The organism is Pectobacterium polonicum (assembly GCF_005497185.1).
Classification (GTDB): domain Bacteria; phylum Pseudomonadota; class Gammaproteobacteria; order Enterobacterales; family Enterobacteriaceae; genus Pectobacterium; species Pectobacterium polonicum.
This window is the reverse complement of record NZ_RJTN01000025.1, coordinates 1-57,671: the sequence shown is the minus strand read 5'-3', so window position 1 is coordinate 57,671 and position 57,671 is coordinate 1. Positions and strand designations below refer to the sequence as shown.

The following is a 57,671-nucleotide window of genomic DNA, read 5'->3' as shown; positions in this document are numbered from 1 at the left end:
CCTTCAATAACCAGATCTTTAACCGTGCCTGCGACATCTTCTATCGGCACGTTTGGATCAACACGATGCTGATAGAGTAGATCAATCCTATCGGTTCTCAGCCGTTTTAGCGATGCTTCTACAACAAGCCTGATGTGTTCGGGGCGGCTATTGAGTGTTCCGTGGCGATAGCCTGTCTCCTGATCGATGTCGAAACCAAATTTGGTTGCGATCACGATGTTGTCGCGGATTGGCGCAAGGGCTTCACCTACAAGCTCCTCATTAGTGAATGGGCCATAAACCTCCGCTGTATCGAAGAATGTGACGCCTTGATCGAATGCACTTCGGATGAGGCTAATGGCCTGTTGCTTATCTATTGCTGTTCCATAAGCGTGGTTTAGTCCCATACAGCCTAGCCCCAGGGTAGAGACTTCTAGCCCATTATTGCCCAGTATGCGTTTTTTCATTTTTCACCATTTCAGTATGTTGCGGGTAATTCTTATGTTGAGTCTAATCGTGTGATGAAGAGGACAATCCATATGGATTATCTTGGCTCAATTTGAAAGATGAGACTAGATAGTAAAATTTGCATGCTGTTATGAATTCTATTTATAAGTTCTATCTATTGGCGTTAGTGAGGTGGTTTAAATAATAAAAAATGCCCAATTTATTTATTACAAGAATGATTGAATTAGGCAATTAACGTGACGAATTGGGCAATCAGTTTTGGTGTGGGGCACGTATGGTTACGTGTTTAAGAATGAATGCGAGAAATAAAGCATGAAAGCATATCGTTTAGATAATTTCACAAGTATTGATGACCTACATGTACAGAGTGAGAATGTCACACAGCCACAACAAGGTGAGGTATTAGTTCGCGTTCATGCGGTATCACTGAATTTTAGAGATATTGCAATCCTGCGCGGTCAGTATCCCGCCCCCCATTTAAAGGGATTGATCCCCACAAGCGACGGGGCCGGCGAAGTGATTGCCGTAGGGCCGGGCGTTGATTATTTTAACGTCGGAGATCGGGTCATGGGGGCGTTCCACCCTCGTTGGTTTGCGGGGCAGATGCCGACAAATCTTTTTCATTATGGCTATGGCAGTTTGTCTGATGGTTGGCTGGTTGAGCAGAAAGTTGTCAGTCAGGAGTCACTCGTTCGTATACCAGATAACCTTTCCTACGAGGAGGCTTCTACATTGCCTTGTGCTGCGTTAACAGCATGGAGTGCGCTGACTGACGGTTCTCCCGTTCGCTCTGGTGATACGGTGCTCATCCAGGGAACCGGTGGTGTCTCTATCTTTGCACTCCAGCTTGCCAAGGCCGTTGGGGCTTCTGTTATTGCGACGACATCCAGTGCAGAGAAAGCTGAGCGTTTGCGTGAGCTCGGAGCCGAGCATGTGGTTAACTACCGTGAGGAACTGCGTTGGGGCGATCGCGTGCGGGCCTTGTCTAACGGACAAGGTGTGGATCGTATTGTGGAAGTGGGTGGTCCAGGCACAATAGCCGAAAGCTTACGCGCAATCCGTCCCGGTGGCGACATTGCTCTTATCGGTTTCGTAAGTTCTGGAGGCACGGGCGTTGATTACATCGATATGTTTATGAGTGGTGCGACACTACGGCACATTTCGGTTGGCAGCCGTGAAGCACTTAAGGATCTCTCACGCGCCATCGCAATGGCTGATATCAAACCTATTATTGACCGTGTTTTTGACTTTGAGGAAGCGAAGCAGGCTTTTGCCTATCTTGATAGCCGATCTCACTTTGGGAAGGTCGTTATAAGGTGTTCTTAGGAGCAGATCTATGTAGAGTGCTACATTTTTCTACTCACCATCTCTGTGTTGATGTTTGCTGTTGATCATTGAATTATGAACATCGACTCGCTGATTTAGGTCAGCGAGTCGATGTTGTATTTTTTACACTTTATTCCCTTCCGTCGATTTTCTTCGAAAAAATAATAGCCATGATAGATATCTTGTCAGATAAGAGAAAAAAATAATGACAGCAAAGAAATCCCAATAAAAAAGTGATTTAGATTCTTCGAAGTCGAAGAAAGCAAAATCTACCTGAATCAACAAATAGGGCAGCATATCTCGATGAATAAAAACATGCAGACCGTAGAGTGATGTCATGATAAAGATAAGTGGCATTATTTTGGTAGCGAATAAGGAAGTAGGTAATATATTCCAAATTTTACAGAAGAAATTAGCCAGCATCTTCTAGTGTAGACCTAAATGCAGAGCAATAATAACCTGCACCCAATGCACGCTGGTCATGTGAATTTTTCTGACAAAATCTGATGTGCTATGAATAGGCAAATCAGGCAAGACATGTCGTGATAGCAGGATCCCACTCACGATGGCAGCAAGGAGCGTTAGCATCAATAGCATATTTGTCGCTACCTGTAAAATACGAAATGCTGAGTATTCTCCCTGAGTGAGTTTTTTGAACCAGTGGGTATTTAAGCCGTTATGCAATAAAATGATGAAGAAAAAAATAACGCCAAGCCATTCATGTATGTTTTCATCCCATAAATGAAACCCCATCAGTGATAATAAAATTATCAGCATCAATGTATCCTGAATGACCTGAAATTTATATTTCGCTTTCATTCATTACCCTGTTATTTCTGTTCGCGAGGCAATTTACCCAGCCAATTGATAACATCAGTTATCGTCTCATCATCTGTCACGTCATTTCTTGAAATTGCAAGGCCTTCAGTAATCAGCTGAGAATTTGGTTGAAGGCGTGCAATTTCGCGAAGTGAGTCTGAAAAACGGCTACCACCGTGTGTCGTAAAAGGAATGATGGTTTTTCCCTGTAAATCGTGTTGTTCTAAAAAGCTGTACAACACCATAGACATTTTGTACCACCAGATGGGGTAACCAATAAATACTGTGTCATAATCTGTAAGGTTTTGAACCTTGGCTTTCATTACTGGGCGCGCATTTTCTTTTTGCTCTTTTTCCGCATATTGTAATAAAGAATCGTGCTGCACGGGATAAGGTGTCACTGTCTCTATACGAAATAGTTCCCCACCAGTTTGCTGCTGAATGATCTGAGCAATATATTGTGTACTGCCGAGTCGCTCATTATTTTTCTGTAAAACACTGGCTCCCGAGACTCCATCAACACCCTCTAACGTGACATCTTCAGGCTGAGAAAAATAGACAATTAAAATACGTTTTCCCACCTGCGGCTGTGCGGCGGTGGCTGATAAGCAGTTGACTGATATTGCCAGCAAAACAAATAATCGTAGTGCGATGAGCCGCATGGGTGAAAATCTCATATAGTAATCCTCATAATATATCTGAAATTTATGTTGATACTCATTTGCGGTACCCACTGCCGCGTAGGCAGTGGGTGGTTTTCCCTGGTGTGGCAAGGTTTCAATTTACGCCAGATATTGTTGGTAAAATGCCGTTAATTTTGTGACAGCGGGCGTAACATATTGGGGTTTGTCATACATGTCGATATGGCTTGCACCAGGAACAAGGAAGAGCTCCTTGGGCTCCTGCGTTTTCTGATAGGCAAGCTCGCTAAAATACAAGCTATCGGCTTTCGCGCCGGCGATCATCAACGCGGGGCGCGGTGAGATCGTCTCTAATTGTTCAAACCCATAGAATGCCATCTGGGACGGAATACTGGAAAATACGGCACGAGCGGGGGCATTAGGGTGTTGTCCTCGTGCTGTACGGTAGTATTCATAGCCTTCCCGATACATAACGGGCGTATTTTCAGTGAAATCTTTGGTCGATTCAGGCACGGTTGCGGTGAGCCTAATTGCCTCTCCTCGCGCCTCACGAGTTCTTTGCTCTGCGGCATCCTTCAGGAGCTGCATGCGTTGTTCGTAGGTGCGGGAATTCGAAAGACCATTCCGCCGTAAATCGCCAATTTCAGCGGCGCTGACAGTAGCAACCGCTTTGATTCGTTGCTCTGTTTGGGCCGCGCTCAATACATATCCTCCGCCGCCACAGATACCGAGTGAACCGATTCGGTTGGCATCGACATAAGAAAGGGTGCTGAGAAAATCGATGGAGCAACTGATATCGTCCACGCGAGCGCTCGGTAGCTCCATCAAATGTGGCTCACCGCCACTTTCTCCCTGATAAGAGGCATCATACGCCAGGGTAATAAAGCCCTGTTCGGCCAATTTCTGAGCGTAAAGTCCTGCCGTTTGTTCTTTGACGCCGCCGATGGGGTGTGTGACAACAATAGCGGCATATTTCTTATTCTGATCGAAGCCTGCTGGCTTGAACAGGTTAGCAACGATGCTCGTTTGTGTATTTCTGTTGGGGTATGTGACGCGCTCAATGAGCAGGCCTTTTTCGTTAGTGTACCCAATCACTGTGGGTACTGTTGTTGTTGCGCGTGGCAAAGAGGTTGCGGCTTTTGCTGAGGCGAAGGAAGGCACCAGCATGCTACCCCCCATGGCAACGCCAGAAACGACCACAGCCGAAGTACTGAGGAACTTACGTCTTTGCTCGTTGAATATTTTATCGTTCATCGTTAACTCCACCATTGTTACAACACTTATTAGTTTGATTGTGTTGTTAATTTGAAAATATTGTTATTTTGGTAACGGTATTCGATAGATGAGTGGCGAATACGTTCCCGTAAATGAATGATATTTTACTGATAGGGTCACGATGCTGACATTTTGCTGACACCATTGTCAGAATAAACTCTGATGAGTACATTTTTATACATTTATATCGAATGGTTTTTTCTGACAAAAATGTTATCAACGGGTCATGCTAATGTCAGGTTCATCTGCTTATTATGGTGGCGTTAATTGAGTCATCCTGAATAAATTATTTAACTAAGGTGGTTGTTATGAAATATATTAAATATATTCTTGCTGTATGTGCTATTTTTACCGTATCAACCAGCGTTTTTGCTGCCAAGAGCGTGAACTCTGGTGAGGGGTTAACGAAAATTGGTGTTGTTTCTGTGCGCGGTGCTTCTTCGCTGGATAGTCTGGAAAATAAAATTTCCGAGAAAGCAGGTAAAGCCGGCGCTAGTGCCTACCGAATTATTTCTGCCCAAGGTAATGATAGCCTGAACGGTGTTGCGGTTATTTATCGATAATTCTTATGTAGTTAATTAAATATGTTTTTGAAAATGGCGATAATATTTATTATCGCCATTTTAATTATTGTTTTTTTAATGTGTAATATATTTCACTGATTTTTTTCGTGTGGCGCGATAGCCAGAGAAAAGCCAAACGTATTGATGCCGCCTCCGCTTTTAGCAAATACATCCCCATGATGCATTAACGCGACAGCTCGGACGATCGATAGGCCCAGCCCATGGTGCATATCGCTACGGGTACGTGAGGCATCTACACGATAAAAACGTTCAAACAGACGTGCCAGATGTGTATTCGTAATGGGATCTCCCACGTTAGTGACGGCGATATGGGCCAGTTCACCTACCTTTTCGAGCGTTACTGTCACTTCGCTATTTGCCGGAGCGTGCCGCGCGCTGTTTTCCAATAAATTGGCGAGAGAACGGTGAAAGAGTCGACGGTCTACCTGAGCGAGGATGTCACCTTCAATACGGAGAGTCAGTGTTTTTTCAGCAAACGAGGGCTCCACGTATTCTGCTGTTTTTAATGTTTCCTCACGTAGCGATACCTTGGTTAATTGCGTTGCAAACTGGCCAGCCTGTGCATGAGAAAGGAATAGCATGTCATTGACAATCGAGGTCATTCGCTCAAGTTCTTCGAGATTCGATTGGAGTAAATCCTCCCATTCGTGGATGTTACGTTCCCGCGATAACCCGAGCTGGGTTTGGCCGATGAGGTTAGTGAGCGGTGTGCGTAACTCGTGGGCGACATCGGCATTGAAACTTTCTAGTTGTTTCCAGGCAACTTCCTGACGTGCGAGGACTCCATTGAACGAGGTCGCAAGTTTTTGCAGCTCAATAGGGAGATCAACGGTATCCAGACGCCGGCTGTGATCTCCGGGAGCAAGGGTATGGGCCTGTCGACTGAGATTGTTAACCGGGCGCATGCCAATTCGCGCAATAACGAAACCTAGCACCGCGACTAATAATACGCCTAATACCGTAATAATAATCAATACTCGGGTAAATTCGTTTAGGGTGCCCAGATAAGGTGTGGAATCAATCGCCACTGCGGAACGCAGAGCTGGGCGTTCACCTCGTGCGGGGATATCGGTAATTAGCAGGTAAAATGAACGGGCATTTTCATTATCGGGCATTTTGGTGAAACCACTTTTCAACTGTGCCCAATTGACTCCGCCGGGGAGGGGGGACCCTATGCGATAGCGCACGTCTTCGCTGAGGATCCAATATTGTGCTTTTCCCCCTTCGACCTGAATGAGGTTGTCGAATTTTGCCTGAATCATCTGCCAGTCTTTTGGCGTGGTTAGCGAAGTTAAATAGGGGGCAATGAGCGAATGGCGAAACTGCAATTCTTTGTGCATTTGATTACGCAGTGACTCATGCAAAGAGTGGTGTAACAAGAGTGCATAACCGGAAACGATGGTCATAGCGGCCAAGGCGAACATCAGCGCCAGACGGATGGATATCGAGGGTTTCATCACGGTCAACTTATTATTCAAGACGAGGGGCAGGGCGGTTTTCCAGTACGTATCCCATCCCCCGGACCGTATGGAGTAATTTTACCGTATAAGGGGCGTCGACTTTCGCTCGCAGCCGTTTAACAGCAACTTCTACTACGTTAGCGTCGCTATCGAAATTCATATCCCAGACCTGTTCGGCAATCATCATTTTCGACAGTATTTCGCCCTGATGTCGTGCCAGTAGGCTCAGTAGCGCGAACTCTTTGGCCGTCAGGTCCAGGCGTTGCCCCGCACGGGTTACGCGTCTTGCCAGAAGATCGAGATGCATATCATCGATATGTAGCTGTGTGACATCAACGCCGCCACTGAGTCGGCGACGTAGCAGTGCCTGAATACGGGCGACCAGCTCAATCAAAGAAAAAGGTTTTGACAAATAATCGTCAGCACCGTGTCGTAACCCTTTTACGCGTTCATCGACTGAACCACGGGCTGATAGCATCAGCACTGGCGTTTGTTTATGGAGGCGTAAGCCCTCCAGCACCGCGTAGCCATCTTTACCCGGAAGCATCACGTCCAAAATTACGGCGTCATAGTCGTACTGAACCGCAAGATGCAAACCATCTATCCCGTCGGCGGCCACATCGACCGTATAACCGAGCTCACTTAGCGCCCGGTAGATATAAGATGAGGTTTTCTCTTCATCCTCGACCAGCAGTAATCGCATGTTACCTATCTCTATCATGTTATTTTTTGCACCTATCTGCGTTTTTCCACAGTATAAATGCCTCTATCCAACGCCAGCCTGACTGTCTCCTGACATTTCTGACAGCCAGGATAAACTGCACCTAATGTACATAGAGCTATGGGGGATTGATTCCCGATTTCAGGAATATGGCGACTTGCTTAAGCGCAATCATATTGAGTGGCTGATGATGTAGCAGTATGGCGGGGATGAAAATGAACTGGATTGCCAAATTTGATTTAATTTTTGCCTATTTCAACATAATGTAATAAAGCATGATGGTAATAAAAAAGAGAAGCGAGAAGTCAGCGAAGCGCTTTATTTTATTTCCTTTTTGATTAACCTTTTTATTTTAAATACCGATGAGAGTATGGTGCAAGTTGCGATAAACTATATAAAGATTGATATACCTAAAAATTCTGTTTCAGTGAAAATCAGCATGTCGGCTTACCGGGATAGGATATCTGAATGAAAAAAGGTGATTTTAGCGATTTTGCCGTCTTTATTGCTGTGGCTGAAGAGGGCAGTTTTACGCGGGCAGCGGCAAAGCTTGGGCTGTCACAGTCTGCACTAAGCTATACGGTACGCATGCTTGAGCAGCGTCTTGAGACTCGCTTGCTGTCACGAACCACCCGCAGCTTATCACTAACTGATGCCGGAGAACGCTTGCTCCATGCGTTAAAACCAGCATTTGAGCATATTAACCATGAAATTGCAGCGCTCAGCTCCCGGCAGGGTAAGCCCGCTGGGACGCTCCGCATCACCACGTTTCGACATGCCGCCAGAACAGTACTCCTGCCAGCCCTCACTCCATTTTTACACGATTACCCTGATATCGTCGTCGAGATCAGTGTTAACGAAGGACTGACCGATATCGTTGCTGGTCGGTTTGACGCCGGTATTCGCCTGGGAGAGCAGGTGCAGAAAGACATGATTGCAGTCAGAATCAGTCCCGATATTCGTATGGCCGTTGTTGGCTCTGCCTCCTACTTTGCGGCGCGAAAAGTCCCCAACACACCGCGTGAGTTGAGTGAACACCGCTGCGTCAGCTACAGACAGAGCTCAGGCGGGGGGATTTATGCTTGGGAGTTTGAAAAAGAGGGCGATGCGCTGGAAGTGCGTGTTAATGGGCCGTTGATTATCAACGACAATGAAATGTTGGAGGATGCTGCGCTCAGTGGATTGGGCCTGGTTTACACTTTCGAAAGTCATGTTATTCAGCACATTACTGCTGGGCGTTTAATTCGGGCATTGGAAGACTGGTGTCCGCCTATATCGGGTTACCACCTTTACTACCCCAGCAGAAAACAACATACACCAGCCTTCGCCCTTCTGATTGATATACTCCGCTACAAAGGTTAGCAGGACATGGCTCTCAGTTGGTTATGTCATAAATCTGCGTGCTGTGGCCTATTCATAAAATTCCTTTCTAAGGGCATGCAAATTATTGCCTCTAATCGAGCCGATTTTTTCCGGTTATTCTCCCCTTAATTTACGACTACAGACGATCTATTTTCGTCGCATCAATAACCACACTGGGGAGTTTAGATAATGAAAAAACGTTTTATCGGTGCTATAGCTGCGATGAGTCTGGCGCTTTCCGCTATGGGACATGCACAGGAGACTCAACCACGCGGATATATGATCGCAAATTACGATATTAAAGATCAGGCTGGTTTCCAGAAGTATATGGATGCTGCCGGATCGCTGGCGCCGAAATATCATGGCACCGTGACCGTCTTTAATTTGAATGCAACCGCTGTGGAAGGTCATCCTAAATCAGTCATGGCCATTGCAGAATTCCCAAGCCTTGCAGATGCACAGCGCTTCTACAATTCTCCTGAATATACAGCAGCCAAGAAATTCCGCATCGCGTCGACGGAAGGTTCTGTGATCCTTACCGAAGGGTTCGTGCCGCCGAAACCATAGAGGGAAATTGCCTCCATGGGTTAACGGCAACTCACGTTTAGATTAGGAAATGAGGAGACTCACATGCGCCATACTAGCGGTACCAATATTGAGCAGGAAAATCCCCTTTTGCAACGTCGTCGACAAATCTTAAAAGCAGGGTTGTCACTTGCGACTCTCCCTATTGTCGCTGCCGTGTCTTCGGGGGTGATGGCCGCGAGTACGTCAACAGCCACAACCGCAACGAACGCTACGGCTGATACCGCATCCGATACATTCATCAACGGGTTGGCTGACTTAATGGCACACTCGACTCGGACGCCTATTTTGAGATGGCCAAACGAGTATGGTATGGAGTTCGAGGAAATATTTTTCCCCGCTATCGATGGTGTTACGGTAGAAGGCTGGTTCATTCCCGCTGACTCGGACAAGCTGATCATCTGTAACCATCCAATGCCGTGCAATCGCTATGGCTACCCTGGGCACCTAGAGCCTTGGACCAATTTTGGTAGTTTCGAGGTGAATTTCCTGCCGGAATATAAAGTGTTGCATGATGCCGGTTATAACATTATTGCTTACGACATCCGCAATCATGGACGTAGCGGGATGGGGAGCGGCGGAGTCAATGGACATGGTGTATTGGAATATCGGGATGTGATTGGTTCTCTGCGCTATGCGAAATCTCGCGCGGAGACAAAAAAGATGAAAACTGCGCTTTACAGTCGCTGCCTTGGAGCCAATGCCACCATCGTGGGGATGCATAAGCACCCGAAAGAGTTTGCGCATGTTAAAGCGTTATTTGCGTTGCAACCGGTGACGCCTCGGGTGTTTGTTGAGAAGGCGGTTGAAGCACAACACATCGTTAATGGCGTAGAGAAATTTGATACCGCATTTCACCGGAGAACCGGATATCGTCTGGCTGATGTCTGGCCGATGGAATATGCTAAAGCTGTCACCGTGCCAACGCTGGTTGCGCAGGTTCGCAATGATTTTCTGACCAAACCCTCTAATGTGCAGGAAATTTACGACACTATCGCAGCTAAAGATAAAAAGTTGTATTGGATAGAAGGAACCGATCAGCGTTTTCAAGGCTATAACTATTTTGGCAAAAATCCAGAAGTCATGCTGGATTGGTTTAATAGCCATATCTGAATATAGCAGCCGGATTTAAGGTCAACGCATCATCATTAAGAGCGTAAGAAATATTAGTAATCAGATAAATTATGGTGTTCGTGCTGACCTGCATTGAATGTAGTCTTGTGTTTTTCCGATTAAAGAATATTTAACTGATGAGGTATTTATGGGTGGCATTAGTATCACGCAGCTATTAATTATCGCGGCGATTATTATTTTGCTCTTTGGGACGAAAAAATTGAGCAGCCTTGGTGCTGATTTGGGCGCATCGATTAAAGGTTTTAAAAAAGCGATGGGGGAGGAAAATGATAAAACCACGCCTGTTGAAGAAAGTAACAAGATTACCCCATCTCTGAGCGATCATCATTTTAATGATATGCCGGATGAAACCCAGAAAAAAGATAAGTGAAAACACTTTCACTGAATAGTCTTTTGAGCACGATGCTTTCAAACTGGTTATTACTAATATTTTATTTCGAAAAATGAATGATGCTGCTTTAGTCAGACTTGGCTAATGCAGAGAGGATTGCGTGCTTATCATTTAAAATATAAATATGGCGGCCATTCCTAAATTACGGGTGCCTGTACTTAGGAACATCATCAATCAAATTGCAATCCATAATAGAGCTTATCCTTACCTGTTATTGGTTTTACTCAGAGCAACACCGATGAATTTTTTCGTAAAAAAAAGTAAATAGAAAGATCAGAGCATATCAATTGGTTCGAGATAATTAACGAACCAATTGATGATACGGAATGGTTGAATTGAGTGGAGACCAGAAAGTTGTTCCCTGATGGTTGGCGATTAAGCCCAGTAAGTGATCTAATTGTTTTTATGACGAATTTCTCGCGGAATGCGCTGCCCTTGGGAATCGAAATAACGATTCGGCCAGATTTCACTCGCTGGAATGCCCAGTGCGTCTGCAATGAGTCGTTCACCTTTCGGTCAGGGGCGGTTTAGTGCATTTGCGAGAGTTGATGAACTAAGGCCTGCCTCACGTGATACGGCTGCTAACGTTGTCTTACGTTTACGCAGAGCTGCAATGATATCGGCAGGATGCCAGTCCATTCGTTGTTCCTGTTGTTCAATGTTCATACGTCCTCCTCTTGGATTGAAACTTTACTTCTTCCAGTAAACTATATCTTTATTATGGGTGAAAAAACAACCAAAAATAAAGATAAAATTTATTTAGGAAAGAAATGCTTTAAGAAGGGCTTAGTGAGAGAAGCGATAATCAATCTATGTTGATCAGTACCGTGGATAACACCGTGATTGGTAAGCGATTAAGACTAGCCCGAGTGAACAAGGGATTAAAGCAGATAGAGCTCGGTTGCCTCGCTGGTTTAGATGAGGAAACGGCAAGCTCTCGTGTGAGCCAATATGAAAGAGAAGTCAATGCACCAGATTTTGGGCTGGTTTCTCGGTTCGCTACAGTGCTGGATGTTCCTGAAGCGTATTTCTATGCCGTCGATGACGATCTCGCCACCTTGATCTTACAGTATCACCGTTTCAAGAAAGCCAACCCAAACTCCACGCTGCTCATCACACCTCAGTAAGGTTGGTGCCCTAATGTGTCTGGTATTCAATTCCGTGCGTTTACCCTTCTAAATTTAATTATTCCTACTCTCAATAAATTAAATCTTCATTTTTGATCTTAAAATAACCAAAAATGAATTTTAAATTCAATGGGTGAAGAACCACTTCAAGAGCGGCATAGCGGGAACGGCGATAATCGGCTTATGTTAATCTGCGAAGCAGGTAATTCCGTGATTGGTAAACGATTAAGACTGGCGCGAGTGAATGCAGGATTAAAACAGGTCGAGCTCGGTTGTCTCGCTGGACTGGATGAAGAGACGTCGAGTTCCCGCGTAAGCCAATATGAAAGGGAAGTCAGTTCGCCGGATTTTGGTCTGGTTTGCCGGTTTGCGGCGGTGTTGGATGTGCCAGAAGCGTATTTCTATGCTGTCGATGAAGATCTCGCAACGCTAATCTTGCAGTACCATCGTTATAAGAAAAGTAACCCTAATTCTACGTTGTTGATTACCCCGCAATAGACACTCATTCATGTATCCGTTCTGAGCAATTTACTGACATTTCTCGACTGTTTGTGAAATGCTGAGGCAAGATTTTCTCGCTGTCTGAAAAAGCAAATCCTGTTATCAGGATCTGCTCTTAGGAGCGTTATCGATCAGGCAGCTCCAGCCGTCTTATGTTGTTGAGCATAAATGTATGGCGCAACATATTCTTCCCGGTTGGTATTCAGATAATCCGACCACCATTGCATCATCGCTTTACGGGCATCAAGATATTCTGCTTTATGGATGTAAGCCGCTCGAACGCTATTGCGTTCCTGATGGCTCATTTGGCGCTCAACCGCATCCTGTGCCCACAGTCCAGACTCCATCAGCGCACTACAGGCCATCGCTCTGAATCCGTGGCCGCAGATTTCATCTTTTGTGTCATAACCCATCAAGCGCAGCGCCTTGTTGACCGTGTTTTCGCACATTGGTTTATACCGATTATGGTCTCCGGGGAATATCAGTTCCTGATGCCCGGAGATTTCCCGTATCTGTTTCAAAATAGCGATGGACTGACGGGAGAGGGGAACGATATGCGGCGTGCGCATTTTCGCCCCACGCCCAGAGTAGCGGACACCGGGGATGGCTTCGCGGGTGGCTGGAATGGTCCAGATTTTGTTTCTGAAATCGATCTCAGACCAACGGGCAAAGCGCAACTCGCTGGAACGGATGAACAGGTGCAGGGTGAGTGAGACCGCCAAGCGGGTTAATTCTCTCCCTTGCTTGTAGTCCTCAATGCGAGTCAGTAGTTCAGGTAGCCGCTCCAGCGGAAGGGCAGGGTAGTGGCGTTTTACGGGAGGGGCAATAATTCCGTCCAAATTTGCCGCCGGGTTGTGCTCTATCAACTCCTGATGCACAGCATGACGCATAATGTTGCACATATGCTGTCGGGTTCGTGCCGCCACTTCCAGCAGACCTTTTTTCTCAATACCTTTCAGCAGGTCGATGAAATGACGAGTTTTCAGCTCTGTGATAGGCAGGTGTCCAATTATTGGAAAGATGTGATTGTTCATGCTGGCAAGCAGACGGGCGGCATGGTTCTCTGACCAAGTTCTGTTACTTTTATGCCAGCTCAATGCCGCGGTCTTGAAGGTTTTTTCTGGTGAGGCAGTGGTTCGTTCAGCGGAGCGCTGTTGTGCTGGGTTGATATTCTGCGCCAGTAATTTTCGAATACCGTCACGCTGTTGACGAGCGTCGGCTAGAGATACATCAGGGTAGGCACCTAAGCTGAGGCGGGATTCTTTTCTATTGATACGATATTTGAGATACCAGAGACGTGAACCGCCTGGATTAACTAAAAGGTATAGACCGTGAGAATCAGAAACTTTGAAGGGCTTTGCGGATGATTTTAAGTTGCGGATTTTTGAGTCGTTAAGAGACATTTGGGGGTCACTCCGTCATCGAACCAACTTGACCCCAAATCTGACCACCAAATTCTCCCGATGCGGAGGGAAAACTGAAAATGCATCGGGAAGACTTTTCACGGTAACCTATTGAATCTGAATCGCATAGGGATTCGCAAGGCGGCATGAAAACAAGAATTTGGCTCCTCTGACTGGACTCGAACCAGTGACATACGGATTAACAGTCCGCCGTTCTACCGACTGAACTACAGAGGAATCGTGTGAACGGGGCGCATGATATCCGCCACCTGCGGTGCTGTCAACGGCAAAATCAGCTTTATCGTCTGACTGTTTAGGCTATGTACAATTCGCCGTTTTTTTATGAGTTAGTAAATCGATGGCGCATGATAATTGGTGCTGTTTTGCCAGTTTTTTAGCCGGGCGAGTGGATCTTGGCGATAGAATTTTTGGAAGCAGCGATACAGATCCGGGAAACGTTCTTCAAGAAGTTCGGGGGCGCTGAAGAAATATTCTGATAGTACGGCAAAACACTCCGCCGGATCGTGGACGGCGTAGGGGTCCATGCTGGCGGCGTCTTCCCCAACCAGATCGATTTCTTCCTGTAAGGCATCCATTGCGCCATGCAGATGTTGTTCCCAGGCAGCAATCTCACGTAGCGGAATCAGGGGAACGCCCGTTGCTTCACCGCTACTGCGAATATCCAGCTTGTGCGCGACTTCATGAATGATGAGGTTGAAACCGGAGAGATCGAAGGAATCCTGCACTTCCTGCCAGTTGAGGACAATCGGTCCCTGATCCCAGCTTTGGCCGGATTGCACCATTTTCCCCTTATGCACGAGTCCAATATCGTCCTGCCACTCTTCTTCAACAATAAACGGTCCGGGGTAAACCAGAACTTCATGGAATCCATCCAGCGCATCCATTCCCAGCGACAGCACCGGCAGGGAAAACAATAAGGCGATGCGCTGCTGCATGATGTCCGTTAACACCAGTTCCTGCAACGGAATCAGGCGCTTTTGCTTCAGAAACTGATCGGCAAGGGCGACCAGTTGTTTGAGCTCTTCGTCGCTTAAAGGCGCGAGAAGTGGGATGGAAATCGCAGCTTGCCAGTGTTCAAGCGTCTGCACCTGAGGTTGAGTGTTTTTCCACGGCCATTTAATCATTGTTATTGCTCGTTCAGTCGTCACTTGAATTTAAAGGCGAGGGCGGGTGCTGTTAACATGCCGCAAAAGTAGGCATCATGGCAACTGCTAAACGGAGAGATGCCGGAGCGGCTGAACGGACCAGTCTCGAAAACGGGAGTAGGGGCAACGCTACCGGGGGGGAAATCCCTCTCTCCGCCACTATTCAAACACTTACCCCGCGTTTAGTCTGTGACGCTTTCCACACTTGGCGGTGGCTTAAAGTGGACAGCTCAAATCCCCTTCTTCACACCGTAGCATGGTTTTGAACTCTTTTACGCGCTCGGCAGTTTTCTCCGTCAGGCACTGGGAATACACCATGCCATGCACCGATCCTCCGGTTGTTGGGAAGGTCTGAAACTCACAGTCAGCGTCGCGGTACGCGATCCATTTTCTCTGGGCTGACTTGAGTAACGCCTTGTGTTCTTCAATAGCAACCCGCTTTACGACATCCTGATAAAGCTTATTAAGCTCATCATCCACTTTTTTATACGCCCGATCCGCGCATTGATTCATATCGAGCTGCGTGTTGGCGTTATTACAATCCAAAGCCGCAGCTTGCACTGTGGGCAGTAGAAAAAACCATACAATGGCTAATTTTTTCATTATTTATCCTCTGTAAGCAGGTGCTACGTGGTTTTGTTTTAGACAAACGCGCTTATCTAAAGATTGTCCCTCAGCTCATGCGTACACTTTCCGGCATACCGCTTTGTCATTTTGTTCTGGGAGTGCACCTTCGTCAGGGCCTTTGCAACCAGATCATCGTAGTCCCATCGCGTCACTGAACCACCGAATAACTTTTTCACCCTGTACATCGCCGCGTATTATACGCTCCATCTACTGCCGTGGAGTATAAGCACAAATATCATGGCTATCTTGAAAGCGGTCGGTGGTTTAAATTGAGTTTTCTTGATTTGTTAAAGTCAGATTCACATTGTTAAATCTGACTTTAGTCATCCTTGTCAGGCGATAAATATTCTCACTTTTGAGCGTTATTTCACAATAACATCGCGGAAAGTAAAGCGCTGTTTCTTACCTGATTCTTGGTAACCAATACGCACGAATATGCCTAAATCTTCGATATAGGCATAATCACTGCTCATTGGTACGCCATCTCCACGGTTATCTGTACAAATGATTTCAAGATAGCGTCCTGTGAACGTTGAACTAATATCTTTAGCATCGGACCATTTTTTATCAGCTCGACACTGCTGACTAGTGGTTTTTTTGTCGCTACCCATGCTTTCCCATTGATATTCAGCCCCTTCTTTTGGGGGGATGGAAAATGTATTTTTGAGTGTTTTACTGATAGTCGGTGATGTAGAAATGGAGTCCCATTTTTTAAATTCTACTATATTAAATAAACGCTGATGCTGTGAATAAAATGGAACATCACCAAGCGTTAATTTATCCAAAGTCAATGTTGTCCCATCAGGTTGACGATCGATCACCGTTACTGAATGCATGCTAACACTCATTTCTTTTTCATTGGGTGATTCCTGACTATAAACCAACTGCTGGAAAGTAGGGAGCTGGTACGTGTTGACTAACGCTTCTTCAACCACATTCGCTACTTCTTTGGTAAGAGGGAAGCTTTGCAGATACGAAGGATCGTTCTCTTCAAAATTAGGTAAAGTTAGCTGATCATCGGCAGGTTTTTTTTCGCGAAGGACTAAGGTGTCAGAGCTTTTAAGTTGGTGAATATCGTGAATGGCACAAAGTTTTTTTGATATCTCAACATTTTCTGGATCTAAGGAGATAAATTTAGCATCTGTCGTCGCCGTGTGATCTGTAATATTCCCTTGGTTATCTATGGAATAACTACTTATTTCTTTACCTTGATTATTTTTACAGTTCAGAATCATATCCTGAATCTTTATAGAATATGGCGCGGCATATTCTTTATCTTTATAGGTTAAGGCATAATCGGTTGCCAAACGTATTTTAAGTATTTCGCCTTCGCGCTTACTCTTATTAACGTCAACAAAATATTGATCTTTTTGGTCATTTCTAAGGGAAAGCGCAGTCCATTTCGGGGCTGAAATAGTTTGCTGGCAAGCATCCAATTCGGGCTTTGTCTTGAGCAAACTGTCTTCATCGGGTTCAAAAGGTACACCTGGAATGTAACGGAGGATTGAGTTTGCGCCATAGACTCGAATATCAGATCGGGTAGATGCTTTAATTGTAGAGAATAACAGCGTCTTTTTATCCGTCGCGCAGTCCACATTTAACCATAATTCGTTTACTTCCCCCGTGTACATTGCCATGCGGTAAAGCACATTAATGCTCTTTCCTACCTGAACAGTGCTATCGGGAATCCAGTCTATGCTTTTGAACATTTCTTGTGGTGAGGGGAGGGAGAAAGCTGAGGAAGATAGCATTAGGCCCACTGAAAATACGGTTAACCTATTCATTTTTAATTCCTTTTCAATAGTATATAAACGCAAAGATGTTACCTGAAGAGTAAATTTAAAAGCCAGTTATTCATCTACTTCACAGTAATATGTCCAATTTCAGGGGGGGCATACGTTGGGTAGGGGAGGCACTTTTGCGAAGGCTCGTTTCATTTACTCAAACAGGTACAATAAAGGTACGAGCAGAACCCATCCCCTTTTTTGCATCGCTGAAAACGTGAGAAAATTGAGGTTTACCGCACTATTCCACCAATCGGATAGGGATATCTTTATCGAAAGCCTTATACTGAGCGCGTTGATATATCGTTTGATTGGATGAATTGAATATTTACAACGACTGAAAGGGAATAAGGAAAAAGATGAAAATTGGAACTGGAGAACTCGGCCTTTTTGCTCATCGTGCTTCGAGCGCTAACTCGGCGGCTCAAACGGGTAATCAAACCTCGTTTGCAGCCGTTTTAGCGGGGAAAACGCAGGAAGCGAGTGTAAACCACACTTCTAGCTCTATCTCTGAGGTTAAGAAATACGATTTTACGAATATGACGCCACAAGAGTTGAATGAAGCTGTAAACAGCCTGATTCGAAACGGGCAAATGGATCTCGATGAATCGTCACCACTGTTGGGTTTCATGGCTCCTACCGCGTTGTCTAAAGTCGTTTATGACGGTACCGCACCCGCTTCACCACGCCAGCCTATGAACGTGTTCTCCAAAATTCAGGAAGGTATTGATGCGGCATTATCGCGTAATGAAAAGGCGAGTGCAGAAAGTCTGCAACGAGCTGCCGATGCCTTGCTTCGTTTTCAGGATAAAATCGTAAAGATGACTAGCTTCGCGTAATGAAAAGGCCAAGCGTGAATTGGCCTTATTCTATCCATTCTGTTTGCTATACAGAATGCTGCGTGAGCGGCTTCGCGCAATTTTCAGCCACATGTAACAATTCGGCGGTGAGTGCGATACACTTCGCCCCTCTTATCAATGGGGTACGGTAGCGAATTATCTGGCGTGAGCGTTAAACGAGTTACAGCCTGCCTGGCCATTTTTTCTATGATGATGCTGTTTATTGCCCCTTTGATTTCAAAATCACTGGTGCAGCCATCAGCCTGTCAGGCACCAACTCACGCTATGTCTACGTCGCAGCATCATCACGGCGCGCATGAACATGAGGTATGCCACCACGGTAGTACGCCGCATAATCTGATGATGTCGAGCGTCGGGCTTTCTCCGATGGAGGATATTGCCTGCGGATACTGTCAGTTGTTGGTGCATTTACCGCTTATTCTATCGGTCGTATTGCCGTTGCTCTGGCTGTTATTGTCCGCTCACAGACCGACCTATTTCCCTGATTTTGTTTGTCCTACGTTATTCCGATCTTATTGCCCGCAGCGCGCCCGTGCACCTCCTGAATCGGTTTCTTTGTTTTGACTCTTTTTAATTAACGACATCCGTCGGCTTACTCCCTTATGGTCGGGCGATCCCTCCATAGGCGTTTTGCCGCGCGTCGTTGTGGCATAAGAAACCGTAAGGCAATACGATGAAAAAAATTGAATTGGTATATACGCCCGCCGCTTCTCTGGTGCTGGTGGCGTTAGCTTCTTTACCTGTGATGGCTCTGGGCGAGCACGATCATTCTGCTACTCACGCCACGCTGAATGATGATGCCGTGATGGTGGTGACCGCGCCGGAGACTTCTCCGCTCACGCTGGTGACCTCGCCGAAAACGCCGCGCCAGCCTGTACCGGCCAGCGATGGTTCGGATTATCTGAAAACCATTCCGGGGTTCTCGCAAATACGTAATGGTGGAACAAATGGCGATCCTGTCTTCCGGGGCATGTTTGGATCGAGACTGCGGCTTCTTTCCAATAATGGTGAGATGTTAGGTGCCTGTCCGTCACGCATGGATGCACCGAGTTCGTACATTTCTCCCGAAAGTTATGACCTGTTAACCTTTACCAAAGGGCCGCAGACTGTGCTCTGGGGCGCAGGAAATTCAGCGGGAACTGTGCGATTTGAGCGGACACCGCCGCGTTTCGAGAAGCCAGGAATACAGGGCAGCGCCAGCGTGCTGACGGCGTCAAACGATCGTCATGATGAAAATGCTGATGTCAGTTTCGGGAGTGAAGAGGGCTATTTTCGACTCATCGGTAATAAATCACAGTCAGGCGATTACAAGGATGGTGAGGGGAAACGCGTAGCATCAAAATGGGATAAATGGAATGCGGATGTGGCGCTCGGTTGGACGCCAGACAGCGACACCTTGTTGGAGCTGACCGCAGGCAAAGGCGATGGGGAAGCGCGCTACGCTGGGCGTGGCATGGATGGTTCGCAATTTAAGCGTGAGAGTGTGGGCATACGCGCGGAAAAATCCAATATAGGGAATGTACTCGATAAGCTTGAGGCGAGTGCGTATTACAACTATGCCGATCACGTTATGGATAATTACACGCTGCGATCGCCAAGCGGCATGGGGATGATGGGTATGCCTATGGCCAGCCAACTGGATAGAAAAACGGTTGGTGGACGGATGATGGCAACCTGGATATGGGCCGACTATGAGCTGAAAAGCGGCGCGGACATGCAGACAAATACGCATCGTCGCTGGCGAAATGATGGCTGGAAGAAAGATGCGCAATTTAACACCTATGGTGTCTTCAGCGAGTTGACCTGGCAGGCTTCTGAGCAAAGTAAGGTCATCGGGGGAACGCGCCTTGATCAAACCAAGGTCGAGAATAATGCGGGCACCAGCATGAGTGAGCGGCATGATACATTGCCAGCAGGCTTTATCCGTGTCGAACATACGCTGGCGGATACCCCGATAATGCTGTATGCGGGCATTGGTTACACCGAGCGCTTTCCTGACTATTGGGAGCTGTTCTCGCCAACCTACGGGCCGGGCAGAACGCAAAGTGCATTCGATCATGTTAAAACTGAGAAAACGACCCAGCTTGATATCGGGGCACAATACAGTGGCCAACGCCTGAACAGCTGGGTTTCTGCCTACATGGGACGGGTGAATGATTTTATCCTGTTCCGCTACGATCCGATGAATGCCAGGGTCAGCGAGGCGGATAATATTAATGCGACCATCATGGGAGGCGAAACGGGATTCAGCTATAAATTAACGGATAGCTGGAAGACGGACGCCAGTCTGGCGTATTCCTGGGCGAAGAATACCGATGATCATCGGCCACTGCCGCAAATTCCACCGCTGGAAGCGCGCCTGGGATTATCGTGGGAAAAAGGGAACTGGAGCAGCACGGGCTTACTGCGTCTGGTGAGTCAGCAAAATAGGGTCGCGCTTAACGAAGGTAACGTTGTCGGGAAAGATTTTGATCATAGCTCTGGCTTTGCGATCTTCTCAGCCAATGCGGTATATCGCGTTAACCAATACGTCAAACTAAGTACGGGGGTCGATAACCTGTTTAACACCACCTACAGTGAACACCTCAACCTTGCCGGTAATAGCAGTTTTGGTTATTCGGCTAACTCGTCCGTAAATGAACCGGGTAGAACCTACTGGGCGAAGGTAAATATTACCTTCTGATGACGTTGTAATGGATGAACTGCACCGTAGTCATTCTTTGATGGATTACGGTGCGGTTGTGGGAGCGATAGCCTGTGTGAAACACGCCCTTTCATTTTCTCTACGAAGATTAGTCTCAATTATTCCGACGAATGCTGACAAATCGCGAACGCTGAACTATTTTCATAAGTAATTATCACGTAACGGAGGTTGATATGGGATTTTGGCGCATCGTACTGACTATTCTTCTGCCACCGTTGGGCGTGTTATTGGGGAAAGGAATTGGTGGAGCATTCATTCTGAATATTATTCTGACGCTATTAGGCTATTTTCCCGGTTTGGTGCATGCGTTTTGGGTGCAGACAAAAGACGATGGGATTTAATGGCTGAAAAGCTGAATAATGGTCATGACGAAATAACGGGAGGCAAATGGCCTCCTGTTATTTTTTCGGACGAATAAGACAGGCGATCAATAATAGCCAATCAGTTTCCACCACGCTAAGCCGACGATAAAAATCAGGGCGACGTTAAACGTGACGATGCAGAAATTGATTTTATAGAAACGGTGCCGTTCAAAATATCCCTGAGCAAAATAGATCGGGCCGGGGCCACCGCCGTATTCGGTATTCCCCCACATCAGGTTGCTAAAAATCCCAAAACAGATGGCGACCATCATGGGCGGCGCGCCTGCGGCTATGGCGGTGGCGGCGAAGGGCGCATAGAGCGCGGCGACGTGACCAGAGGCGGTTGCAAACAGATAATGTACATAGATATAGAGGATGCCGAGAATAACGAAGGTTTCCATCGCGCCGAAACCCTGTATGGAAGCACCCAGCTTAACGGTCATCCACTTAATGAAACCAAGGTCAGACAGTCCGGCGGCGAGGCTGATAATGACGCTGAACCAGATGACCGTATCCCAGGCTGCGCGATCGCTAAGTACGTCTTTCCACTGGACGGCCTGAGTGACGAACAGGTAGGCAACCAATGCCAACCCGACGGATGTGGCAGAAAAACCAGTGATCAGGCTGGTGCCCCAGCCAAGCAGCGCGAGAACAAAGCCAAAGGCCACTTTTTTCTCTGCCGGTTTCATGTTTCCTAATTCCGCCAGCGACCGGCGTCCCATCTCTTTGGCCTCTGGCGTTTTTTTCAGTTCTGGGTTCAGTATTTTGTACACTAGCAACGGCATCAGACAGAAGCAGCACATGGCGGGTACAACAGCGGCAATAAACCAACCGCCCCAGGTAATATCTACGCCTAGTGAGGTTTTCGCCAGGCTGCCAACCAGCGGGTTGGCGGCCATACCGGTGAGGAAAATCGCGCCGGTGATCGGAGTAAACTGAAAGCAGACCATGATCAGAAAGTCCCCAATCTTTTTACCGCTAACGCCGGGTGTTGACCCTAATACTTCATTAATCGAACGCGCGATAGGAAAGATAATTCCCCCCGAACGCGCCGTGACGGATGGCATGGCGGGTGCCATGATGAGGTCGGAAACGCCCAGCGAATAGGCGATCCCCAAGCTGCTTCCGCCGAATAGCGACAGCATTTTGTAGGCGATGCGTTTTCCTAATCCAGATGTCACAAAACCCAGAGAAAGAATATAGGCACAAAAGATGAGCCAGACGGTGCCGCTGGAAAAACCGGCTAACGCTTTCGCTTCTGTTAAGGTTCTAGTGAAAATAGTGATGCAAAGGACAAGCAGCATAATCGCGCCTGACGGCAGAGGCTGCGTCAATATTGCTGCGATGGTGGCGGCAAAAATCGCGAACATATGCCATGCCTGCGGCGTAAGGCCATCGGGAACCGGAGAAAACCAGATAATCAGGCCCAGCAGGAGAGGAATAATAACGGCGACTATTTTTTTCTTGGTGGAGGATTCGGATGACATAACGTCTCCTTAATCGTGCAAGCTATTATTATCCGCCATCATTCCCGGCAACAGAGAGCCTGCCCAGACGCGTTATTATCTTGCGTCTGGGATGTATCGATCTCAGTCTGTTAATTAGAGCGATATCGGATAATTACCGGTGATGACTATTTTCTTTCCATTTTATTGACTACCTGATCAACCATTTCAGGGGCACTGCCCAAATAATTGACGGGATTAGTCAGGTCTTCGATTAATTTAGGATCGAGTCGGCTAGCGACGCTGGGCATGGCATTAAGAACATCGGCCAGCGTGCCGCCTTTCTCATTCACGATGCGGCAGGCATCGTAAACGATGTCATGGGCTTCCTGACGCCCAATATACGGTGCCAGTCCCATCATCACGGCTTCAGCCACAATCAGGCCGTTGGTCATATTGAGGTTTTTCAGCATCATTTTCTCATCAACAATCAGGCCGTTTAGCATGAACTTGGCCTGATGAAGTGCACCCGCAGAGAGAATGAAACTTTCCGGGATGGCGATCCACTCCGCGTGCCATGGGCCTGTGGCGCGTTCCAGATCTTGCACCATTGCATCCAGCATCAGCCCGGCCTGTTGGCGAACGCCTTTGGAACAGGCCAGCATCAGTTCGCTGGAAATGGGGTTACGCTTTTGCGGCATGGTACTGCTGGCTCCACGGCCTTTAACAAACGGTTCATACAACTCACCGAACTCGTTGGAGGCCATCAGCATGACGTCATAGCCAATTTTCCCTAACGAACCTGTAATTACCGCCAGCAGGTTGACGGCTTCAGCAAATCCATCACGAGCGACATGCCAGGTTGAGGTGGGAACGCCCAGACCAAGCTCGGCCATCAGCGCTTTTTGTACCGCAAGCCCTTTATCGCCTAACGAGGCTAATGTCCCCGCAGCGCCTGCGAATTCGCCCACCAGCACGCGTGGGCGCAACTGCTCAAGGCGCTCGGCATGACGGTCAAACATGTCCAGCCAGATGGCGGCTTTGTAGCCGAATGTAATCGGTAGCGCCTGTTGTAAATGGGTACGCCCAGCCATTGGCGTATTACGGTAACGCACGGCCAGTCCGGCCAAAATAGAACGCAGTGCGTCGATATCTGCTTCAATTAACGCGAAGGCATCACGGATTTGCAGCACCACGGCGGTATCCATAATGTCCTGTGTCGTTGCGCCCCAGTGAACATAACCACCAGATTGGCCAGCCTGTTTGGAAATCTGGTGCACCAGTGGCAGGATGGGGTAGCCCACAATTTCTGTTTCGTGGCGCAGCAGCTCAAAATCGAGCGTGTCAGCGTTACAGCTGGCGGTGATTTCTGCGGCCGCCTCTGCGGGGATTACGCCACAGCGCGCCTGCGCATTGGCCAATGCGATCTCTACTTCCACATACTTACGGATGAGTTCTCGATCATCGAAGATCGCCCGCATTTCTGGGGTACCAAATGAATCACGGAATAGAACTGAATCAAGCACATTCGAAGCCATAACGCCTCCTGAAGCGAATGTATTAGTGATAAGATGCAAACCATATCCGCGATAAGATGAAGTGTGCTGATAGCGGCATGGCCTGAAAGAGAAAATGTACGGATAGGTTTAAATGTCCGTACATGTTGTATTTATAACAACATGTACGGACAAGTTAGTGAAGCAGTGAAATGTCATTTTGTGATGCAGGGCATCAATATTGATTAAGAGCGTGAGCCGATGAAAGAACCCTTGTATAAGCGAATTGCCCGTGAACTCAGCCAAAATATTACGCTAGGCCAGTACCCGGCAGGGTCGTTAATCCCCTCTGAGCTGGAGCTTTGTGAGCAGTATCAGGTTAGTCGGCATACCGTCAGGGAGGCGTTGCGCGATCTAACCGAGGCGGGTTTGCTATCCCGACGTAAGGGCGTGGGTTCCGTTGTTGTCGATAATGATGAAAAACGTGAACGCAACCATCCTCTGGCTAGCCTTGAGGATCTGTTCGTGCTGGCAAAAACCAATCTGCGCGTCGTGAAGAAGATTGATGAAATCGTGGCGGACGTTGAACTGGCACAGATTATCGGTGGCAAGCCGGGCGATCGCTGGCTGCATATTGCCAGCATTCGTGAAGACAGCGAGAAAAAGGACGCTCCGATCTGCTGGACCGATAGCTACGTTAGCCCGGATTATGCCAAGGTTAAAAGTCTGGTACGTAGCGATCCGTTTGCTTTGATTAGTGATTTGATTGAAAAGCACTACGGCGTGCAGGGAGAAGAAGTGCGCCAGACCATTTCTGCCGTTGGTGTTCCTGCCAAAATAGCGAAAACGCTGGGCGTTGATGTAGGGTATCCGGCATTAAAAATCATCCGCCATTATCTTGACCGATCGGGAAATGTCTTTGAAACCACGGTCTCGATCCATCCGGCAGACAGATATACCTGCTCTATTACGCTGAAACGCCAAACGGGGAACCGAACGTAGCCTGTGTGCTACCTTATTGAAGCCTGCTGGTTTCCCGTCTACATGTGCCTGCATCATTCATGCAGGCACGATCTTTTTTCCTTGTCGCTATTGCGCACGTACTACCTGATTACGCCCTTGCTGTTTGGCTTGATAAAGCGCGATATCGGCGCGGTTAATCAGCATACTGAGCGTCTCGCCTGCCCGATATTCCGCGACACCGCAGCTGACCGTCACCTGAATGGCTCCTTCACGGTAGGGAAGGTGCGTTATTTCTATATTCTGGCGTAGTGCCTCGGCGCGTTGTTGTGCGGCGTTGATATCGCACTCGTCGAGTAGAATAACGAACTCTTCACCTCCCCAGCGGCAGGGCTGATCGCTGGATCGGGTATTCGCTGACAAGAGTGCGGAAATTTCTTGTAAAACCAGATCCCCAACGTTGTGACCGTATTTGTCATTGATTTTCTTGAAATGGTCAATATCAATGAGAAGAATGGAAAGCGATTTGTGCTGTAAGGCATTTTTTGTTCCGAGACGGCGGAATAAATAATCAAATGCCTGACGGTTCATGAGGCCCGTTAATTTATCCGTTGTCGCCATTTGTTCCAGACGGCGTTGATAGCCACCAATGGTCAGCCACAGCAGAAATAAGAAAAGGACGCTGACGAACGTACTGATACCCAGGTTTTTTAGCAGCGTGGCGAACAGTCGCTTCTCACTGGGGTGGCTAGTTTGTTCTACCATCAAATACCAACCGAATTCAGGGATTAGCCGGGTGTTAAGGAAGATATGCTCCCCGTCTGATTGATATTCATAAGCGCCACCGGGAGCCGTTAGGATCGTGGTAGCGATATTGCCTAGTCCCGGCTGCTGCTGAATCTTGAGCGGGCGGCTATAGCTTTCCCCATGTAAGGTAATATTGCCTTCTTTATCAATGAAATAGATTGTGCGGTTATAGCGTTGCTCATATTTTTCAAGGAGGTGTTTAACGCGTTCAACGGGAATTCCTACGCCGGTAATACCGATAAAATTGCCGTCATAGTCCACGACTTTGTGGTTAATAAGAATATCAAGGCGTGTGTGATCCTCAGGATCGAATGAGATATCGATGGCATAAGGCATCTCGTCCGATAGCGTTCGGTGTTGGAAATACCACTGATCGTCTGGCGAATTCTCTGAGACGGTTTTCAGGATACGCTGCTGATCGTAGTAACGTTTGGTTTTATCCGAAATGAAGAACGAAAATACAGTATCGAAGCGACGATCGATTTCTCGCAGGTAGCGAAACATGGCCTGCGGATCGCTTTCATCCTTCAGCACCCAGTCGCGTAAAAAGGTATCGTGTGCCATCAGCGACGAAATAAAGATAGGTTTTAGCAAATCTTGTTGGATTTCCGAATAGACGTTATCACTGGTTAGCGGCAGGGTATTTTCTTCGATTTCTTCTTCCAGTGATTCCTTAGCCACTTCATAACTGGTCCAACTGATAACGAGAAAGGCGGCGAGCAGCATGGAGCCGAGTATTATGATTGCGCGTGTTTTGTCCAGCCAGCGTGCATTATTAATGAGTCCAGTCTGCAAAATAATCTCCCCAGAGAATCATTTATGAGGTAGGTGAATAAACCGCTATTTTCACCTAAAAATTGTGGTGCAACATTTTACTGGAATGACGGTGTAGCACAATTGGACGAGTGAATCGCTGACGCATAGCGTTAAGTATAGTGGTTACATGATGGAAGTATTAGAGCAGATTGCTGGAACGCAATGTTTTGTATTCAGGACTGGTGAATGTCCTCCTGTCGGCTTTCTGATCTCTTTCGTGTTTTCAATATTCGTAAACAAACAGGACACCATGCGGTGTCCTGTTTGTTGATAAACGGTGATTCAGCGGATTACTTAAATACGCGAAAACGTTCTTCAAAGGCGATATAGGTTTTCTCACCAGCGGGTTGCTCAACGGAACCGAATGGCATTTGAGCACGCAGCTTCCAACTGGCTGGCAGGCTCCACTGCGCTTTGACGTCATTGTCGATCAACGGGTTATAGTGCTGGAGTGAGGCACCGATTTTTTCCTGCGCCAGCGTGGACCACACGGCGAACTGAGCGATGCCGGTTGAATGTTCGGACCAGACCGGGAAATTATCGGCATAAAGCGCGAATTTTTCCTGTAGTGATTCAATCACTGCGGTATCTTCAAAGAACAGGACGGTTCCCGCACCGGCAGCAAAGGAGGCCAGTTTGCTTTCTGTTGGGGCAAAGGCATCCGCAGGCACAATTTTTTTCAGTTGCTGCTTAACAATATCCCACAGCTTGTGGTGTTGCTCACCGAACAGAATGACGACGCGAGAGCTTTGTGAATTAAAAGAGGAGGGGCTTTCATTAACGGCTTCGGTAATGAGCGCGGTAACCTGATCTTCTGATATCGGTAGTTTATTGCCGATGGCATAGATTGAACGACGGGCCTTGATTGACTGCAAAAAAGCATTACTCATGGTGTGTTCCTCAGTTTACGTGATGACTAACCTTTACACTGTGTCACTGATCTTTCCTGTGTTCAATGGCTTATCGTGCCGGATAAGCATCTTTTCCTGCTCCGCGTTAGCCGCCGCAGACTTCACAGCGTGGGTTTTTCGGCAGCGTGATTTCACGAAATTGCAGCGTCATTGCGTCGAACATCAGCAAACGTCCAGTCGTCAGCTTACCATAGCCTGTTAGCAACTTAATGGCCTCCAGAGCCTGTAAACTCCCGATCGTACCCACCAGCGGTGACATCACACCGGCTTCGACACACGTTAGCGCATTGGCACCGAACAGGCGGCTGAGACAATGGTAGCAAGGTTCATCAGGCTGATAGGTAAAGACGCTGATTTGGCCTTCCATCCGAATCGCGGCACCGGAGATCAGCGGTTTTTTGAGCTGAAAGCCAATGCGGTTTAGGCGATCGCGGATGGTGACATTGTCGGTACAGTCCAACACGGCATCATGCTTGTTGACCTGTTCCTTCAACGCCTCGTCATCGAGATCGCCATCAACCGCATCAAGTGAAAGATGCGGGTTCATGTCGGATAACGTCAGACGCGCCGATTCAACTTTTGCCATCCCGATACGGGCATCGCGATGCAGAACCTGACGTTGCAGGTTAGACAGTGAGACGGTATCAAAATCCAGCAGCGTCAAATGACCGACGCCCGCCGCCGCCAGGTACTGCGCGGCAGCACAGCCCAATCCACCCAAACCGACAATCAACAGGCGTGAAGCCTTCAGCTTTTCCTGTCCGTCAAAATCAAAGCCGCGCAGTACAATCTGTCGATTGTAGCGCAGCATTTCTTCATCGCTCAGTTCCGGCAACATACTCAATGCCCCAGCAGGGCGTTGAAGGGCTCGATGTCTACCCATTCGCCGGCAGCGACGTGACCACGATCCTGCTCAAGCACGATGAAACAGTTACCGAGGCTGAACGAGCTGAAAACGTGTGAACCCTGATGCCCAGTGGTTCCCACTTCCAGTTCGCCCTGCGCGTTGCGGCTGAAAATACCGCGCTGGAAATCGGTGCGCCCCGGCGTCTTTTTCAGTGCGCTGGTGGTTTTGACGCGTACTCGCGGCGGCTGGTGCCACTGTGTATAGCCAGACAGGCGAGCTAGCAGCGGTTGCACCAACTGATAGAATGTCAGTGCTGCGGATACTGGATTCCCCGGCAGGCCGCAGAACCAGGCGTGTTGTAACTTGCCGAAGGCGAAGGGTTTGCCGGGCTTGATTGCCAGCTTCCAGAAATGGATATCGCCCAGTTCATCCAGCATTTGCTTGGTATAATCCGCTTCGCCAACGGAAACGCCGCCGCTGCTAATCACCAGATCGGCACGCTGGTCTGCCTCATGAAATGCGGCACGCAGCGCGTCTGGATCGTCACGGATGATGCCCAGGTCTTGCACGTCGCAGCCTAGTTGTTCAAGCATCAAACGGACGGCAAAACGGTTGGTGTCATAAATCTGGCCGTCTTCCAGTGGTTTACCGACGGGTTGCAGTTCATCACCGGTTGAAAACACCGCGACTTTCAGACGACGTACTACGTCAATCTGCGCAATCCCCAGCGAAGCCAGCAGCGGTAATTCCGCCATGCCCAGTTTGCAGCCCGCAGGTAGCACGCTGGCACCCGCCTGAATATCTTCTCCCGCCAGACGAATATTTTGACCGGGTTTGACCTCATGGGGGAAACGGATGCCGTCTTCACTCACGTCAGCCTGTTCCTGCATGATCACGGTGTCGGCTCCTGCGGGAAGTGGTGCACCGGTCATGATACGAATGCAGGTTCCGGCAGGCCATTCACCGGTGAAGGGCGCGCCAGCGAAGGCTTTTCCTGCCAGCGGTAGCGTTGTGGCAACCGACAAATCGGCGCAGCGGACGGCATAGCCATCCATCGCGGAATTAGCAAAAGGCGGGACGTTAATCGGGGAGGTGATGGCATGGGCAGTGATCCGTCCTGCGGCGTCGAACAGGGATACGCGCTCTGTTTCGGTAAGGGAAGGAACCTGAGAAAACATGTTTTCCAGAGCTTGTTCAAGAGTCAGTAAACCTGCGTTAACGCTTTCCATCTTTACCCCACCGTTTTTCATCAATACAGTCTGTTTCATTCATATGGCTTTTTCATTAGCACGATATGTTCCGCTAACATGTCGTTCATGAGCGAAAACCCGTTTCCTATGCCAGTATTAATTATGTCAGAGTTCGTAACGTGGGTGAATGTATGCAAGTCAAGGAATCCGGCTTTTGGCGTGTGAATCCTCGTTAGAGATTAGGCAACATAGGCAGGGTTCAACGCAGATGTTTTTTCTTCAATTCGAACTATTTCGGGAAAAAATGAGTGCATCTGCCGGAGATATCGTGCTTTATTAAGTCGCTTTATGATAATTAACTTAATGTTATAAAAAGAAATTTCTCACTGTTCTGATTTCAGTTTCCGCTTTACATCATACCTTGCGCTAAATATAGTCGAAAACCGCTGATAATTTGTTCCTGACCGCGTTGCGCTGATTCCAGGCGCCTTTATAGGGAGATTCGCCGTTCATGTCGCTCACACAGGATCATTATGCCTCGCTGTCTTCCTCTGTTCCTGGGCTGGTTTTGCCTGAAAAACGGGTGGTGGACGTGCGCAATCTGAGTGTCTATTTCGAGCAGCAGGGACAGCGGACGGATGCGGTACGCAATTTGACGTTCTCTGTCGATCGTGGTGAAACGCTGGCTATCGTCGGGGAGTCGGGCTCGGGTAAATCAGTGACGTCTCTGGCACTGATGCGTTTGGTCGAACACGCAGGTGGGGTGATTCACCAGGGGGATATGCTCTTTCGTCGTCGCGATGGACATGTGCTGGATCTCCGTGGCGCTCGTCAGCGGGTGATGCGAACGTTACGCGGTGCGGATTTAGCGATGATTTTCCAGGAACCGATGACGTCGCTCAATCCCGTCTTCCCGGTCGGCGAACAGATAGCCGAGTCGATTCGTTTGCATCAGGGTATGAATCGGCAGGCCGCGCGTGCAGAAACCTTGCGCATGCTGGATCTGGTCAGAATACCGGAAGCGCGTAATGTGCTGGATCGCTACCCTCACCAGCTCTCTGGCGGAATGCGTCAGCGGGTCATGATTGCGATGGCGCTCTCCTGTAAGCCGTCGCTGCTCATTGCCGATGAACCGACGACCGCGCTGGATGTCACCATTCAGGCGCAAATTCTGCAACTTATCCGTGTACTACAGCGTGAAATGGACATGGCCGTGATTTTTATCACCCACGACATGGGAGTGGTGGCGGAAGTCGCTGAGCGTGTATTGGTGATGCACCGTGGGGAAAGCGTTGAGGCGGGAAGCGTAGGGCAGATTTTTACCGCGCCCCAGCACCCGTATACGCAGGGACTGTTGGCGGCAGTACCCGCATTAGGGTCAATGCGCGGGCAACCCTTTCCGGCAAAATTTCCGCTACTGGATCAATGCGCGGCGCCTGTCACAGACAACGCGCCGCAGGACACGGTTCCTGCGCATGCGGAGCCGATCTTGCAGGTGAGCCATCTGGTGACGCGTTTTCCCATTCGCAGTGGGTTATTAAACCGTGTGACGCGTCAGGTACATGCGGTGGAAAACGTCAGTTTCGATCTCTGGCCGGGCGAAACGCTTTCGCTGGTTGGCGAATCGGGGTGCGGCAAGTCCACGACTGGCCGGGCGTTGCTCCAACTGGTTGAAAGCCAGAAGGGCGAGATTACCTTTAATGGCCAGCGCATCCATCAGTTAAAAGGTGCCGCATTACAGCGTTTGCGGCGTGATATTCAACTAATTTTTCAGGACCCCTATGCGTCTCTGGACCCTCGTCTAACCGTCGGATTCTCGATTATGGAACCGCTGCTGGTACATAACATTTGCCGTCGGCAGGAGGCGGAAAAACGCGTTGAATGGCTATTGTCACGCGTAGGGTTGGAACCGGAACACGCCCGGCGCTATCCGCATGAATTTTCCGGTGGTCAGCGTCAGCGCGTTTGTATCGCCAGAGCGTTGGCGCTGAACCCTAAAGTGGTGATTGCGGATGAGGCCGTATCTGCGCTGGACGTGTCGATTCAGGCGCAAATCATCAACCTGATGCTGGAGTTGCAACGTGAATTTGGCATCGCATTTTTGTTTATTTCACATGATATGGCGGTGGTTGAACGCATTAGCCATCGCGTAGCGGTGATGTACATGGGGCAAATTGTCGAGATCGGCCCACGGCAAGACGTGTTTGAACGTCCTCGGCATCCTTATACCCGCAAACTGATGTCGGCAGTGCCGATTGCCGATCCCTCACGCCGCCAGCGTGAGCAGGTGTTACTGGTTGATGAAATACCCAGTCCGATCCGGGGGATTGGTGATGAACCGATCACGGCGCCTTTGGTTCAGGTTGGTGAGCGACACTTTGTTGCGCACCATCCGATAGCCGGTGCTTATTAACAGGGATTCACAAGGAGAACATAGCATGAGCGTAATGACGATAAAGCGGCGCTGGTTCGTGGCCGCCGGGGTAACCGCAGCGATGGCAGCCTCACCCGTCTGGGCAGCTAAAGATGCGGTTATCGCCGTGGGTTCCACGTTTACCAGCCTCGACCCCTATGATGCCAACGATTCGCTATCGCAGACGGTGGCGAAGTCATTCTATCAGGGGCTTTTTGGCTTCGATAAAGAGATGAAGCTGGTAAACGTCCTGGCAGACAGCTATGACGTTAGCCCGGATGGCCTGACGTATACCGTCAAATTGCACCCTGGCGTTAAATTTCACGATGGATCGGCGTTTAACGCCGCCGCTGTGAAAGTGAATCTGGATCGCGCCAGTAACCCCGACAATCGCCTGAAGCGATATAACCTGTTCAAAACGATCGACAAAACCGAGGTGGTGGACGATCTGACGGTGAAAATTATTCTGAAGACGCCGTTCTCCGCGTTCGTGAATAATCTGGCGCACCCCGCGGCCGTAATGATCTCTCCGGCGGCATTAAAACAGTATGGCAAGGAGATCGGTTTTCACCCGGTTGGCACCGGCCCATATCGCTTTGTGGCCTGGAACCAGACCGACTTTGTCAAAGTTGAGAAATTCAGCGGCTACTGGAAAGCCGGGTTGCCTAAGCTGGACAGCATTACCTGGCGTCCGGTAGTGGATAACAACACGCGTGCGGCACTGCTGCAAACGGGCGAAGCGCAGTTTGCTTATCCGATACCGTTTGAGCAAGCCAGGGTGTTGGAGAAAAATGACAAGCTGGCGCTGGTGGCGTCACCGTCGATCCTGCATCGCTACATCAGCATGAATGTCACGCAGAAACCGTTTGATAACCCGAAAGTACGACAGGCGCTGAACTACGCAATTAACAAAGAGGCACTGATTAAAGTGGCGTTCTCCGGCTACGCGACGCCAGCCGAAGGGCCACTGCCAAACAGTATCGATTATTCGGTAAAATATCACCCCTGGCCTTACGATCCGGCCAAAGCGCGTGAGTTACTGAAAGAAGCAGGCTATCCAGACGGTTTTACCACCACGCTATGGTCGTCGCATAACCACAGTACGGCGCAGAAAGTCTTGCAGTTTACGCAACAACAGCTGGCACAGGTTGGCGTGAAAGTGCAGGTGACCGCGATGGATGCGGGGCAGCGCGCGGCGGAAGTGGAAGGCAAGGGCGTGAAAGAGACGGGTGTTCGCCTGTTTTATACCGGCTGGTCGGCATCGACGGGTGAGGCGGACTGGGCGCTGTCGCCACTGTTTGCTACCGCTTCCTGGCCACCCGCGCAGTTCAACACGGCCTTTTACAGCAATCCGCAGGTTGACGCGGATCTGGCTAACGCGCTGAAAACGACGGATCGAGCGGAAAAGCAGAATTTGTATAAGGATGCACAGGACAAAATCTGGGCTGATGCGCCGTGGATTTTTCTGGCGACAGAGCGTTTAGTGTCGGCTAATAGCAAGAAGTTGACCGGATTCTATGTGATGCCGGATACCTTGTTTAGCTTTGATGATGCCGATCTGACGGAATAATCCAGTGCGAAAATATGACCAGGGAGTCGGGTGGCCATGAGGCTACCCGCAGTGGTCAATACTCGTCCACTCATAGGAGAGTCTGACGCATGTCTGTGGAAAACCGTTCATGCTGAATTATTTTATTAAACGGCTACTAGGGCTGATTCCCACGCTCCTGATGGTGCTGGTGCTGGTGTTCCTGTTCGTTCATCTGTTACCCGGCGATCCGGCGCGTTTAGCCGCCGGGCGGGAAGCGGATGCCGTCGTTATCGAGATGGTGCGGCAGGATTTAGGCTTGGATAAACCGCTGCCGCACCAGTTCTGGCACTTCTTCACCAATATCCTGCAAGGGGATCTGGGAACGTCGATCGTGTCGAAGCGGCCCGTCACCGAAGAGATCGCCATGCGCTTTATGCCGACCTTTTGGCTGACGGTGTGTAGCATGGTGTGGGCGGTGATTTTTGGCATGGCGATTGGCATCGTGTCTGCCGTATGGCGCAATGGCTGGCCAGATAGGATCGGCATGACGTTGGCGGTATCTGGTCTCTCTTTCCCTGCGTTTGCGCTCGGCATGCTGTTAATGCAGATTTTTTCCGTCGAATTAGGCTGGCTGCCAACGGTGGGGGCGGATACCTGGCTGCACTACATCTTGCCTTCCCTGACGTTAGGTGCGGCAGTCGCGGCGGTGATGGCGCGTTTTACCCGAGCGTCATTTGTTGATGTGTTGCAGGAAGATTACATGCGCACGGCGCGGGCAAAAGGCGTGCGCGAATCGCTGGTGGTAGTGAAACACGGGCTGCGCAATGCATTGATTCCGGTGGTCACCATGATGGGGCTGCAATTTGGTTTTTTGCTTGGTGGCTCGATTGTCGTGGAAAAAGTGTTCAACTGGCCGGGCTTAGGGCGGTTGCTGGTGGATGCGGTGGAGATGCGCGATTATCCGGTGATTCAGGCTGAGGTGTTGCTGTTTTCACTGGAATTTATTCTGATCAATCTGCTGGTTGACATGCTGTATGCCGCGATTAATCCAGCCATTCGTTATAAATAAGGAAAGGGAATGAGACACTGGCGACGTAAAGCTATGCTGGCGACGCTCCCTGTCATTAGGGATAAACCCGTTCGCACGCCGTGGCGTGAATTTTGGCGGCGTTTTCTTCAGCAACGCGTAGCGGTTGCCGCCGGTCTGTTTGTGCTGCTGCTGATTGTCGCCGCGTTTCTGGCTCCGTATCTGGTGCCCTATGATGCCGAGAACTATTTTGATTATGAACGCCTGAACGAAGGCCCCTCTGCGGCACATTGGTTGGGCGTCGATTCATTAGGGCGTGATATTTTCAGTCGAATCCTGATGGGGACGCGCATCTCGCTGGCTGCGGGTATTCTCTCGGTGCTGGTAGGGATGATTATCGGCACGACACTGGGGCTGTTGGCGGGCTACTACGAAGGGTGGACGGACCGCATCATCATGCGCATCGGCGATGTGCTGTTTGCCTTCCCCGGTATTCTGCTGGCGATTGCCGTTGTGGCGATTATGGGCAGTGGGATGGCGAATGTGGTGGTTGCCGTCGCGATTTTCAGCATCCCGGCGTTCGCCCGCCTGGTGCGAGGCAACACGCTGGTGCTGAAACAGCTTACCTATATCGAATCGGCTCGCAGTATTGGTGCCAGCGACGGGACGATCCTCTTTCGGCATATCTTGCCCGGTTCAGTGTCTTCCATCGTGGTGTTTTTCTCGATGCGCATTGGGATGTCGATCATCACGGCAGCCAGCCTGTCATTCTTAGGGCTGGGCGCACAGCCGCCGATGCCGGAGTGGGGGGCGATGCTGAATGAGGCGCGGTCAGATATGGTGATTGCACCACATGTCGCGATCTTCCCCAGTCTGGCTATCTTTCTGACGGTCTTGGCGTTTAATCTATTAGGCGACGGTCTGCGCGACGCGCTTGACCCGAAATTGAAAAGCTAAATAAAAAAGCGCGACAACGAGTGCCGCGCTTTTCAGCAGTAAAACCGTCAGCGCTTAGAACGACGTGCGTTTATAGCTGCGGTACTGCGGCTGCCAGAAGTTATGGTCAATCGCTTTCTGCAAGGCATCAGCAGAGGTGACGACGGCCACGCCTTGCAGCTGTGCGGCTTTACCCACTTCCAGTGCGATACGCTTGGACACCTGCTGGATATCGGACAGATCCGGCAGCAGAGCGCCTTCGCCGTTATTCGCCAGCGGCGAGCAGTCAGCTAACGCGCGGCTGGCAGCCATCAACATACCGTCAGTGATACGCTTGGCACCCGACGCCAGTACACCTAATCCGATACCTGGGAAGATATAGGAGTTATTGCACTGCGCGATAGGGAAGACTTTATCCTGATAGTTAACCGGAGAGAACGGGCTACCGGTTGCAACCAGCGCTGAACCTTCCGTCCAGCGAATGATATCTTCTGGACGCGCTTCCACGCGAGATGTCGGGTTAGACAGCGGCATCACGATAGGGCGAGCGCAGTGCTTATACATTTCACGGATGATTTCTTCCGTGAACAGGCCAGGCTGGCCGGATACGCCGATCAGGATGGTCGGTTTGGCATTGCGCACCACTTCCAGCAATGAAATCGCGTCGCTGTTGCAATCCCAATCAGCCAGCAGTTCGCTTTTCTGCACCAGCTTGCTCTGGAAATCGAGCAGGTTCGGCAGTTTGTCCGTCAGCAGACCGAAGCGGTCAACCATAAAGACGCGTGCACGTGCTTCTTCTTCGCTTAGCCCTTCGGATTTCATCTGTGCGACGATTTGTTCAGCGATACCACAGCCTGCGGAGCCTGCTCCCAGGAAGGTGACCGTTTGATCGCGCAACTGCGTACCTGCCGCGCGGCTGGCGGCAATCAGGCTGCCGATAGCCACGGCGGCGGTGCCCTGAATGTCATCGTTAAAGCTACAGATCTCATCACGATAGCGGTTCAGCAACGGTGTGGCGTTTTTCTGTGCGAAGTCTTCAAACTGCAACAGCACGTTCGGCCAGCGGCGTTTCACGGCCTGAATGAACTCGTCAACGAAGGCATAGTATTCGTCGTCGGTGATGCGCGGATGGCGCCAGCCCATATACAGCGGATCGTTCAGACGTTGTGGGTTGTTGGTGCCGACATCCAGAACGACTGGCAGGGTGTAGGCTGGGCTGATACCGCCACACGCGGTATACAGCGACAGTTTTCCGATTGGAATCCCCATCCCGCCGATACCCTGATCGCCCAGACCGAGAATACGTTCACCGTCGGTGACAACGATGACTTTTACGTTCTGCTTAGTGGCGTTTTGCAGCATATCGTCGATATGTGCGCGGTTAGGGTAGGAGATAAACAGACCGCGTGCGCGACGATAGATATCAGAGAAGTGTTCACAGGCTTCGCCAACGGTCGGGGTGTAGATGATCGGCATCATCTCACTGAGGTGACCGTCTAACAGACGGTAGAACAGCGTTTCGTTAGTATCCTGAATGTTGCGCAGGTAAACGTGTTTTTCAATATCGTGTTTGAATTCCTGATACTGGCGCCAGGCGCGTTCAGCCTGTTCTTCGATAGTTTCAACGGCTTCTGGCAGCAGACCTGCAAGGTTAAAATCAGCACGCTCTTCTTCGGTAAACGCGCTGCCTTTATTCAGCAAGGGGAATTCAAGCAAGATTGGACCAGCGTAGGGGATATAGAGAGGGCGTTTGCTTTCGTATTCTAATTCCATGGCTTTTTACTCTTCGGATAGCAAAAAAGAAACTCAGGTGGTGTCGATGAGAAACTGCTGCGAATCTTAAATTACCCAGAAAATATGTACAGGAAATGTTAATTAAAATAGTTACAGATGGCTTGCATATTAGCCGAAATACAGGCTTTATCGATTCACCTCTCTTTTTTCAGCTTTACGTCGCTGATTTTTTGCGTTTATCGCAGCCCTTATTCCTCAATAAAGTGGTGCTCAACGTCGGTGCAACCCAGTTCGGCTAGCATGATTTGTGAGATCGCCCAGTGGCTGACAGCAGCATTACGGCGTTCAACGACGGCGGCATGTGTAATGGTGCAAGGATCGTCACCTGCCAGGTTCATCAGATTTAACGCGGCCTGTAAGGGCGGCAGGCTGGGGTTGAACGCCGCATTTTCTGCATAGCGACCGGTATAGAGGTTGCCACTCGTGGTTTCCAGCGCAATGCCGCTGATCGCTTTGCTGTAAGGTGCATGGCTACGGTTAGCGGCATCCAGTGCATGACGCGCCAGCGCATTCACATTCTGCAATGTCGCGCCGTGGTTGATGTCATCCATCAGCAGGGTATCGATGTTTAGATCGACGGGGCCAAAGGCATCGGGCAGATAGTGGCTAAGCACCGCAGGCTGGCGACCCGGCAGTTGAATGCACAGCGATGCCGCATTGCGCAATTCATTCATAAACTGGCGACAGTGGCCGCATGGCGTGTAGTTCACGGTCACCGCCCGCAATCCACGTTCATTGCGTAGCCAGGCGTGGCTGACGGCACTTTGTTCTGCGTGAACTGTTTGTTGAAGCTGAACGGCGGTGAACTCCATGTTCGCGCCAAAGTAGAAATTTCCACTGAGCCCTTGCGCAATCGCACCAACCTGAAAATGCGAGATGGGGGCTTGTGCGCAGGCGGCTGCCAGCGGTAATAGCGCAAAGGCCAACGCATCGGTGTCTAATTGGCTGGCCTTGCAGACTGCCTTTACGTCATCAGCGGTTAGCATCGCCGCGAAATCCGGTTTATCGATCAAGGGACCGATCGCGGTTTGCAGACTGGCAGGTAATTGCTGGAAGGCGTTTTCGAATCGTGGATGCATATCGGCTTACTCTTTTTACCCGTCAATGACGTCATGTTAGAAAGCAGAGTAGCAATAAATTGTGATAAAAATCTCTTTATTGAATGAAATGACTGCAACTTAATCCTTAAATGCGAGATGTATCTCAATTTTATCGCGGGAACGCTGCGTGATAGGCACCGTCCCCGCTAAATTCAGCCCATGAGATGCAAGAGGACGGGGAACACCAGCGGTGCAATCAGCGAGGTAATGATCCCACAGATAACGAGCGCCAGTGAACTGAACGCCCCTTCCTGATAATCGACCTCTGCGCAGCGCGCCGTACCGAGTGCGTGCGAAGCGGTGCCCATCGACAAACCGCGTGCGGCTTTGGTTTTGATCCCCACACGCTCGAACAGGCTGTGGCCTAAGACCGCACCGAGGATGCCGACAAAAATTACACAGACGGCGCTGATAGCCGGAATCCCGCCAATCGAGCTGGCTACCGCCATCGCAATAGGCGTAGTGACGGATTTCGGCAGTATTGAGGCGGCAATTTCTGGCGAGGCGCCCATCCACAGCGCCACCAGCGTGCCGGAGATAATGGCGGTCAGGCTACCGATGAAGCACACGCTGATGATTGATTTCCAGCGCGCGCGAATTTGATGCAACTGCTCATAAAGCGGAAACGCCAGCGCGACCACCGCCGGTTGCAGCAGGTCGTTAAGGACTTTGCTGCCCTGAAAATAGTGCTCGTAGGGAATCTTCAATACCAGCAGCAGCGGAATAATAATCGCCATCGACACCAGCAGTGGGTTCAATAGCGAAAGTCTGGTCAGTACGGCCAGCTTACGTGCGGCGAAAAAAACCAGCAGAGTAAGCGGCAATGACCACCATAAGTAGCTGAACATTATTCGTTATCCTTCGGGGGCGTGCGATCGCTGGCCAGGGTTCGTTCACGCTGCATAATCTGGGTACTAAAACCGACAACCAACATCACTATAAAGGTACTGATCAGACAGGAAACGACGATGGGGCCAAACTGTTGGCTGACCAGATCGTAATAATTCATCACGCCGACGCCGATAGGGACGAACAGCAGCGCCATGTGACGAATGAGAAGATGACAGCCCGGTTTCACCCACTGTGCGGGCAGGATCTGCGAACAGAGCAGGGTGAACAAAACCAGCATACCGATGATACTGCCGGGGATAGTGAACGGAAGTAACGCGGATACCGCATTGCCTGCCAACAGGCAGAGATAAATCAATGCGAAAGCGCGTAAATACTGCCAGCAAATGATGAACGTATTACGCATGGGACATTCCTGATTAGCCGAGGGGATTATCATAACGCTAATGAAATTTACGTGCCACAGCTCACGAATTTTGTTGTGGGGGGAAGGTGAATCTGCCTAAAGGATGAACGACATCTGTCCGGGCTGAAATGCATCGAGAAGCCAATGAGATAAATTCGGCTCAACCCCGCACCTGCATGGGGGTGAGCCGGAAAAGGTCGAAACGACAGAAACGTTATTTTACGTCTACGCTCCACTTGGTGATGTCAATCTGCCCATCACCGCCAAAGATCTCGGTGCCGAATTCAACGCTACTGATATATTTTGTATTGCTCATCCATTTCTTGGTTCCCACCAGATAGTTGGTGAAATGGCGAATATTAAGCGATGCGTTGTTGGTATTGGAGGTACGAACAAAGGAAAAGACATTCCACCCTTTGCCATTACCGGCGTTGATCCAGCCTTTGAATACGTTCCAACTGCTGCCACCGAGGAAAACTGTTTCAATATAATCACCCGCCGGGCCTGCGTTAGTATTATTTAGCCAGATCATTAATTCATCGGTAGGGGTAGAATCCCAACTGGCTTTGTCGGTGGTGTGGAACCAAATGTCATAAGCTGCGTTGTAAGTGCCAGTAGATTTGATGGAATAGGTGACGTTACTGGTAATACTTTTATTACTGGATAATTTTATCGGCAAGCCGCTATTTGCCGTATAGCCCGCCGTCCAGTGCCAACCGCTCACCAGCGATGGGTAAGCTTTAACGCTGGAGGAGCTACTTGGCCAATGCCAGTTCCACCCCATGCTGGTTGGGCTGTTATAGAAAACCGTTTGCTGCCATCCTTTTACTTCATCTTTTCCCCAGACGTTATTGAATACATAATATTTATTATTCTCAAAATAGAGTTTGTCGGCGTCTTTGGAGGAACTGACCGCAGAAGCGGTGAATGGAGAGAGTAATAAAGCAGACAATAGTACGGGTAGTAATGTGCGGAAAGGACGCGGCGGACGGATATTCATAATAAGCATAATAAATCTCCTTTTAATATATGCCAGGGATGTTTCATTCTGAAATTTAGCACGTATTTAGTCAGTGTCTATGGCTGATTAAATATAAACTGTGGCGTGCTTAACAGTTTGTTGTTATTTCATTGAACGTCAGAGTAATTCAAATCATTACTCATGAATAAAATGAAAATCTTATTCGTGTGAATAATTATAAGAGCGGTAATGAATGGTTATCATGTGAGATGAAAATAGAGGACATGTTTTGCGGCGCACGAGTGCGTGCGCCTTGATTTACCGGTTAGTCAAATAACTGTTCATCACGGATGGCCGCACAGACGGCGTCGGTCAGCTTACGCAGTTCATCAGGCTGAATGATAAACGGTGGCATCAGATAAATAAGGCGACCAAACGGTCGAATCCACACGCCGCGCTCGACGAAGAAACGCTGTAGCCGCGCCATATTGACCGGACGCTGCGTTTCCACCACGCCGATAGCACCCAGCACGCGAACGTCTGTCACCAGCGGAGAATCCGCACAGGGTTGTAGCGCTTCTCGCAGCTGCCGCTCAATCTGCTGTACTTGCTGTTGCCAGCGGTTCTCCGCCAGTAGCGACAGGCTGGCGCTGGCCGCCGCGCAGGCGAGCGGATTACCCATAAATGTGGGGCCGTGCATAAAACAGCCTGCCGCACCGTTGCTGATGGTTTCCGCGACTATCCGGGTGGTCAGCGTGGCAGAGAGCGTCATATAGCCGCCGGTAAGCGCTTTTCCCAGACACATAATGTCGGGTGAAATTCCCGCGTGTTCGCAGGCAAACAGTTTGCCGGTGCGGCCAAATCCGGTCGCGATTTCATCGGCAATCAGCAAAATGCCCCACTGGTCGCACAGTTCCCGTACCCGCCGCAGGTAGGCCGGATGGTAAAAACGCATTCCACCTGCGCCCTGCACGATGGGCTCCAGAATGACGGCGGCGATCTCATCAGCGTGCGCCGACAGCATCGCCTGTAATGGCGCGATATCGGCTTCCTGCCACTCGTCGGCAAAACCGCCTTCGTTGATAGCAGCACAGGGCGGCGCATCGACAAACAGGTGAGCAGGCAGATAGCCCTGATACAGACTGTGCATCGAGTTCTGTGGATCGCACACGGACATCGCCCCGAAGGTGTCACCGTGATAGCCATGACGCAGAGTGAGGAAGCGCTGGCGGGCTGCACCGCGCGCTTGCCAATACTGTAGTGCCATTTTCATCGCCACTTCGACGGCCACCGAGCCGGAGTCCGCCAGAAACACGCATTCCAGCGTGTCCGGCGTGATGTCTACCAACTGACGACACAGCGCCACTGCTGCCGGATGGGTGATCCCGCCGAACATCACATGTGACATCTGGCTGAGCTGAGTCTGTACCGCCAGGTTGATGACCGGATGGTTGTAACCGTGAATGGCTGCCCACCACGATGACATTCCATCAATCAGGCGACGCCCGTCATCCAGTTGCAGCTCGACGCCGCTGGCTGATACGACGGGATAGCACGGCAGAGGCGTAGTCATTGACGTGTAGGGATGCCAAATATGGCGTTGATCAAAAGTGATGTCGTCCGGGCTCATGATGATCTTTCGTAAACTAAAATGGATTCTATTTGGTTGACAGTATATCGGGTTAATTTACACTGGCGAAACGTTTTTAGTTTGGAGATGCCGAGATGGCTAGCCGCATTTACTGGACGCTTGAGCAAGCGCAAGACTTATTTAATAAACCATTTCTGGAACTGATGTTTGAAGCACAGCAGATCCACCGTCAGCATTTTGATCCCCGTCAGGTGCAGGTCAGTACGTTACTGTCGATAAAGACCGGCTCCTGCCCTGAGGACTGTAAATACTGTCCACAGAGTTCCCGCTATCGGACAGGGATTGATACTGAACGTCTAATGCAGGTCGAACAGGTGTTGGATTCTGCCCGTCAGGCGAAAGCCGCGGGATCGACGCGCTTTTGTATGGGCGCGGCGTGGAAAAACCCACATGAGCGCGACATGCCGTATCTGGAACAGATGGTGCAAGGCGTTAAAGCGATGGGGATGGAAACCTGCATGACGCTGGGAACGCTGCACAACGATCAGGCTGAACGTCTGGCTTCTGCCGGGCTGGATTTCTATAACCATAACCTTGATACCTCGCCGGAGTTTTACGGCAGCATCATCACTACCCGCACGTATCAGGAACGTCTGGATACGCTGGATAAAGTGCGCGGTGCGGGCATTAAAGTCTGCTCGGGCGGCATTGTCGGGCTGGGTGAAACGGTACGCGATCGCGCTGGGCTGCTGGTGCAACTGGCTAACCTGCCGACGCCACCGGAAAGTGTGCCGATCAACATGCTGGTTAAGGTGAAAGGCACGCCGCTGGCGGATAACGAGGATGTCGATCCGTTTGACTTTATTCGTACCATTGCCGTAGCGCGCATCATGATGCCGGCTTCCTATGTGCGCCTGTCTGCCGGACGCGAGCAGATGAGTGAACAGACGCAGGCGATGTGTTTTATGGCGGGGGCGAACTCCATTTTCTACGGCTGCAAACTCTTAACGACGCCAAATCCGAAAGAAGATAAGGATCTGGCGCTGTTCCTCAAGTTAGGCCTGAACCCACAGCAGACAGGAACCGAATTTGGGGACAATCAACAGCAGCAGCGCTTGACGGAACAGCTGATTAACGCGGATAGCGAGCAGTTTTATAATGCTGCGGTATAACGCGTGCGGAATAAAAGGTGCTGAATCATGAGCTGGCAGCAACGTATTGAAGCCGCGTTGGTACAGCGTCAGCATGATGATGCTTATCGCGTGCGGCTGGCTAATCAAGGCGGTAGCGGACGCTGGCTGATGCAGGGCGATCGCTGCTATCTGAATTTTTCCAGTAACGATTATCTGGGGTTGAGTCATCATCCCGAGATTGTGCGTGCCTGGCAGTTGGGCGCAGAGCAATACGGTATTGGCAGCGGCGGTTCCGGGCATGTGACGGGGTATACCGATGCGCATGCCGCGCTGGAAAACCAACTGGCCGACTGGCTGGGTTACCCGCGTGCGCTGCTGTTTATTTCCGGCTATGCCGCGAATCAGGCCGTGGTGGCCGCGTTGGCACAGGCGGAAGACCGGATTTTTGCCGATAAACTCAGCCATGCTTCATTGCTGGAGGCGGCCGCACAGTCACCGGCGACGCTGCGGCGCTTTAAACACAATCAGGCTGATAGCCTGCAAGCGCTGCTGGAGAAACCTACGGATGGTCAGACGCTGGTGGTGACCGAAGGCGTGTTTAGCATGGATGGCGACACCGCACCGCTGTCAGCATTGCAGACCCAATGCCGGGTGCACCATGCCTGGCTGATGGTGGATGACGCGCACGGCATTGGCGTGCTGGGTGATGAAGGACGTGGAAGTTGCTGGCAGCAAGGTGTTAAACCAGAGCTGCTGATCGTCACGTTCGGCAAAGCATTTGGCGTCAGCGGTGCGGCGGTGCTGTGTGCAGAGCCATTGGCCGAGTATTTCCTGCAATTTGCCCGTCATTTGATTTACAGCACGTCGATGCCAGCGGCACAGGCCTGTGCGCTGAACGCGGCAGTCAATTGCGTTCGGCAGGGTGATGCGCGGCGTGATGCGCTACAGCGTAATATCGCGCAGTTTCGTGCGGGTTTTTCCAACTCGTCATACCAACTGATGGATTCACAGAGTGCGATTCAACCGCTGATTGTCGGTGAGAATGCGCGGGCGCTGGCATTGATGAGCCACCTGCGTGAACAGGGCGTGTGGGTTAGCGCGATGCGGCCGCCGACGGTGCCGCCTGGCAGTGCGCGTCTGCGGATTACGCTGACGGCGGAACATCAGCCGGAAGATATCAGCCGCTTGCTTACGGTGTTGCACCATGCTGACAGAAAACTATAACAAACAGGCGATTGCGCTGGCGTTTGGGCGCGCGGCGGGGGGCTATGACCAATTTGCCGAACTGCAACGTACTAGCGGAGAACGTTTGTTGGCGCTGATGCCTGCGCATAGTGGTTTACAGGTGTTGGATGCGGGCTGTGGGACAGGACACTTCAGTCGTTACTGGCGTCAGGCTGGTAAAAATGTGACTGCGCTGGATTTGTCGGCGGCGATGCTCGCACAGGCGCGCGAGCGGCACGCTGCTGACCGTTATCAGGAAGGGGATATCGAAAACCTGCCGCTGGCGGATCGCTGTGTGGATATCAGTTACAGCAATCTGGCTGTGCAGTGGTGTAACTCGTTACCGCGTGCGCTGGCCGAGCTGTACCGAGTGACGCGGCCGGGAGGCATTATTGCGTTTGCCACGCTGGCAGACGGCTCCTTAAGCGAACTGTCGCAGGCGTGGCAGCGGCTGGACGGTACGCAGCGGACGAATCGCTTTCTGTCGCTCTCCGCTATCGAAGCAGCCTGTCAGCCTTATCGCCATTATGTGGTTCAAGAACGTGAGGTCTGCTTTTTCCCAGACGTATTGGCGTTGATGAAATCGCTGAAGGGGATTGGTGCGACCTGGTTGCACGACGGGCGTGCGCCGGGGCTATTGAGCCGTGCGCGTCTGACGGCGCTGTCTGCCCATTATCCGCAAGAACAGGGCGGCTACCCGCTCAGCTATCAACTGGTTTATGGAGTGATTTATCGTGATTGAGCGCTGGTTTGTGACGGGCACGGATACCGAAGTCGGGAAAACGGTCGCCAGTACAGCGCTACTTCAGGCTGCGAATCAGGCCGGATACCGCACCGCAGGCTATAAACCCGTGGCGTCCGGCTGTGAAATGACGGCTGATGGCGTTCGCAACAGCGACGCGCTGGCGCTTCAGGCCAATAGCCGTATCCATCTTGATTACCCGATGGTGAACCCGCTGGCGTTTATGGAACCGACGTCACCGCATATTATCAGTGCGGTGGAGCAGCGGCCGATTCATCTTTCGGCGTTGTCGGCAGGGTTACGTGCATTAGAAGCTCAGGCTGATTGGGTACTGGTCGAAGGCGCGGGCGGGTGGTTTACGCCGCTGTCGGAACAGGATACGTTTGCCGACTGGGTGGGGCAGGAACAGCTTCCTGTGATTTTGGTCGTTGGTATCAAATTGGGCTGCATTAACCATGCGATGCTTACTGCCCATGCTATTCAACATGCAGGTTTGCACCTTGGTGGCTGGATCGCTAACGACATCATGCCGCCAGGAAAATGGCATCAGCCGTATCTACAAACGTTGCAACAGCGCTTGCCTGCACCGATGCTGGGTGAAATTCCTTATTTATCGGTTCTCCATCAACATGATCTGGGGCAGTATATTGATATTGAATTATTAGATAGGTAGACCGTTATACTTCAAGCTGTTTGCGCGTTGGCTGCCCTTAAATACTCGCTTCGCCCTTCCATATTATCGTAGTACATTATACGATAATCCCTTTTGGGATGGGCGCTTAGCACGGCTTATTGTTAATGGATTTGACTAATAAATTAAAGGCGTTAATTTTGGTGAGTTTGGCATTATAATGTGCTGCTTTAATGCTCGATAGATAATGTATCCTTGACATAATAACTAAATCTCCGACTCCTTCATATCCATCATTCAGTAATCGGCTAATAACATTAGCAGTGAGTAACAAAATTGACTCATAGTTTGGGGATAGTGAGGAAAGTATGTAGTTATCGATGATATTTATTGGGATTGATCTTAATTCACGATTATAGTGAATGACGATATTCCCATTGATGTACATGTTTTCGATGGAATGCGCTATTCTTTTTATCTCCTTATCGGAAATATTACGCTTCCTTAATGTGTCCAGTTGAAGGTAAATATCTTTATAATATAAATCCGTGCTTTGATAGGCAGGTTCGCGTGGTAAGTCGTTAATGTCTAATATGGAAATTTTGTTTTCTATGTTATTTTGTTTGGCAAAATAGCATATTTCATATGCTAACAATTTCTGTTGCGATGAGTTAGTGTTGAAAATAATTACCAGATTCTCGTTGTTGCAATGAACATCCGAAATATTGCACAAGGCATTGGCTAATTTTTTTCTTTCAGCTAACAAACTTATGTAAGGAATGATATTTATTCCATTGAATTGGCTATCGGGGGTGGCATAGGTAAAACAATAGTTAATATAGTGTATGTTGTTTTTTTGTACGTATTGATATAGTGAAACATATAAAAGGTAATCTAATATGAGATATTTAGCTGTTGTCATCTGACCACAATCCGTTAAAATTCATTCAAGGTGTTTTATACTAAAATTAGCTGACATGATCAAATACATGCCGGTGGCCAATATTTATTAACATCGCAAAAACGTAAGCAGTCGGCACATTGACTCGTTCCGTATACCCGACCTGGAACGTGCCCTTCCCCCTGCATACAGTTAACGTATCTATCTATACAATATGGGCTAGCTGCCACTTGTTTTATATTTTCACTGGCCGACTTCCCATTCATTAAAAGGTTATGAATGGCATTGTTTTTTGCTGAAGGGGATTTTATCTCATCGAGGATAGTGTAATGAGTTCGGTCATTAGCATAGGAAATAGATTGCATTGCAATACTGAGAAGAAATGATGTAATAATTATTTTAATACAATGGCGCATATGTAATTTCTCCTTTGTTTATTTAATTTATCGATATGTGGATTTTCTTATATCCCCCAAATAATTCGAGTTGCAGGAAGGCGGCAAGAGAGGGAGTCCCGATGAGCTTACTCAGGTAAGTGATTCGGGTGAGTGAACGCAGCCAACGCACCTGCGGCTTGAAGTATTACGGGTATATCCCTGTGTATTCTCAAGTTGTATGTGTGTTATCGGTATTCACTCACCAGAATCACTTATCTGAATGAATTCGAGTGCTGACCTCCTGCCACTTGAATCATTTATAATATAGATAAAATAATTGTAAAATTAAGTAAAATACAATATTTTCATATGGTTATTTAATTATAAGATAACAGAGGGTGGGCTTTTCTAAACATTTTTTGAAAGATGAACATTGTGATCTCTAAAAAATACTTCTGATTGAAAAATAAAATGGGTGTCTTTACGTGAGGGGCGTGAAGTTGTTTTGGTATGATGAAGAGGGCTTTACCCGCCTGCTCGTGGTGAGGTGGAGAAAAAGGCGGGTGGGGCAAGAACCATGTTGAGGTGCCTCAGCTCTTTTAGAAGTAGCAACAGATGCTATGGTTCCTGGTGTGGTTGACTTAATGAGTGTTAAACCTGATTTTTTTGATTATTAATAGTTAAAACCTTCTTGTGTTTTTCTCTGAACCCCTGGTGTGCCTGAATTATTGCGATTGCGTCTTTTTCTTTTTTTAGTCTTTTTCTGTCTAATACTTATGCGATAAATCACAGAAAGAGTGTGAAGAAAATCCATATCAGAAGGGAGCGCGAATGAAGCGGGTGTTTCTCTAACTCAGGGCTGATACGGGGTTGTGGGAGTTATCCACCATTTCTGTGGATAACTATGTGTATTATGGATAGACAACGCGTCCTAAGCGAGAGCTGGCGCGGGTTCTCGCTGGGTTGACGCTATTCTCCACGGTTTTGTTAATCTATTTATTATCATATGGTTAAGTAAAATCAAGCGTCTTGAACATCAACGGCGTGTAGTTGCATAAATTAACGTCACTGGTCATCCTGGTATGTTACATCTTTACCTAATCTGGGGATAAATCATGATGATTTTATCTGGTAGATTAAAGATGAATGTGCTAGCAAATTAATTTGTCGATTAATCATCCAATCCAGCGATAATTTTCTTGATGCTGTTTTTATATCCAGTATCATGGCGGTGGCAAATTTCATCATTGGCATTCAGAATAAAGCATCGTGCGCCACATGTAGTGAGAGTGTCGCTGCACTCCTGACGACATCATTGCCGTGCCAGAGATCGTCAGTCTGTGTCTTTTACCTGCCTTTGTGCATCCAACCCACGAACATCGTATTTAGCGATGAGCAATAACGATAAGTAGCGTGCTTAACGATGAGTAAAGTATTTACACTGAATTCCGACTTTAAACCGGCAGGCGATCAGCCCGAAGCCATTCGTCGTTTAAAGGAGGGCCTGGAAGACGGCCTGGCGCACCAAACACTGCTCGGGGTAACGGGTTCAGGTAAGACGTTCACAATAGCCAATGTGATTGCCGACCTCAATCGACCGACGATGATGCTGGCGCCGAATAAAACGCTGGCAGCGCAGCTGTACGGCGAAATGAAAGAATTCTTCCCTGATAATGCCGTCGAGTATTTCGTTTCTTACTATGACTACTATCAGCCAGAGGCCTACGTCCCAAGCTCAGACACCTTTATTGAGAAAGATGCGTCGGTTAACGAACATATCGAACAGATGCGCCTTTCCGCGACAAAAGCGCTGCTGGAACGGCGTGATGTGATCGTCGTAGCTTCGGTCTCCGCGATCTATGGCCTGGGCGATCCTGACTTATATCTGAAAATGATGCTGCATTTGACGCAGGGGATGTTGATCGACCAGCGCGCTATTTTGCGGCGTCTGGCAGAATTACAATATGCCCGCAACGATCAGGCATTTCAGCGTGGGACGTTTCGCGTACGTGGTGAAGTGATCGATATCTTCCCTGCGGAGTCTGACGAAATCGCGTTGCGCGTTGAATTGTTCGATGAAGAGGTGGAACGACTGTCGCTGTTTGACCCGCTGACAGGGCATGTCCTCCAAACGGTGCCGCGCTATACCATCTACCCCAAAACGCACTATGTAACGCCGCGTGAGCGTATTTTGCAGGCGATGGAAGACATCAAAGTTGAGCTTGCCGATCGCAGAAAGGTGCTACTGGCGAATGATAAGCTGGTGGAAGAGCAGCGACTGAGCCAGCGCACGCAGTTTGATCTGGAGATGATGAACGAACTGGGATACTGCTCCGGTATCGAAAACTACTCACGCTATCTTTCAGGTCGTGGCCCCGGTGAGCCGCCACCGACGCTGTTTGACTACCTTCCTGCGGATGGGCTGCTGGTTATTGATGAATCCCACGTTACCGTACCGCAGATAGGCGGTATGTATCGCGGTGACCGTGCGCGTAAAGAGACGTTGGTTGAATACGGCTTCCGGCTGCCTTCGGCGCTGGATAACCGACCGATGAAGTTTGAAGAATTTGAAGCGCTGGCACCGCAGACGATCTATGTGTCTGCGACGCCGGGTAACTATGAACTGGAAAAATCGGGCGGTGAAGTGATCGATCAGGTGGTGCGCCCCACAGGATTGCTCGATCCGCTCATCGAGGTTCGGCCTGTCGCAACACAGGTGGACGACCTGCTTTCCGAGATTCGCCTGCGTGCGGCGATTAACGAACGCGTGCTGGTGACGACGCTGACCAAGCGAATGGCGGAAGATCTGACGGAATATCTGGAAGAACACGGCGAGCGCGTGCGTTATCTGCATTCGGATATTGATACTGTCGAACGTGTGGAAATCATCCGTGATTTGCGCCTGGGCGAGTTTGACGTGCTGGTTGGTATCAACCTGTTGCGTGAAGGGCTAGATATGCCAGAAGTGTCGCTGGTGGCGATTCTGGATGCTGATAAGGAGGGCTTCCTGCGCTCCGAACGCTCCCTAATCCAGACGATTGGCCGTGCGGCGCGTAATCTGCGCGGCAAGGCTATTCTTTACGGTGACAGAATTACCGCGTCAATGGCGAAAGCGATTGGCGAAACAGAGCGGCGTCGTGAGAAGCAGGAAGCGTACAACACAGAGCACGGGATTGTACCGCAGGGAATTAATAAGAAAATTTCCGATATTCTGCAACTGGGCCAGTCGGCGAGTAAAGGCAAAGGACGAGGCAATCGTAAAGCCGCGGAACCCGCAGCGCGTTATGAACTCATGACGCCGAAGGCGCTGGAGCTGAAAATTCGCGAGCTGGAAAGCAAGATGTTGACGCACGCGCAGAATCTTGAATTTGAAGAGGCTGCCGCCCTGCGCGATGAAGTGCAGGCACTGCGCGCACAATTTATCGCTGTATCCTAACGATGCAAGCGCTCACTAAGGAGCAATGATGGATCAGACTATACCGGGTGTTGAGGTGCTGTTTGTGGCAGGTTTTGGGCCGATCGTGAAATCACTATCTGCCAGCCATGCACTCTATGTCGATACGCTGAAGTTACCGCTGAAACCGGTAGCGGAAGGAAGTGACTATCTGGTGAGTGATGTGCTGGGTGGCGTGAAGCATTTTGCCCTGTGGCCGCTGTCACAGGCCAGTGAATCCTGTTTCGGACAGGGAAATTGGCCTGCAAATGTTCCTGAACCGCAAAGCTGGCTGGAATTTGAAGTAGCGGATATGGCGGAAGCGACAGCGGCGTTGAAAGTGCAGGGCTATGCGCTGCTGGTCGATAACCGTCTTGAACCTTGGGGACAGCAGGTTACTCGCTTTCTGAGCCCCGAGGGAATGCTGATTGGCGTGACTTATACGCCGTGGCTGCGGGATTGAAGGGAGCCACGATTGAGGCTCTCTTTTTGATGCGATACCTCATTGTCAGGGGGATCGTGAGAAAATACGGCGATCGCTAACGTCATCTGGGAACGGCTGACTCCTGAAGCAAGACGAGGTTTTAAGGGATGATTGATAGGGAATTAATCAGAAATAACGCCAAAACATTTCTTATTGTTGTTGCGGCGCTGTCTGGCTGGACGATATACAACTATCAGCAAAAAATGCAGTTTGAGGATTATCGCAATGAGCAGCTTAATCAAATTCGTGAAAGGGAACTCGCGTTGGTGAAGCAAACCTCGGTTGTGGATGTTCGTGAACAGCAGTTAGCAATGCGCGAAGAGGCACTTAATAGCCAGATTCGACAACTAGCTGAGCGTGAAGGGCTGCTTGAGCAACGTGAGAAAGCAGTCTTACTTTCGGCCAATTCGCTGGCTCCAGAGCTGAGAATCAACAAGGTGCGTGATGAACTTTCCGCGCTCATGAGTAAATTTTCTGATTTAGGCGTAAACCTTGCTCATCTTCCACCGTGCAATGACGCCGATATGTTGAAACGCTATTTTCAGGCTGAGGCAATTCTGCATGAGATTGGCAGCCGTGCTCAGGCTGCCAAAATATACGAGGAATATCGCCCGTTCATCAGTATGAATACTCCAACGTGGGTGAACATGGAACGCTGTGAAAGCCCCAAAATCCTGAAGTAGTCAGCCTATCCCAGTCTTTGCAGCACGACATCTATGGCTTGACGCAGCAGTTCGCGGTCGTGATGGTGTGGCACATCATCTGCGGCCAGTGCCTGCTGTATAACCAGACGGTCATGAATCTGGCTGACATCGACTTTCGGACCGACGATGACGGCATCCACCACCGGTTTTCCCACTTTGTGTTCGATCCAGGACAATTTCTGCGCCAGCGTCAAGCGGGCTGCTGGGTTGCTTTGTTCACTACCTAGGTTGCCAATGTACACCATAGGCGCAGGTGTGCGGCGGAGCGCTTGTGTCAGATCCTCCAACAACAGTAGCGGCATGAGGCTGGTCAGGAAACTGCCGGGGCCGATCAAAATGAGATCGGCTTGTGCGATGGCGTCAATGGCCTCGCGCGTTGCCGGTACGGTCGGGTAGAGTTGCAAATCTTGCGGTAAGGCTGACAACTGATCGATCTCAACTTCGCCATAAACAGGGTTGCCCTGTTCATCAATCGCCATTAAGTCGACAGGATGCTCGGACATCGGAATTAAAAAAGCATCTACCTTGAGCAGATTGCGAATCAGGTTGATAGCTTCTAGCGGACGCACGCTCAGGTGGTCGAGCGCTTTTAGCATCAGATTACCCAGATTGTGTCCGGCCAGTTCACCGTTACCGTTAAACCGGTATTCAAACATGGCGGATGCCACGCTGGGCGTCGTAATCAGTTGATTCAGACAGTTGCGGGTATCGCCCCAGGCAATGCCGCCTTCAGAGCGACGGATGCGGCCGGTAGAACCGCCGTTATCTGTCGTCGTGACAATGCCGGTTAGCCGTGAACCAAGGGAAGAGAGCGAAGACATCACACGACCTAAACCGTGCCCGCCTCCGAGTGCGACAACCCTGTCGAGGTCGGCCAACGTGCGATTGCGCATAGAAAACCTTATGAATGAGCCAGAGGAATATGAATAACGCGTATACCCGTCATACTTCAAGTTGCATGTGCGTTGGCTGCGCTACTCGGCCCACTCGCGTGTGCCTCGCCCTGGCGGGCCAACGCTCTACGTTGTTCAAACGTTAACGTGTGTCCTGAAACTCGAATTATTTACGGTATAAGAATTGTCGCTAAGGTAGCTGATTTCACCTTAAAACGCGAAAAATCCTCACTCAGGCATGACCTAAGACAATTTCTGTCGTGTATTTTTCCGTATGCTGTGCAACATAAGATATTGAAAATACGTTATATATTTATTTATATACCGATTTTGAGAGTGGTTAGCTGTGCTTTTTCGCAGTAGACTGCTCAATGAAATCACGGTTCTTTGTCGGTTATTCCGCTGCGGCTTAACGGATAAACGATGAGAATCAAACTCCTAGCCTTGGTGCCTAAGTGATGCGCGTAGTGCGCGTGATACGGTGCTTTGGCCGTGGCCTTCGCGGTCACCAGGGTGCGAGGTAGAAATGCCTGCATCTCCCGTATTTGGAAAGGTGTTTATGGTGAGTCAACTGACTGATGCGTTTGCGCGCAAGTTTTACTATTTGCGTCTGTCTATCACAGACGTCTGCAATTTTCGCTGTACCTACTGTCTGCCGGGTGGTTATCAGGCCAATGGCACGAATCCACATCGTTTTTTGTCACTCGATGAGATTCGTCGCGTCAGCCGCGCCTTTGCCGAATTAGGGACGGAAAAAGTCCGCCTCACCGGTGGTGAACCGTCTCTGCGTCGCGATTTCGTCGATATCATTGCGGCGATCCGTGAAAACCCCGCGATTCGTACGCTGGCGGTAACCACCAACGGTTATCGTTTGGCTCGTGACGTTGCTCAATGGCGTGATGCCGGGCTAACGGCGCTGAACGTGAGCGTCGACAGCCTTGATGCACGCCAGTTTCATGCGATTACCGGGCAGGATAAATTCCGCCAGGTGATGGACGGTATTGATGCGGCCTTTGACTGTGGCTTTGCCAAGGTAAAGGTCAATACCGTGTTGATGCGCGATGTGAACGCGGGCAGCCTGCAAACTTTTCTCGACTGGATTAAACACCGTCCGATTCAACTCCGCTTTATTGAACTGATGGAAACCGGTGAAGGGGGGGATCTCTTTCGTCGCCATCACGTTTCCGGTGAGGTGATCCGCCAGCAACTACTGCAACAAGGCTGGCAACAACAACAACGCGCACGCAGCGACGGTCCAGCCCAGGTATTCTGTCATCCTGATTATCAGGGTGAAATCGGGCTGATCATGCCGTATGAGAAAGATTTCTGCCTGAGCTGCAACCGCCTGCGCGTCTCCGCCGTGGGTAATCTGCATCTATGCCTCTTTGGCGAACAGGGCATTCCGCTGCGCGATTTGCTGGCTGACGATCGTCATCTTGATGATTTGAAAATGCGCATCTCGGGCGGGTTGTCGACGAAGAAGCAGACCCACTTCCTGCATGAAGGCAATAGTGGCATGACGCAAAATCTGTCATTTATCGGCGGTTAATCCGCGACATCACTGATTCTTAAAGGAACCTGACATGAGCAAAGTCAGCAGCGAATTCGTTTCTCTCAATCTTGCGGTACTGACCGTCTCTGAACGTCGTACGACAGAAGACGATACCTCCGGCGACTATCTGCGCGAAGCGGCACAGTCTACAGGGCACCGCATTGTCGCCAGCGCCATCGTGAAAGAGAACCTGTACCAGATTCGAGCACAGATCTCGGCGTGGATTGCCAGCGATGAGGTGCAGGGCATTCTGATTAATGGCGGGACGGGCTTTACGGCGGGGGATGTGGTGCCAGAAGCTATTAGCGTCTTGTTCGATCGGGAAATTGAAGGTTTCGGCGAACTGTTTCGCATGGTGTCGTATGAAGATATTGGTACGGCAACACTGCAATCCCGTGCGCTTGCCGGTCTGGCTAACCAGACGGTGATTTTTGCGATGCCGGGTTCGACACGCGCCTGTCGCACAGCATGGGAACGCATCATTCAGGAACAGCTGGATGCGCGCCAGAAGCCGTGTAATTTCTACCCACACGTGAAAAAATTCTCTTAACGGTAAGCCTTATTCACTATGCCATCATCTAAGCCACAATTGACCCACATTAACGCCGCTGGTGAAGCCGCAATGGTGGATGTTTCCGCCAAAGTTGAAACCGTGCGCGAAGCGCGTGCGGAAGCCTTCGTTGAAATGGCACCGCAGACGCTGGCAATGATTATTGCCGGCAGCCACCATAAAGGGGATGTGTTCGCTACCGCACGCATCGCCGGAATTCAGGCTGCAAAACGCACATGGGAACTGATTCCGCTCTGCCACCCGCTGCTGTTGAGCAAAGTTGCTGTCGAGCTGGAGGCGCAGCCGGAACACAACCGGGTTCGCATCGAATCTGTATGTCGCCTGACGGGGAAAACCGGCGTGGAGATGGAAGCGCTGACGGCTGCCTCTGTTGCCGCATTGACCATCTATGACATGTGCAAGGCCGTACAGAAGGATATGGTGATTGGTCCGGTGCGCCTGCTGGCGAAAAGTGGCGGCAAATCTGGCGACTTTACGGCGGAGGGAGCATGATTACGATTCTGTTTTTTGCACAAGTTCGTGAACTGATCGAGACAGACAGCCTGTCGCTGCCCGCTGAGTATGCCACCGTAGACGACGTGCGACAGGCGTTATGCCAACGCGGCGCGCGCTGGGCGCTGGCGCTGGAATCCGGCAAGCTACTGGCTGCGGTGAATCAATCACTGGTTGAACTGTCGCACCCACTACAGGATGGCGATGAAGTGGCGTTTTTCCCACCGGTAACGGGAGGTTGATCGTGGCAGAAACACGCATTCAGGTCGGTGAAGAGAACTTCAACGTAGGTGATGAATATCAGTGGCTGGCGCAGTGTGATGAAGACGGCGCGGTGGTGACGTTTACCGGTAAGGTGCGTAATCACAATCTGGCAAAAAATGTTAGTGCGTTGACGCTGGAACATTATCCCGGCATGACGGAAAAGGCGCTGGCGGAGATTGTCGAGCTGGCACGCGAACGTTGGGAACTGCCGCGTGTGAGCGTGATCCATCGGGTAGGTGCACTCTATCCGGGCGATGAAATTGTATTTGTCGGCGTCAGCGCCGCCCACCGCAGCGCGGCGTTCGATGCTGCCCAGTTCATCATGGATTATCTGAAAACGCGCGCGCCGTTCTGGAAGCGGGAAGCGACGCCGGAAGGTGAACACTGGGTGGAATCACGCGACAGTGATAAACAGGCTGCGCAGCGCTGGTAGTCCATTTCTGTGTTAGGATAAAAGGATGGTGGGGAGAGAATATGTAGTCTCGATCCCCCAATCAGGCGGTTCGCGCCGCGTTAATCAGATAACTTTATGCAAAGGTAACATCATGGACAGATATCCACGCTCGGGTTCAATCGTTGAACGCTCGCAGTCTGGTCTCCAGGCCTATATGGCACAGGTTTATGGCTGGATGGGCTGTGGCCTGCTGTTGACGGCGTTCGTCTCCTGGTACGCGGCGAATACGCCAGCGGTATTTGATTTTGTTTTTTCCAGTCAAATCACTTTCTTCGGGTTGATCATTGCTCAACTGGGGCTGGTGTTTGTGATTTCTGGCATGGTGCAGCGTCTGAGCGGCACGGTTGCTACCTCGCTGTTCATGCTTTATTCCGCGCTGACAGGGCTGACGCTCTCCAGTATTTTTGCCGTTTATTCTACGGAGTCCATCGCCAGTACGTTTGTGATTACGGCGGGGATGTTCGGGGCGATGAGCCTGTACGGCTACACCACCAAGCGTGATTTGAGCGGTTTTGGCAGCATGTTGTTCATGGCGCTGATCGGGATTATTCTGGCTTCGCTGGTGAACCTGTGGCTAAAAAGCGAAGCGCTGATGTGGGCCGTAACCTATATTGGTGTGGTGGTGTTTGTCGGCCTGACGGCGTATGACACCCAGAAGCTGAAAAATATCGGCGAGCAGCTGTCTGTTGATGATAAAGACAGTTTCCGCAAATACTCCATCGTCGGCGCATTGACCTTGTACCTCGATTTCATCAACCTGTTCCTGATGCTGCTACGTATTTTCGGTAACCGTCGTTAACCTGTCGCTATTACATAATTACATACCCGAAATAGACGGTCACCCTCTGCTTCGGGTATGTTGCTGGAACACGTGTTGTGTCTAGCCGCAACGTTTGTATTGAGCTATTTTATGCTTGCCCATTTTTTCTCCAGCGTGTCTATTTCCATCACACCTTGTTGGCTGCTTCCATCTAAAAAGAAAATAGTGGGTGTTCCGCTAATATTCATCTTCTTGCCTAGTGCGTAAACAATTTTGTTGGGATCTTTGCAGTCAGGCGTGGCGGTTTCTGGATGTTTACCATTTATCATCCAATCCTCAAAAGCAATATCGGGATGCTTTGCGCATAAGATATTTCTGGAGAGTGTCCACGAGCTATCGCTTAGTATGTTATACATAAATGTATATATTGTTACATTGTCAATATCTTTTATTTTCTTTCTTAAAAGTTTGCAGTATCCACAGTTGGGATCTTCAAAAATAAAGATTTTTCTTGAACCATCACCTTTAGTTTTTTTTATTGCTAGATCTAATGGAAGTGTCTCGATCTCGGCTTTGCTGGCCTCTAATAATTTTTCATTTGTGTAATTTAAAAGGGTTTTTGCATTAATGATATGGCCGGCTATATAATAATTAACATCTATATCGGTGTAGATGATGTTTTTCCCAAGTTTTACTT

At 49.7% G+C, this 57,671-nt stretch carries 54 protein-coding genes, 2 tRNA genes, 2 pseudogenes and 1 riboswitch (1 of these 59 running past the window's edge); of the genes and pseudogenes, 31 read left to right on the top strand and 27 right to left on the bottom strand.

The window, feature by feature from the left end; genetic code table 11:
- On the bottom strand, positions 1-446 hold the 5' end (the start) of the coding sequence (locus EDI29_RS19725; RefSeq protein ID WP_010305031.1) for an aldo/keto reductase. Its footprint begins 550 nt before the window's first position; the window shows 446 of its 996 coding nt (coding positions 1-446); its start codon is at positions 444-446; its stop codon lies beyond the left edge, outside the window.
- Between the two features lie 313 nt (positions 447-759).
- Between EDI29_RS19725 and EDI29_RS19720 the strand changes: the two genes are divergently transcribed.
- Positions 760-1,773 carry a zinc-dependent alcohol dehydrogenase family protein gene (locus tag EDI29_RS19720; protein WP_137742230.1) on the top strand — a complete coding sequence of 338 codons (1,014 nt, stop codon included), beginning with the start codon at positions 760-762 and terminating at the stop codon, positions 1,771-1,773.
- A 123-nt stretch (positions 1,774-1,896) separates the two neighbouring features.
- Here the strand turns inward: EDI29_RS19720 and EDI29_RS19715 are convergent.
- The 3 genes and pseudogenes from EDI29_RS19715 to EDI29_RS19705 all read right to left on the bottom strand — a co-directional run bounded on the left by EDI29_RS19715 (position 1,897) and on the right by EDI29_RS19705 (position 4,487).
- Positions 1,897-2,592: pseudogene (locus EDI29_RS19715) on the bottom strand (DUF4405 domain-containing protein).
- Positions 2,593-2,603: 11 nt separating this feature from the next.
- On the bottom strand, positions 2,604-3,269 hold the full coding sequence (locus EDI29_RS19710) for a flavodoxin (RefSeq protein ID WP_167494541.1): 666 nt from the start codon (positions 3,267-3,269) through the stop codon (positions 2,604-2,606).
- Positions 3,270-3,374: 105 nt separating this feature from the next.
- A complete protein-coding gene (locus EDI29_RS19705; protein WP_167494540.1) occupies positions 3,375-4,487 on the bottom strand; it encodes an alpha/beta hydrolase in 1,113 nt (370 codons plus the stop codon).
- Positions 4,488-4,816: 329 nt separating this feature from the next.
- Here EDI29_RS19705 and EDI29_RS19700 point away from each other — a divergent pair, with 329 nt between their 5' ends.
- Positions 4,817-5,071 (top strand): YdgH/BhsA/McbA-like domain containing protein, encoded by a 255-nt coding sequence (locus tag EDI29_RS19700; protein WP_137742229.1) that lies wholly within the window; start codon positions 4,817-4,819, stop codon positions 5,069-5,071.
- A 92-nt stretch (positions 5,072-5,163) separates the two neighbouring features.
- Here EDI29_RS19700 and EDI29_RS19695 read toward each other — a convergent pair whose 3' ends face one another.
- Together EDI29_RS19695 and EDI29_RS19690 are read right to left on the bottom strand one after the other, a co-directional pair.
- Positions 5,164-6,552, bottom strand: coding sequence for a heavy metal sensor histidine kinase (locus EDI29_RS19695; protein WP_167494539.1), 1,389 nt, complete (start codon positions 6,550-6,552; stop codon positions 5,164-5,166).
- 10 nt (positions 6,553-6,562) lie between these two features.
- The gene (locus EDI29_RS19690) at positions 6,563-7,255 is read right to left on the bottom strand and encodes a heavy metal response regulator transcription factor (protein WP_137742227.1); all 693 of its coding nucleotides are present in this window, start codon (positions 7,253-7,255) and stop codon (positions 6,563-6,565) included.
- A gap of 486 nt (positions 7,256-7,741) precedes the next feature.
- On the opposite strand from EDI29_RS19690, the gene EDI29_RS19685 reads away from it, so the two are divergent.
- The 4 genes from EDI29_RS19685 (at position 7,742) to tatA (ending at position 10,724) form a co-directional block, all read left to right on the top strand.
- Positions 7,742-8,635, top strand: a complete 894-nt coding sequence (locus tag EDI29_RS19685) for a LysR family transcriptional regulator (RefSeq protein WP_137742226.1) — start codon at positions 7,742-7,744, stop codon at positions 8,633-8,635.
- A gap of 189 nt (positions 8,636-8,824) precedes the next feature.
- Positions 8,825-9,202 carry a DUF1330 domain-containing protein gene (locus tag EDI29_RS19680; RefSeq protein ID WP_137742225.1) on the top strand — a complete coding sequence of 126 codons (378 nt, stop codon included), beginning with the start codon at positions 8,825-8,827 and terminating at the stop codon, positions 9,200-9,202.
- 63 nt (positions 9,203-9,265) lie between these two features.
- Positions 9,266-10,333, top strand: a complete 1,068-nt coding sequence (locus tag EDI29_RS19675) for an alpha/beta hydrolase family protein (protein WP_137742224.1) — start codon at positions 9,266-9,268, stop codon at positions 10,331-10,333.
- Between the two features lie 148 nt (positions 10,334-10,481).
- Entirely contained in the window at positions 10,482-10,724 is a 243-nt protein-coding gene (tatA, locus tag EDI29_RS19670) for a Sec-independent protein translocase subunit TatA (RefSeq protein WP_039492644.1), read from the top strand.
- A 414-nt stretch (positions 10,725-11,138) separates the two neighbouring features.
- On the opposite strand, the pseudogene EDI29_RS19665 reads toward tatA, so the two are convergent.
- Positions 11,139-11,411 (bottom strand): annotated as a pseudogene (locus tag EDI29_RS19665) (helix-turn-helix domain-containing protein).
- Positions 11,412-11,557: 146 nt separating this feature from the next.
- Between EDI29_RS19665 and EDI29_RS19660 the strand changes: the two are divergent.
- Both EDI29_RS19660 and EDI29_RS19655 read left to right on the top strand, forming a co-directional pair.
- A complete protein-coding gene (locus EDI29_RS19660; RefSeq protein WP_137742223.1) occupies positions 11,558-11,872 on the top strand; it encodes a helix-turn-helix domain-containing protein in 315 nt (104 codons plus the stop codon).
- A 183-nt stretch (positions 11,873-12,055) separates the two neighbouring features.
- Positions 12,056-12,370, top strand: a complete 315-nt coding sequence (locus tag EDI29_RS19655) for a helix-turn-helix domain-containing protein (protein ID WP_039551213.1) — start codon at positions 12,056-12,058, stop codon at positions 12,368-12,370.
- 134 nt (positions 12,371-12,504) lie between these two features.
- Here EDI29_RS19655 and EDI29_RS19650 read toward each other — a convergent pair whose 3' ends face one another.
- The 3 genes from EDI29_RS19650 to mtfA all read right to left on the bottom strand — a co-directional run bounded on the left by EDI29_RS19650 (position 12,505) and on the right by mtfA (position 14,921).
- Positions 12,505-13,776, bottom strand: coding sequence for a tyrosine-type recombinase/integrase (locus tag EDI29_RS19650; protein WP_137742222.1), 1,272 nt, complete (start codon positions 13,774-13,776; stop codon positions 12,505-12,507).
- Positions 13,777-13,937: 161 nt separating this feature from the next.
- Positions 13,938-14,013 (bottom strand) — tRNA-Asn (locus EDI29_RS19645).
- 110 nt (positions 14,014-14,123) lie between these two features.
- Positions 14,124-14,921 (bottom strand): DgsA anti-repressor MtfA, encoded by a 798-nt coding sequence (mtfA, locus tag EDI29_RS19640; protein ID WP_137742221.1) that lies wholly within the window; start codon positions 14,919-14,921, stop codon positions 14,124-14,126.
- Between the two features lie 93 nt (positions 14,922-15,014).
- Here mtfA and EDI29_RS22670 point away from each other — a divergent pair.
- Positions 15,015-15,101, top strand: a tRNA-Ser gene (locus EDI29_RS22670).
- A gap of 57 nt (positions 15,102-15,158) precedes the next feature.
- On the opposite strand, the gene EDI29_RS19635 is transcribed toward EDI29_RS22670, so the two are convergent.
- Both EDI29_RS19635 and EDI29_RS19630 read right to left on the bottom strand, forming a co-directional pair.
- On the bottom strand, positions 15,159-15,545 hold the full coding sequence (locus tag EDI29_RS19635; RefSeq protein ID WP_137742220.1) for a lysozyme inhibitor LprI family protein: 387 nt from the start codon (positions 15,543-15,545) through the stop codon (positions 15,159-15,161).
- A 386-nt stretch (positions 15,546-15,931) separates the two neighbouring features.
- Entirely contained in the window at positions 15,932-17,353 is a 1,422-nt protein-coding gene (locus tag EDI29_RS19630) for a hypothetical protein (protein WP_137742219.1), read from the bottom strand.
- A gap of 359 nt (positions 17,354-17,712) precedes the next feature.
- Here EDI29_RS19630 and EDI29_RS19625 point away from each other — a divergent pair, with 359 nt between their 5' ends.
- The 4 genes from EDI29_RS19625 (at position 17,713) to EDI29_RS19610 (ending at position 21,258) form a co-directional block, all read left to right on the top strand.
- Positions 17,713-18,192: a hypothetical protein gene (locus EDI29_RS19625; protein WP_137742218.1), complete on the top strand. Its 480-nt coding sequence runs from the start codon at positions 17,713-17,715 to the stop codon at positions 18,190-18,192.
- Between the two features lie 138 nt (positions 18,193-18,330).
- Positions 18,331-18,777: a DUF2946 domain-containing protein gene (locus tag EDI29_RS19620; RefSeq protein ID WP_137742236.1), complete on the top strand. Its 447-nt coding sequence runs from the start codon at positions 18,331-18,333 to the stop codon at positions 18,775-18,777.
- Positions 18,778-18,886: 109 nt separating this feature from the next.
- Entirely contained in the window at positions 18,887-20,896 is a 2,010-nt protein-coding gene (locus EDI29_RS19615) for a TonB-dependent copper receptor (protein WP_137742217.1), read from the top strand.
- 194 nt (positions 20,897-21,090) lie between these two features.
- A complete protein-coding gene (locus tag EDI29_RS19610) occupies positions 21,091-21,258 on the top strand; it encodes a YqaE/Pmp3 family membrane protein (RefSeq protein WP_010280855.1) in 168 nt (55 codons plus the stop codon).
- Between the two features lie 86 nt (positions 21,259-21,344).
- On the opposite strand, the gene EDI29_RS19605 is transcribed toward EDI29_RS19610, so the two are convergent.
- Positions 21,345-22,766, bottom strand: coding sequence for a DASS family sodium-coupled anion symporter (locus tag EDI29_RS19605; RefSeq protein ID WP_137742216.1), 1,422 nt, complete (start codon positions 22,764-22,766; stop codon positions 21,345-21,347).
- 146 nt (positions 22,767-22,912) lie between these two features.
- Entirely contained in the window at positions 22,913-24,262 is a 1,350-nt protein-coding gene (pcaB, locus tag EDI29_RS19600) for a 3-carboxy-cis,cis-muconate cycloisomerase (protein ID WP_137742215.1), read from the bottom strand.
- Between the two features lie 219 nt (positions 24,263-24,481).
- On the opposite strand from pcaB, the gene EDI29_RS19595 reads away from it, so the two are divergent.
- Positions 24,482-25,222, top strand: coding sequence for a GntR family transcriptional regulator (locus EDI29_RS19595; protein ID WP_137742214.1), 741 nt, complete (start codon positions 24,482-24,484; stop codon positions 25,220-25,222).
- An 87-nt stretch (positions 25,223-25,309) separates the two neighbouring features.
- Here the strand turns inward: EDI29_RS19595 and EDI29_RS19590 are convergent, their stop codons facing one another.
- From EDI29_RS19590 to moeA, 4 genes are all read right to left on the bottom strand, one after another.
- Positions 25,310-26,782, bottom strand: coding sequence for a sensor domain-containing diguanylate cyclase (locus tag EDI29_RS19590; RefSeq protein ID WP_137742213.1), 1,473 nt, complete (start codon positions 26,780-26,782; stop codon positions 25,310-25,312).
- 311 nt (positions 26,783-27,093) lie between these two features.
- Positions 27,094-27,693, bottom strand: a complete 600-nt coding sequence (locus tag EDI29_RS19585; protein ID WP_137742212.1) for a nitroreductase family protein — start codon at positions 27,691-27,693, stop codon at positions 27,094-27,096.
- A gap of 106 nt (positions 27,694-27,799) precedes the next feature.
- On the bottom strand, positions 27,800-28,552 hold the full coding sequence (gene moeB, locus EDI29_RS19580) for a molybdopterin-synthase adenylyltransferase MoeB (RefSeq protein WP_137742211.1): 753 nt from the start codon (positions 28,550-28,552) through the stop codon (positions 27,800-27,802).
- A 2-nt stretch (positions 28,553-28,554) separates the two neighbouring features.
- Entirely contained in the window at positions 28,555-29,790 is a 1,236-nt protein-coding gene (gene moeA / locus EDI29_RS19575; protein WP_137742235.1) for a molybdopterin molybdotransferase MoeA, read from the bottom strand.
- A gap of 472 nt (positions 29,791-30,262) precedes the next feature.
- On the opposite strand from moeA, the gene EDI29_RS19570 reads away from it, so the two are divergent.
- The 4 genes from EDI29_RS19570 to gsiD all read left to right on the top strand — a co-directional run bounded on the left by EDI29_RS19570 (position 30,263) and on the right by gsiD (position 35,679).
- Positions 30,263-32,164: a dipeptide ABC transporter ATP-binding protein gene (locus tag EDI29_RS19570; RefSeq protein WP_137742210.1), complete on the top strand. Its 1,902-nt coding sequence runs from the start codon at positions 30,263-30,265 to the stop codon at positions 32,162-32,164.
- A 25-nt stretch (positions 32,165-32,189) separates the two neighbouring features.
- The gene (gene gsiB / locus EDI29_RS19565; RefSeq protein ID WP_193555680.1) at positions 32,190-33,734 is read left to right on the top strand and encodes a glutathione ABC transporter substrate-binding protein GsiB; all 1,545 of its coding nucleotides are present in this window, start codon (positions 32,190-32,192) and stop codon (positions 33,732-33,734) included.
- Positions 33,735-33,843: 109 nt separating this feature from the next.
- The gene (gsiC, locus tag EDI29_RS19560; protein ID WP_137742209.1) at positions 33,844-34,764 is read left to right on the top strand and encodes a glutathione ABC transporter permease GsiC; all 921 of its coding nucleotides are present in this window, start codon (positions 33,844-33,846) and stop codon (positions 34,762-34,764) included.
- A gap of 9 nt (positions 34,765-34,773) precedes the next feature.
- Positions 34,774-35,679, top strand: coding sequence for a glutathione ABC transporter permease GsiD (gene gsiD, locus EDI29_RS19555; protein ID WP_137742208.1), 906 nt, complete (start codon positions 34,774-34,776; stop codon positions 35,677-35,679).
- A 54-nt stretch (positions 35,680-35,733) separates the two neighbouring features.
- On the opposite strand, the gene EDI29_RS19550 is transcribed toward gsiD, so the two are convergent.
- The 6 genes from EDI29_RS19550 to bioA form a co-directional block, all read right to left on the bottom strand.
- The gene (locus EDI29_RS19550) at positions 35,734-37,431 is read right to left on the bottom strand and encodes an NAD-dependent malic enzyme (protein WP_107167899.1); all 1,698 of its coding nucleotides are present in this window, start codon (positions 37,429-37,431) and stop codon (positions 35,734-35,736) included.
- 209 nt (positions 37,432-37,640) lie between these two features.
- Complete coding sequence (gene cdd, locus EDI29_RS19545) at positions 37,641-38,531, bottom strand: cytidine deaminase (protein ID WP_137742207.1); 891 nt, start codon at positions 38,529-38,531, stop codon at positions 37,641-37,643.
- A 173-nt stretch (positions 38,532-38,704) separates the two neighbouring features.
- The gene (locus tag EDI29_RS19540) at positions 38,705-39,400 is read right to left on the bottom strand and encodes a CidB/LrgB family autolysis modulator (RefSeq protein ID WP_137742206.1); all 696 of its coding nucleotides are present in this window, start codon (positions 39,398-39,400) and stop codon (positions 38,705-38,707) included.
- Entirely contained in the window at positions 39,400-39,807 is a 408-nt protein-coding gene (locus EDI29_RS19535; protein WP_137742205.1) for a CidA/LrgA family protein, read from the bottom strand. The genes EDI29_RS19540 and EDI29_RS19535 overlap by 1 nt, the downstream gene beginning before the upstream one ends.
- A gap of 214 nt (positions 39,808-40,021) precedes the next feature.
- Positions 40,022-40,816, bottom strand: coding sequence for a GH12 family glycosyl hydrolase domain-containing protein (locus EDI29_RS19530; RefSeq protein WP_137742204.1), 795 nt, complete (start codon positions 40,814-40,816; stop codon positions 40,022-40,024).
- 277 nt (positions 40,817-41,093) lie between these two features.
- Complete coding sequence (gene bioA, locus EDI29_RS19525) at positions 41,094-42,398, bottom strand: adenosylmethionine--8-amino-7-oxononanoate transaminase (protein WP_137742203.1); 1,305 nt, start codon at positions 42,396-42,398, stop codon at positions 41,094-41,096.
- A 95-nt stretch (positions 42,399-42,493) separates the two neighbouring features.
- Here bioA and bioB point away from each other — a divergent pair, with 95 nt between their 5' ends.
- Genes bioB through bioD form a run of 4 tightly spaced genes read left to right on the top strand, consistent with a single transcriptional unit; the run spans position 42,494 to position 46,131 of the window.
- Positions 42,494-43,531 carry a biotin synthase BioB gene (bioB, locus tag EDI29_RS19520; RefSeq protein WP_137742202.1) on the top strand — a complete coding sequence of 346 codons (1,038 nt, stop codon included), beginning with the start codon at positions 42,494-42,496 and terminating at the stop codon, positions 43,529-43,531.
- A gap of 27 nt (positions 43,532-43,558) precedes the next feature.
- On the top strand, positions 43,559-44,716 hold the full coding sequence (gene bioF / locus EDI29_RS19515; RefSeq protein ID WP_137742201.1) for an 8-amino-7-oxononanoate synthase: 1,158 nt from the start codon (positions 43,559-43,561) through the stop codon (positions 44,714-44,716).
- On the top strand, positions 44,697-45,458 hold the full coding sequence (gene bioC / locus EDI29_RS19510) for a malonyl-ACP O-methyltransferase BioC (protein WP_137742200.1): 762 nt from the start codon (positions 44,697-44,699) through the stop codon (positions 45,456-45,458). Before bioF ends, bioC begins: the two co-directional genes overlap by 20 nt.
- Entirely contained in the window at positions 45,451-46,131 is a 681-nt protein-coding gene (bioD, locus tag EDI29_RS19505) for a dethiobiotin synthase (RefSeq protein WP_137742199.1), read from the top strand. The genes bioC and bioD overlap by 8 nt, the downstream gene beginning before the upstream one ends.
- Positions 46,132-46,237: 106 nt before the next feature.
- On the opposite strand, the gene EDI29_RS19500 is transcribed toward bioD, so the two are convergent.
- Positions 46,238-47,011, bottom strand: coding sequence for a hypothetical protein (locus tag EDI29_RS19500; RefSeq protein ID WP_137742198.1), 774 nt, complete (start codon positions 47,009-47,011; stop codon positions 46,238-46,240).
- 1,779 nt (positions 47,012-48,790) lie between these two features.
- Here EDI29_RS19500 and uvrB point away from each other — a divergent pair.
- The 3 genes from uvrB (at position 48,791) to EDI29_RS19485 (ending at position 51,967) form a co-directional block, all read left to right on the top strand.
- Positions 48,791-50,803, top strand: a complete 2,013-nt coding sequence (gene uvrB, locus EDI29_RS19495; protein ID WP_137742197.1) for an excinuclease ABC subunit UvrB — start codon at positions 48,791-48,793, stop codon at positions 50,801-50,803.
- Between the two features lie 28 nt (positions 50,804-50,831).
- Positions 50,832-51,263 carry a VOC family protein gene (locus tag EDI29_RS19490; protein WP_137742233.1) on the top strand — a complete coding sequence of 144 codons (432 nt, stop codon included), beginning with the start codon at positions 50,832-50,834 and terminating at the stop codon, positions 51,261-51,263.
- A gap of 128 nt (positions 51,264-51,391) precedes the next feature.
- Positions 51,392-51,967, top strand: coding sequence for a hypothetical protein (locus EDI29_RS19485; RefSeq protein WP_137742196.1), 576 nt, complete (start codon positions 51,392-51,394; stop codon positions 51,965-51,967).
- Between the two features lie 5 nt (positions 51,968-51,972).
- Here EDI29_RS19485 and yvcK read toward each other — a convergent pair whose 3' ends face one another.
- Positions 51,973-52,881 carry a uridine diphosphate-N-acetylglucosamine-binding protein YvcK gene (gene yvcK / locus EDI29_RS19480; RefSeq protein WP_137742195.1) on the bottom strand — a complete coding sequence of 303 codons (909 nt, stop codon included), beginning with the start codon at positions 52,879-52,881 and terminating at the stop codon, positions 51,973-51,975.
- A gap of 423 nt (positions 52,882-53,304) precedes the next feature.
- Positions 53,305-53,453: riboswitch (molybdenum cofactor riboswitch) on the top strand.
- On the opposite strand from yvcK, the gene moaA reads away from it, so the two are divergent.
- The 6 genes from moaA (at position 53,441) to EDI29_RS19450 (ending at position 57,013) form a co-directional block, all read left to right on the top strand.
- Entirely contained in the window at positions 53,441-54,430 is a 990-nt protein-coding gene (moaA, locus tag EDI29_RS19475) for a GTP 3',8-cyclase MoaA (protein WP_167494538.1), read from the top strand. It overlaps the preceding riboswitch by 13 nt.
- A 34-nt stretch (positions 54,431-54,464) precedes the next feature.
- Entirely contained in the window at positions 54,465-54,983 is a 519-nt protein-coding gene (moaB, locus tag EDI29_RS19470; RefSeq protein ID WP_137742194.1) for a molybdenum cofactor biosynthesis protein B, read from the top strand.
- A gap of 18 nt (positions 54,984-55,001) precedes the next feature.
- The gene (gene moaC, locus EDI29_RS19465; protein WP_137742193.1) at positions 55,002-55,496 is read left to right on the top strand and encodes a cyclic pyranopterin monophosphate synthase MoaC; all 495 of its coding nucleotides are present in this window, start codon (positions 55,002-55,004) and stop codon (positions 55,494-55,496) included.
- Positions 55,493-55,738: a molybdopterin synthase sulfur carrier subunit gene (moaD, locus tag EDI29_RS19460; RefSeq protein ID WP_137742192.1), complete on the top strand. Its 246-nt coding sequence runs from the start codon at positions 55,493-55,495 to the stop codon at positions 55,736-55,738. Before moaC ends, moaD begins: the two co-directional genes overlap by 4 nt.
- A gap of 2 nt (positions 55,739-55,740) precedes the next feature.
- Entirely contained in the window at positions 55,741-56,193 is a 453-nt protein-coding gene (gene moaE, locus EDI29_RS19455; RefSeq protein ID WP_137742191.1) for a molybdopterin synthase catalytic subunit MoaE, read from the top strand.
- Between the two features lie 112 nt (positions 56,194-56,305).
- Positions 56,306-57,013: a Bax inhibitor-1/YccA family protein gene (locus EDI29_RS19450; protein ID WP_137742190.1), complete on the top strand. Its 708-nt coding sequence runs from the start codon at positions 56,306-56,308 to the stop codon at positions 57,011-57,013.
- A gap of 104 nt (positions 57,014-57,117) precedes the next feature.
- Here the strand turns inward: EDI29_RS19450 and EDI29_RS19445 are convergent.
- A partial coding sequence (locus EDI29_RS19445) for a DsbC family protein (protein WP_137742189.1) occupies positions 57,118-57,671 on the bottom strand: 554 nt, incomplete at its 5' end.

Bases quoted from the DNA above. Each gene is read 5' to 3' on its own strand.
- EDI29_RS19540 (WP_137742206.1), bottom strand. From the start codon at position 39,400: ATGTTCAGCTACTTATGGTGGTCATTGCCGCTTACTCTGCTGGTTTTT.
- EDI29_RS19570 (WP_137742210.1), top strand. From the start codon at position 30,263: ATGTCGCTCACACAGGATCATTATGCCTCGCTGTCTTCCTCTGTTCCT.
- EDI29_RS19650 (WP_137742222.1), bottom strand. From the start codon at position 13,776: ATGTCTCTTAACGACTCAAAAATCCGCAACTTAAAATCATCCGCAAAG.
- EDI29_RS19720 (WP_137742230.1), top strand. From the start codon at position 760: ATGAAAGCATATCGTTTAGATAATTTCACAAGTATTGATGACCTACAT.
- EDI29_RS19450 (WP_137742190.1), top strand. From the start codon at position 56,306: ATGGACAGATATCCACGCTCGGGTTCAATCGTTGAACGCTCGCAGTCT.
- EDI29_RS19675 (WP_137742224.1), top strand. From the start codon at position 9,266: ATGCGCCATACTAGCGGTACCAATATTGAGCAGGAAAATCCCCTTTTG.
- EDI29_RS19485 (WP_137742196.1), top strand. From the start codon at position 51,392: ATGATTGATAGGGAATTAATCAGAAATAACGCCAAAACATTTCTTATT.
- EDI29_RS19585 (WP_137742212.1), bottom strand. From the start codon at position 27,693: ATGAGTAATGCTTTTTTGCAGTCAATCAAGGCCCGTCGTTCAATCTAT.
- pcaB (WP_137742215.1), bottom strand. From the start codon at position 24,262: ATGGCTTCGAATGTGCTTGATTCAGTTCTATTCCGTGATTCATTTGGT.
- cdd (WP_137742207.1), bottom strand. From the start codon at position 38,531: ATGCATCCACGATTCGAAAACGCCTTCCAGCAATTACCTGCCAGTCTG.
- gsiB (WP_193555680.1), top strand. From the start codon at position 32,190: ATGAGCGTAATGACGATAAAGCGGCGCTGGTTCGTGGCCGCCGGGGTA.
- bioF (WP_137742201.1), top strand. From the start codon at position 43,559: ATGAGCTGGCAGCAACGTATTGAAGCCGCGTTGGTACAGCGTCAGCAT.
- EDI29_RS19680 (WP_137742225.1), top strand. From the start codon at position 8,825: ATGAAAAAACGTTTTATCGGTGCTATAGCTGCGATGAGTCTGGCGCTT.
- moaC (WP_137742193.1), top strand. From the start codon at position 55,002: ATGCCATCATCTAAGCCACAATTGACCCACATTAACGCCGCTGGTGAA.
- EDI29_RS19500 (WP_137742198.1), bottom strand. From the start codon at position 47,011: ATGACAACAGCTAAATATCTCATATTAGATTACCTTTTATATGTTTCA.
- EDI29_RS19705 (WP_167494540.1), bottom strand. From the start codon at position 4,487: ATGAACGATAAAATATTCAACGAGCAAAGACGTAAGTTCCTCAGTACT.
- EDI29_RS19535 (WP_137742205.1), bottom strand. From the start codon at position 39,807: ATGCGTAATACGTTCATCATTTGCTGGCAGTATTTACGCGCTTTCGCA.
- mtfA (WP_137742221.1), bottom strand. From the start codon at position 14,921: ATGATTAAATGGCCGTGGAAAAACACTCAACCTCAGGTGCAGACGCTT.
- EDI29_RS19595 (WP_137742214.1), top strand. From the start codon at position 24,482: ATGAAAGAACCCTTGTATAAGCGAATTGCCCGTGAACTCAGCCAAAAT.
- EDI29_RS19625 (WP_137742218.1), top strand. From the start codon at position 17,713: ATGAAAATTGGAACTGGAGAACTCGGCCTTTTTGCTCATCGTGCTTCG.
- EDI29_RS19660 (WP_137742223.1), top strand. From the start codon at position 11,558: ATGTTGATCAGTACCGTGGATAACACCGTGATTGGTAAGCGATTAAGA.
- gsiC (WP_137742209.1), top strand. From the start codon at position 33,844: ATGCTGAATTATTTTATTAAACGGCTACTAGGGCTGATTCCCACGCTC.
- EDI29_RS19550 (WP_107167899.1), bottom strand. From the start codon at position 37,431: ATGGAATTAGAATACGAAAGCAAACGCCCTCTCTATATCCCCTACGCT.
- EDI29_RS19690 (WP_137742227.1), bottom strand. From the start codon at position 7,255: ATGCGATTACTGCTGGTCGAGGATGAAGAGAAAACCTCATCTTATATC.
- EDI29_RS19685 (WP_137742226.1), top strand. From the start codon at position 7,742: ATGAAAAAAGGTGATTTTAGCGATTTTGCCGTCTTTATTGCTGTGGCT.
- tatA (WP_039492644.1), top strand. From the start codon at position 10,482: ATGGGTGGCATTAGTATCACGCAGCTATTAATTATCGCGGCGATTATT.
- EDI29_RS19490 (WP_137742233.1), top strand. From the start codon at position 50,832: ATGGATCAGACTATACCGGGTGTTGAGGTGCTGTTTGTGGCAGGTTTT.
- bioC (WP_137742200.1), top strand. From the start codon at position 44,697: ATGCTGACAGAAAACTATAACAAACAGGCGATTGCGCTGGCGTTTGGG.
- moaD (WP_137742192.1), top strand. From the start codon at position 55,493: ATGATTACGATTCTGTTTTTTGCACAAGTTCGTGAACTGATCGAGACA.
- EDI29_RS19630 (WP_137742219.1), bottom strand. From the start codon at position 17,353: ATGAATAGGTTAACCGTATTTTCAGTGGGCCTAATGCTATCTTCCTCA.
- EDI29_RS19610 (WP_010280855.1), top strand. From the start codon at position 21,091: ATGGGATTTTGGCGCATCGTACTGACTATTCTTCTGCCACCGTTGGGC.
- moeB (WP_137742211.1), bottom strand. From the start codon at position 28,552: ATGTTGCCGGAACTGAGCGATGAAGAAATGCTGCGCTACAATCGACAG.
- moaA (WP_167494538.1), top strand. From the start codon at position 53,441: ATGGTGAGTCAACTGACTGATGCGTTTGCGCGCAAGTTTTACTATTTG.
- EDI29_RS19635 (WP_137742220.1), bottom strand. From the start codon at position 15,545: ATGAAAAAATTAGCCATTGTATGGTTTTTTCTACTGCCCACAGTGCAA.
- EDI29_RS19655 (WP_039551213.1), top strand. From the start codon at position 12,056: ATGTTAATCTGCGAAGCAGGTAATTCCGTGATTGGTAAACGATTAAGA.
- bioA (WP_137742203.1), bottom strand. From the start codon at position 42,398: ATGAGCCCGGACGACATCACTTTTGATCAACGCCATATTTGGCATCCC.
- EDI29_RS19615 (WP_137742217.1), top strand. From the start codon at position 18,887: ATGAAAAAAATTGAATTGGTATATACGCCCGCCGCTTCTCTGGTGCTG.
- EDI29_RS19620 (WP_137742236.1), top strand. From the start codon at position 18,331: ATGGGGTACGGTAGCGAATTATCTGGCGTGAGCGTTAAACGAGTTACA.
- yvcK (WP_137742195.1), bottom strand. From the start codon at position 52,881: ATGCGCAATCGCACGTTGGCCGACCTCGACAGGGTTGTCGCACTCGGA.
- EDI29_RS19710 (WP_167494541.1), bottom strand. From the start codon at position 3,269: ATGAGATTTTCACCCATGCGGCTCATCGCACTACGATTATTTGTTTTG.
- EDI29_RS19700 (WP_137742229.1), top strand. From the start codon at position 4,817: ATGAAATATATTAAATATATTCTTGCTGTATGTGCTATTTTTACCGTA.
- bioB (WP_137742202.1), top strand. From the start codon at position 42,494: ATGGCTAGCCGCATTTACTGGACGCTTGAGCAAGCGCAAGACTTATTT.
- uvrB (WP_137742197.1), top strand. From the start codon at position 48,791: ATGAGTAAAGTATTTACACTGAATTCCGACTTTAAACCGGCAGGCGAT.
- EDI29_RS19530 (WP_137742204.1), bottom strand. From the start codon at position 40,816: ATGCTTATTATGAATATCCGTCCGCCGCGTCCTTTCCGCACATTACTA.
- EDI29_RS19605 (WP_137742216.1), bottom strand. From the start codon at position 22,766: ATGTCATCCGAATCCTCCACCAAGAAAAAAATAGTCGCCGTTATTATT.
- gsiD (WP_137742208.1), top strand. From the start codon at position 34,774: ATGAGACACTGGCGACGTAAAGCTATGCTGGCGACGCTCCCTGTCATT.
- moaB (WP_137742194.1), top strand. From the start codon at position 54,465: ATGAGCAAAGTCAGCAGCGAATTCGTTTCTCTCAATCTTGCGGTACTG.
- moeA (WP_137742235.1), bottom strand. From the start codon at position 29,790: ATGGAAAGCGTTAACGCAGGTTTACTGACTCTTGAACAAGCTCTGGAA.